Source organism: Ramlibacter aurantiacus, assembly GCF_016722895.1.
Lineage (GTDB): Bacteria > Pseudomonadota > Gammaproteobacteria > Burkholderiales > Burkholderiaceae_C > Ramlibacter > Ramlibacter aurantiacus.
This window is the reverse complement of sequence record NZ_JAEQNA010000004.1, coordinates 1-56,072: the sequence shown is the minus strand read 5'-3', so window position 1 is coordinate 56,072 and position 56,072 is coordinate 1. Positions and strand designations below refer to the sequence as shown.

The following is a 56,072-nucleotide window of genomic DNA, read 5'->3' as shown; positions in this document are numbered from 1 at the left end:
GCCAGGTGCGGCGGCTGGCGCAGGCGCTGCTTCAGCGCGGGCTGGATGCGCAGCGGCCGGTGATGATCCTCTCGGGCAACAGCATCGAGCACGCGCTGCTCTCGCTGGCCGCCATGCACGTGGGCATTGCCTCGGTGGCCGTTTCGCCGGCGTACTCGCTGCGCTCGCAGGATTTCGAGCGCTTGCGGCACGCGGTGCGGCTGCTCACGCCGGGGTTGGTGTTCGTGTCCGACGCGGCCCGCTTCGAGCGCGCCGTCGAGGCCGTCGTGCCGCCCGAGGTCGAGGTCGCGTGCCTGCGCGGCACGCTCGCGCGGCGCAGCTGCACCGCGTTCGATGCCTTGCTCGACACCGAGCCGACGACGCAGGTGGATCAGGCGCACGAGCGGGTGGGGCCCGACACCATCGCCAAGTTCCTGTTCACCTCCGGCTCGACGCAGCTGCCCAAGGCGGTGGTCAACACGCACCGCATGCTGTGCTCGAACCAGCTGATGTACATCCGCACCTATCCCTACCTGCGCGAAGAGCCGCCGGTGCTGGTGGACTGGCTGCCCTGGCACCACACGGCGGGCGGCAACGCCAACCTCGGGCTGGTGCTGTGCAACGGCGGCACGATGGTCATCGACGACGGCAAGCCCACGCCCGAGGGCATGGCCGCCACGCTGCGCAACCTGCGCGAGGTCGCGCCCACCGCCTGCTACACCGTGCCCCAGGGGCTCGAGGCGCTGGTGCAGGCGATGAAGACCGACACCGTCCTGCGTGACCGCTTCTTCAGCCGCCTGCGCCTGATCTTCCCGGCCGGCTCGGCGCTGCCCCCGGCGCTCAAGCAGGCGCTGGAAGAACAGGCCGTGGCCAGCTGCGGCATGCGCATCCCCATGACCATGGGACTGGGCATGACCGAGACCGGGCCGTTCGCGGTATCGGCCCACCTGCCGGACTGGCAACCCGGCCTGATCGGCCTGCCGGCGCCGGGCGTGGAGGTGAAGCTGGCGCCCTGCGAGGGCAAGCTGGAGGTGCGCTACCGCGGGCCAAACATCACGCCGGGCTACTGGCGCCAGCCCGAGCTCACCGCGCAGGCCTTCGACGACGAAGGGTTCTTCCGCAGTGGCGATGCGGCCAGCTTCGTCGACCCTGACCGGCCCGCGCTCGGGCTGCGCTTCGACGGCCGCATCGCCGAGGACTTCAAGCTCACCAGCGGCACCTGGGTCAACGTCGGCGCGCTGCGGGCGCGGGTGGTGGCAGCCGGTGCGCCGCACGTGCGCGACGCGGTCATCGCCGGCCACGACCGCGAGTGCGTGGGCATGCTGCTGGTGCTGCACGAATCCGCCGCGGCGCTGTCGGACCGTTTGCCCGAAGGCGCCAGCCTTGCGCAGATCGCGCATGACCCGCAGGTGCGGGCCTGGGCCCAGGCCCTGCTCGATCGCGTCGCTGCCGAGGGCACCGGCAGCTCCAGCCGCATCGTGCGCGCCGTGGTGCTGGACCAGCCGCCCTCGATCGAACGCGGCGAGGCCACCGACAAGGGATCGATCAACCAGCGCGCGGTGCTGGCCGCACGGGCCGAGTGGGTGGAGGCGCTGTTCGCGCCCGAGCCGGCGCCGCCGGTCCTGGTGGCCGGCTAGCACGGCGCCCAGGAAAAAAGCCGCCTCTCCCAGCCAGGGAAGGCGGCTTTCTCGTCAGCGACGGCCGATCACTCGATGGTGATCTTGCGCTCGCGCACGATCTCGCCGAAGCGGCGGCTGTCCTCGCGCAGCACGGCGGCGAACTGCTGCGGCGTGCCCTGGGTCGGCTCGGCCCCGATGGCCATGAGCCGGTCGCGCACCGGCTTGAGCGACATGGTGCGGTTGATCTCGGTGTTCAGGCGGTTGACGACCTCGGCCGGCGTGTTGGCCGGCGCGAAGAAACCGTAGGTGCTGCCGGCGTCGAAGCCCTTCAGGCCGGACTGGTCCAGGGTGGGCACGTCCGGGAACAGCGAGGAGCGGGCCATGTTGGCCACGGCCAGCAGGCGCAGGCGGCCCGAGCGCACGTGTTCCAGCGCCGTGCCCGAGTCGAACATGAAGTCGAGCTGACCGCCCAGCAGGTCCTGGATGGCCGGGGCGGCGCCCTTGTAGGGCACGTGCACCGCGTCCACGCCGGCCTGCTGCTTGAACATCTCGCCGGCCAGGTGCAGCGAGCTGCCGTTGCCCGCCGAGCCGTAGCTCAGCTTGCCGGCGTTGGCCTTGAGGTGGCGGATGAACTGGTCCACGTTCTGCACCGGGATGCCCTGGCGCACCACCAGGAACAGCGTCGCGCGGCCTGCGGGGGCTACCGGCACCAGGTCCTTCATGGGATCGAAGGCGATCTTGCGGTACAGGTGGGGTGCGATCACCACCATGCTGCCGGCGGTGGCCAGCAGCGTGTAGCCGTCCGCGTCGGCCTTGGCCACGGCCTCGCCGCCGATCAGGCCGCCCGCGCCGCCGCGGTTGTCGATCACCACCGGTTGCCCGATCGCTTCGCTCATGGGCTGCGTGATGGCGCGCGCCACCACGTCCACGCCACCCCCGGCGGCGTTGTTCACCACCACCCGGATCGGCCGGCGCGGGTAGTCGCCGGCCTGGGCGAGGGCCGAGCTGCCGGCCGCCAGGGCCAGCGCACCCAGCCCGGCGCGCCGCAGCAGTTCGCGCCGGGCGATGGCGTCGAGCAAGTCTCCATTCATCGTTGTTCTCCTAAGGGTCGAGGGTCGTCGTGGGGTCAATCGGCATAGCCGGGAAGGTGGCGGTCCATCAGGCGCTTGAGCGCCCGCAACTCGGGCTGGAAGGCGGTGTGGCGTTCCTGGGCCTCGAACTGGTCCCGGGTGTAGGCGCACAGGGCGGGGTCGAGCTGTTGCGGCGGAGTCGACGGCGCGGTGGCCAGCAGCTGCGCCTCGCCGCACATCAGCAGGTACTGCATGCGGATGAAGGCACTCTGCACCGAGGGTCCGGCCACGGCCACGCCGTGGTTGCGCAGGATCAGCGTGTGGTGGTGCGGCGCCAGCGCATCGGCCAGGGCCTTCACCTCGTCGGGACGCTCCTCGATGCCGGTGAAGCTGTAGTAGGAGATGCGGTCGTGGAAGAACGCCGCCTCCTGGTTCAGGAACAGGAAGCCTTCGGGCCGCGCCGACAGCGCGATGCCCGCCGGCGTGTGCAGGTGCAGCGTGCACTGCACGTCGGGGCGCGAGCCGAGGATGGCGGTGTGGATGGCGAAGGCCGCCGGGTTGACGTCGTCGTCGAACGAGAGGGCCCGGCCCTGCATGTCCACCTTGACCAGGCTGGAGGCGGTGACCTCGTCGAACATGTCGCCGTGCCGCTTGACCAGGAAGCGCTCGGGCTCGCCCGGCACGCGGCAGGTGAAGTGGTTGTAGATGGTGTCGTTCCAGCCGAAATGCGCGGCGGCGCGGTAGGCGACGGCGAGGTCGACGCGGGCGGCCCACTCGGCATCGGAGATGCCGGCCGGGCGGGCGGTGGACAGGGACAGGTCGTTCATCGGGAAGCTCCGGTTGTGGCGGGCACCAGTGCCTGGCGGCCCCAACGGGCCTGCCAGGCATCGACGGCGGCGCGGTTGCGCACCATCGGCGGCACCTGCCCGCGCAGCAGCGCGAGCACATTCTCCACGAGGGCCGGCAACAGCGAGGCGTCGCCTTCGCGGGTGTGGCCGACATGGTGCGGCGTGAGGATCACGTGGGGCAGCTGGCGCAGCGGTGAATCGAGGGGCAGCGGCTCGGTGGCGAACACGTCGAGCGCGGCGCCCGCGATGCGGCGCTCGCGCAGGGCCTCGACCAGGGCAGGCTCATCGACGTTGGAGCCGCGCGAGAGGTTGATCAGGAAGGCGTCGGACTTCATGCGCGCCAGGCCGGCGCGGTCCACCAGCGGCGGCGCGTTCGCCTCGGCACCGGCCAGCACGCACACGGCGTCGCTGCGCTCGAGCAGTGTGTCGAGCTCCACCGCGCGTGCGTGGGCCGGCACATCGACACCGGTGCCGCGCCGGCTGGACACCAGCAACTCCACGCCCCAAGGCTGCAGCAGCGAGGCCACGATCTGGGCGATGCGGCCCCAGCCGACCAGGCCGACCGTCTTGCCGTTCAGCATGCGGGCGCGAACCGGGTTGGGCCTGGGCCGGTCGTGGCGCAGGTTGTCGCGCGTGCCGTCCAGGTCGTATAGCAGTTGCAGCAGCAGCAGCGTGGCGGCCTCGGCCATGCTGCGGGCGTTCTCTTCGGTGGGGGCGTGGGCGACGATGATGGCGCGGGCGCTCGCCGCGTCCAGATCGAAGCCGTCGGTGCCCGACACGCAGGAGACCACGCCGCGCAGGCGGGGTGCGCGGTCCATGACCTGCGCGCTGATGGGCATGTTGCCGAAGCCGGCGATCACGTCGCAGGCCGCCAGCAGCGCCGGCTGGGCCAGCAATTCATGGTGGGAGGGCAGCCGGTCGAAAGCATGGCCGGCGTCCCGCAGGGCTTCGCACAGGCCGTCCAGCAGTGGGTCGAGGTGGGCGAGCGAGCCGCACACCGCGACGCGTCCGCCGCGGAAGGCGGCGTCGTTGGACAGGGGCGGGGGTGATCCGGGCAGCAAGGCGGGTCGTCCTTTCGTGATCGAACCCGCCATGGTGGCAGTCACGCATGGCCACGGCGAGCCGATCGGTGCGCCGAGCTATGCGTTTTGCTTATGTCAGTGGTGCCTAGGGGTGGCCTGCGACGTGTCTTGCGCGCCGGCGCCGCCCGATGGCTGGGCGTCGCCCCGGCCCGATGGGGCGTCCAGCACCTTGGCGTCTTCGTGCCGCTGGGCTTTGTCGGCGCCCTGGATGTCGATGCGGCGGCTGCGGTCCTGCTGCGGCTGCTTGGGCACCCGGATGGTCAGCACGCCGTGCTCGAAGTCCGCCCGGACCTGGTCCGGGTCGGGCGCGAACGGCAACTGCAGTGACCGCTGGAAGCGGCCCCAGCTGCGCTCCATCACGTGGTAGTCCTCCTTGCGATCGGTGGCCTCGTTCTTCTTCTCGCCGCGGATGGTGATCACGTTGCCTTCGATCCGCAGGTCCACGTCTGCGGGCCGCACGCCGGGCAGCTCGGCGCAGACGCTGATTTCCTGTTCGCTTTCACGCACATCCATGCGCGGCATGCCCATCGCGCCCTGTGCCGCGCCGGGGCTCGAGCCGCCGACGAAATCGTCGAGCAGGCGGTTCATCTCGCGGTGCAGCTCGCTGAAGGGGTCGCCGAGCGCACGCGAGGAAGAGAAGGGAACCAGAAAGCGGGACATCATGGCTTGTACCTCCTTGCGCTTGTGGGGTTGTCGAACACCTTTGCGTCCCCTGTTTGAGGTCGGCTGCACGAGCTCGGTAGTCGGACACCGTCGTGCGGCGTCGTAGGACGCCTCCTATCGCCGCGGACTCTTGATCGGCCTCAAGCGCATCGGCCGGCAGGCGGCGTATCGTGTGGTTTCCCACGCACCCAGGGGGTCCCATGCCCGTGTCGCCACACCGCCGGACGACGGCACATCCCCGCCGCGGCTCCCGCGGCAGCCCCAGCCGCCCGCCGGCGGCCGATCGCGCGAGCGCAGCCGAACCCGATCGGTCGGCGCCACTCGCGGCGCCTCCACGCGAGGCCACGGCACACCGGCCCGAGCCGTTGGATGCGCCGCTCAAGGTCGCCATCGCCCGGATGTGCCACGGCATCTCCCCTTCATCGCTGGCGCAGGCCTATGCCGACTGGCTGACCCACCTGGGGGTGAGCCCGTCCAAGCAGCTCGGGCTGGCTGCGCACGCCTGGCAGGACTCGATGGCCTGGGGCCAGTTCGTGGCCTCGGCGCTGGCCCAGGGCGGCGTGCCGCCGCAGCCGGCCGACAAGCGCTTCAGCGCCCCCGAATGGCGGCAGCCGCCGTTCAATGCGCTGGCCCAGGGTTTCCTGCAGGCGCAGCACTGGTGGGGGGCCGCCTCCACCGGCGTGCGCGGCGTCTCGCGCCACCACGAGGAACTCGCCGCCTTTTCCGCCCGCCAGTGGCTGGACATGCTCTCGCCCTCCAACTTCGTCGCCACCAATCCCCAGTTGCTCCGGCACACGGCGGCCACGGGCGGTGCCAACCTGGTCAGCGGCTGGTGGAACTGGCTGCGCGACGCGATGGCCGTCGCGGGCAACGGCCGGCCCCGCGGGGTCGAGGCGTTCCAGCCCGGGCAGGCCGTGGCGATCACGCCCGGCAAGGTGGTCATGCGCAACCACCTCATCGAGCTGATCGAGTACGAGCCGACCACCGAGCAGGTGGACCGCGAGGTGGTGCTGATCGTCCCCTCGTGGATCATGAAGTACTACATCCTCGACCTCACGCCCGAGAGCTCGCTGGTCAAGTACCTGGTCGACCAGGGGCACACGGTGCTGATGGTGTCGTGGCGCAACCCGGGCAGCGAGGACGCCCACCTGGGCATGGACGACTACCTGCACTTCGGCGCGCTCGACGCCTTCAAGGCCGCGCGTCACCTGCACCCCGGGCGCGGCGTGCATGCGATGGGCTACTGCCTGGGCGGCACGCTGATGGCGATGGCGGCGGCGCTGCTGAGTGCGCGCGGCGAGCCCGACCTGCGGTCGCTCACGCTACTGGCGGCGCAGACGGACTTCCGCGAGCCCGGCGAGCTGGGCCTGTTCGTCGACGAGAGCCAGATCGCCTTCCTGGAAGACGTGATGGCCGAGCACGGCTACCTCGACGGGCGACAGATGGCCGGCGCGTTCCAGCTGATCAACTCGAAGGACCTGGTCTGGTCCAAGCTGGTCCACGAGTACCTGATGGGGGCGCAGACGCCCATGACGCCGCTGCGCGCCTGGAACGCCGACGCCACCCGCATGCCCGCCCGCATGCACAGCGAATACCTGCGCCGGCTGTACCTGCACAACGACCTGGCCGAAGGCCGGTATCGCGTGCATGGTGAGCCGGTGCTGCTGGAGGACATCCGGGTGCCGCTGTTCGTGCTGGCGACCGAGCGCGACCACGTCTCGCCATGGACGTCGGTGTATGAGGTGCTGCGCCTGGCGCGGGCGTCCTCGACCTTCCTGCTCACCTCGGGCGGCCACAACGCGGGCATCGTGAGCCCGCCCGACGGGCCCGACGCCCACCCCGCCGCCGCCTACCGGCACGCGGCGCACGGACCGCGCCAGTCGGCCATCGAGCCGCACCGCTGGTACGAGCGTGCGCAGGTCGAGTCGGGGTCCTGGTGGCCGGCGTGGGAGCACTGGCTGCACCGGCATTCGAGCGGCCAGCTGCCGGCGCGGTCGCCGGCGGGCATCCGGGTCGACGGCCACCCGGTGCCGGCGCCGGGCAGCTACGTGCATATGGCGTGAGGGGCCCTCCCACACCCGGTTCGCCCTGAGCCTCTCGGCGGGCGGTGCAGGCTTCGACGAGCTCAGCCCGAACGGGAAAGGGGGAAGGTCATTGCGAAACCAGACCCGTTCTCCCTGAGTCCGTTGAAGGGCCCCCCTGGCGGTGCAGGCTTCGACGAGCTCAGCCCGAACGGGGAAAGGGGGAAGGTCATTGCGAAACCAGACCCGTTCTCCCTGAGCCCGTTGAAGGGCCCCTCTCGCGGTGCAGGCTTCGACGAGCTCAGCCCGAACGGGGAAAGGGGGAAGGTCATTGCGAAACCAAACCCCGTTCTCCCTGAGCCCGTCGAAGGGCCCCCCTGGCGGTGCAGGCTTCGACGAGCTCAGCCCGAACGGGGAAAGGGGGAAGGTCATTGCGAAACCAAACCCGTTCTCCCTGAGCCCGTTGAAGGGGCCCCTCTCGCGGTGCAGGCTTAGACGAGCTCAGCCCGAACGGGGAAAGGAGGAAGGTCATTGCGAAACCAACACCCGTTCTCCCTGAGCCCGTCGAAGGGCCCCTCTCGCGGTGCAGGCTGCGCAAGCCTCCCCGAGGACCGTCGATGCTTCGCCCTACTGCTTGGCGTAGCCGATCTTCTGCAGCGTCTGGGCCCACTCGTCGTAGGTGCCGCGCACGATGCGAGCGAACTCCTCCGGCGTGGAAGGCTTGGCTTCGGCACCGCCCTGGCGATAGTCCTCCTGCAGCTTGGGCATCTTCAGCACCTGGCCGATCGCGTCGTTGAGCTTGCGCACCGTGGCTGGCGGCATGCCTGCGGGGCCGAAATAGCCGACCCAGCTTTCGATGTCGACGCCGCTCACGCCCTGCTCGCCCATGGTGGGCAAGTCGGAGAACAGCGGGCTGCGCTTGCCGGCGACGACGCCGATCATGCGGACCTCGCCGGTCTTGGCCAGCGCCACCGCCGCCGAGGACGATGCGAACTGCAGGTGCACCCGGCCCGAGATGAAGTCCTTGGCGACATCGTTGGCGCCCTTGTACGGCACGTGGACCATGTCGATGCCGGCCTGCCTGGCGAAGATCTCGCCGTACAGGTGGGCCGAGGTGCCCACGCCCTGCGACACGTAGTTGATCTTGCCGGGGTTGGCCTTGGCCCAGGCCACCAGCTCGCGCACGTTCGCGGCGGGGATCGACTTGTGCAGCACCAGCACCAGCGGCCCCAGCGCGCCCAGCGAGACCGGGGTGAAATCCTTGAAGGTGTCGTACTTCACCGCCGCCAGCGAGTGCGGCAGCATCGCCAGCGTGGAGGACGGCGTGTACAGCAGCGTGTGGCCGTCGGGCACGGCCTTCTGCACCTCCATGGCCGCCAGCATGGTGCCGGCACCCGGCTTGTTCTCGATCACCACCGGCACGTTCAGCACCTGCGAGAGGTGCTGGCCCACCAGCCGCGCCTGCAGGTCGGTGCCGCCGCCGGCCGGAAAGCCCACGACGATGCGGATCGGCTTGTTCGGGATCGGGAATTCCTGCTGGGCCGCCACGGTGCCGGCCAGGGGCAGCATCGCCAGCGCCAGCAGCGCCTGCAGTCGTCGTCTCGCGTTCATCGGTCTTGTCTCCTGGAAAAGCTCTTGTCTAGCGCCAGTCGTCCACCGACACAGTGGCGTTGTGGCGCGCGCCCATCATCTGCCAATAGCCGTTGGATTCACCGCCGACGACCACGACGTGGATATCGGCCTCCTCGAACAGCCGCACCGGGGCGTCGGCCGGCACGTCGAGGTAGCGGGCCTTGGGCGAGTCGCCGAAGGTGGCGCGGGTGTACACGTAGTTCTGCACCAGCTGCAGGTCCCAGTAGCGCGCGGCCGGCATCTCGGCGGTCTCGTGCAGCCAGCGGATCAGTTTCTGCTTGGTGTCGAAGCCGCCGCGGTCGATGAACTGGCGCGCGGTGATGGGGTCCAGCAGCAGCACCGGCGCGGTGATGGCGTCGGTGCCCAGCAGCATGTCGCGCACGTGCTCGCGCCAATGCTCCTTGCGCAGCCCCAGGCAGAAGGTGGTGGAGCGGCAGCCGTGGAACACCGACACCGTGCTGGCCTCGGCATCGAAACCCTTCTGCACGTGCAGCGGTTCCCAGGGCGAGCGTTCCTCGTTCTCGGCGAAAGTGAGGCCGTTGTAGGTGTAGTTGTTGCCCAGCGAACCCATGAAGGTCTCGCCCGGGACCGACCCGCCCTGCAGGTTCTGCGACAGCAGGCCGTAGGCGCGCCCGATGGTGGCATTGGCATGGTTGTACGGGCCCATGGCGCCGATGCCGCCGTTCATGCCGATCTGCTGGCGGATGGGGCCGTTGACCACCGTCATCACCGAGGCCGAGCTGGAGGTGCTGGCACGGGCGCTGATGCCCGTGGCCGCCAGGGCCAGGATCACCGGGAAGTACTCGGGCTTCGCACCGGCCATCACGGCGTTCACCGCCACCTTCTCCACCGTGTATTCCCACAGGCCGCGGTTGGCGGTGGGCTGCATGCGGCCCACCACTTCGTCGGGGCGGCGGCGGGTGCCGGCCAGCATGGCCTGCACCCGTTCCGGCGTGGGCAGCACGATGGGCAGGAAGTCGGTCCATCGGTTGCGCTCGAACAGCTCGCGCAGGTTCTCCTCGGTGTCCGGTTCGCACAGGCGCGGCGTGCTGTGCGCGTAGGGCTCCCGGCTGCCGGCGCCCTCGGCGGCCAGGCCGCGCGTCAGGCCCTCGACGACCGCCTGCATCACCGGCTTGCCACTGTGCGGATCGCGCCCTTCCACATAGGCGCGCAGCTCGGCTTCGGACTTGCCCATCACCGGCTGCGGCACGAACACCAGCGGCGCCTGCGGCAGCCCGCCCATGCGGATGACCGACTGCACCACCCGCACGAACTTGTCGGTGTGGATGGCCACCGTGGGCACGCCGTACGTGGTCTCCAGCGTGATGGCGTGGGTGGAGACGGCCGGCGCGCAGGTGCTGCAGTGGCCCACGCCGATGATGGCGGCGTGGCCACGGTCGCGGATCTCGCTCCACAGCTCGGGGTCGTCCTTGCCGTAGTAGCTGGCCATCTGCACCAGCTTCGTGGTCACGCCCGGCATGTGGCGGCCGAACCAGGCCTGCACCTGGCGCAGCAACTCGACCGAATCGTCGAATCGGCTGTCCACCAGGTAGACGGTCTTGCCTTCCAGGCTCTCCAGTCGCGGGGCCGGCTGCTTGCGCGTGATGGTGGGCGGAAAGCCCACGGGGTTGTGGACGGTCAGCATGTCATCGCTTCCAGGTCTGGAGGGTGTTCGTGGCTTTGGCGCGCTGCAGGGTGTCGAACTCGTGGATCTTCTCGGGCCGCAGGCCGCGGTAGGCCGGCGCGACGCTGCGGTCCTCGTCCACCAGCGTGATGCGGTCGATCTCGACCAGGTCTTGCTCGGTGAATTTCACCTGCAGCGCCTTGACGTTCTCGCGCAGGTGCTCGGGCTTGTCGGCGCCGGCGATGACGGTGAAGGTGGCCGGGCGCTGCAGCAGCCAGGCCAGCGACATCTGCGGCAGCGTCCAGCCGCGCTCGCGGGCGAAGGCCGCGAGCTTCTCCTGCACGCTCCAGTTGCGCTCCGACTGCCAGGCGGCGGTGTGCGGGTTCTCCGCCTGTCGCGTGCCGGGCGCGATGTGGCCGCGGGTGTGCGCACCCGAGAGCATGCCGCTGGCCAGCGGAAAGTAGTGCGTCATGCCGATGCCGTACTTGATGCAGAAGGGCTCGAAGCGCTTTTCGATGTCGCGGTACAGCAGGCTGTGGTGGTCCTGGGTCGAGACGAACTTGGTCAGGCCCTTCATCTCGGCGATGTACCAGGCCTCGCACAGCTCCCAGGCGTAGTGGTTGGAGGCGCCGATGTAGCGCACCTTGCCCGCGCGCACCAGGTCGTCCAGGGCGCGCAGCGTCTCCTCGACGGGCGTGTCGTGGTCTGGCCAATGCAGCTGGTACAGGTCGATGTAGTCGGTCCTGAGCCGCTTGAGGCTGGCCTCGCAGGCGGCGATGAGGGCCATGCGCGAGGCGCCGGTGTCGTTGGGGCCGTCGCCGGTGCGGTTGCCGAACTTGGTGGCGATCACCGCCTTGTGGCGCCGGCGTTCGAGGGCCAGGCCCAGCGCCTCCTCGGAGCGGCCGATGCCGTAGCTGTTGGCGGTGTCGAAATAGTTGATGCCGAGCTCCAGCGCCTGGTCCACCACCGCGCGGGTGCCGGCCTGGTCGACGAATCCGCCGAAGGGAAAGCACCCGACGCCCAGCGCCGAGGCCACCAGGCCGGAGCGGCCCACGTGCCGGTACTCCATGCCGGAATCGTTCTTCAGCGCCAGGCCGATGGCCGTCACGCGCTGCTGCAGGTCTTCAGGGGTGTCGTTCATGAGTGTGGGGATGCCGGCGCGGAGCCGTCGTCGCGCTGGCGCCCGCGGCGCTTGGTGGGATGCATGGGTCGTCTCTCCTGTCGTCTCCGGTCCCGCTTCTGCCGAGCGGGTGTGCCGTGCCGGCTGTGTCCCATTATTCGGTCCGTGTCCATGGCGCTCAAGTGAAAAGAATGGGGCCATGGTTAAACTGCGGTTAACACCTGGCGACGGGAGGCAAGCGATGAATCTGCGGCAGATGGAGGTGTTCCGGGCGGTCATGCTCGCCGGCGGCGTCAACAGCGCGGCCGAGCTGCTGCACGTGTCGCCGCCGGCGATCAGCAAGGTGCTGGCCCAGGCCGCGAAGGCCAGCGGGCTGGTGCTGTTCGAGCGGGTCAAGGGCCGGCTGATCCCCACGCCCGAAGCCCAGCAGCTCTACGCCGAGATCGACCAGCTCTGGCGCGGCGTGGAGAAGGTGCGCGATGTCTCGCGTGAACTGGTGCAGCCGGCGCAGGCGCGGCTGCGGCTGGTGTGTTCGGCCAGCCTGGCGCCTTACATGGCGTCGCGCACGGTGGCCCGGCTGTACGAGAGCTTCCCGCGGCTGCAGTGCCGGGTGCAGGTGTTCTCGCCCGACACGCTGAACGACGCGCTGCTCGACCGCTCCACCGACATCGGCGTGGCCCTGATGCCGCACGACCACCCCAACCTGGCGACGGTGAAGTCCTATGCCTGCGGCCTGGCCTGCGTCATGCGCAGCGAGCACCGGCTGGCGAAGAAGCGTCTGGTCAAGCCGGCCGATCTGGTGGGCGAGCGCGTGATCTCCTCGCCCGGAAGTTCGCCGTTCGGCCAGACGCTCCAGCGGGCGTTCGGTGCGGCGGCCGCGCGCATGCACCTGGACTTCGAGGCCACCAGTTCCACCACCGCCTGCTGGTTCGCGCAGGCCGGCGTGGGAATCGCCGTGGTCGACCAGGTGGCCATCGCCGGGGGCCTGCTCGAAGGCCTGGAGGTGCGGCCGTTCCAGTCGGCCGAGAAGATGGCCGTGCGCATCATCCGCAACCGCTACCGGCCGATGTCGGTGCCGGAGCGGGCCTTCGTCGAGGCCTTCGACCAGGTCTGGAAGGAAAGCCGCGCGGCCGGCTGAACGCGTGGCCGGCGCTGGCCCTCAGATGCGGATCACGCGTCCGGTTATGCCGCTTTCCAGGCAGCGCCGGTAAGCCAGCGCGACGCGCTCGCCGCTGACCAGCTCGAAGCCGGGGAAGGCGGCCACGGCCGGCACCGGCGTGCCCTCGACCAGGCTGGGGCTGACCACGTTGATGCGCAGGCCGCGCGGCAGCTCGGTGGCCACCGCCTGCGCCCAGTGCTCCAGGGCGCCGTTGACCATGCTGAGCGAGGAGCCGCCCAGGATGGGTTCGTCACTGGTGGTGCCCGAGGTGAGGGTGATCGAGCCGCCGTCGCGCAGCACGGCCCGGGCCGCCAGCGCCAGGTTCACCTGCCCCATCAGCTTGTCGCGCAGGCCCAGCCCGTAGACCGAGTCGTCGAGCGATGCGGCCTCGATGCCGGCCAGCGGCCGGAAGTGCGCGCGGCCGGCGGTGGAGATGACGGCGTCGAGCGGTCCCACGCGCGCCAGCAGCGCGACCACCCCCTGGGTGTCGGCGAGGTCGACGATCTCGTCCGCGTCCGCCAGTGCGGCGGTGAGCACCTCGTGCGAACTGCGCAAGGCCTCGTGCACGGCGCGGCCGACGACGCCACTGGCGCCCACCAGCAGGATGCGCTGGCGACCGCTCATCGCTCGGTCCCGCTGGGTGCCGGCGGCGGCGCGAACAGGCGGCCTGCGACGGCCCAGTCACCGGGGGCCACGTCGCTGAACATGACGTAGATGTGCGCCGGCTCGGCGCCGGTGTTGCGGGCGATCACGTCGGTGATCTCGACCGCGATGCGCTCCTTGGTGGCGGCATCGCGGCCGGCCAGCATTTCGATCTTGACGATGGGCATGAGGTCTCCGTAGGAGTTTTCAGATGTTCAAGCGGCGCACCACTCCAGCACGATCTTGCCGATGTGCGCGCCGCTGTCCATGAATTCATGCGCCTGGCGCACCTGCTCGAACGGGAACACGCGATCGACCACCGGGCGCGGCAGGGTGCCGGCGGCATAGAGCGGCCAGACCTCGCGCTGCAGCTCGGCGACGATGCGCGCCTTGTCCTGCGTGCTGCGAGGTCGCAGCAGCGAACCCGTGAGCACGGCGCGGCGCCGCAGCACGTCCATCCAGTTCAGCGTGGTCGATCCGCCCTGCAGGAAGGCGATCTGCACCAGGCGGCCGTCCATGGCCAGGCAGCGGACGTTGCGTGGCGTGTAGTCGCCGCCCACCATGTCCAGGATCACGTCGACGCCCCGCCCGTCGGTGAGCGCCGCGACGCGGTCTTCGAAGGGCTCCTCGCGGTAGGCGATGGGCTTGGCGCCCCAGCGCGACACCGCCGCCACCTTCCCGGGGCTGCCCACGGTGGCCAGCACCTCATGGCCGCGCGCCACCGCCAGCTGGATCGCGAAGCTGCCGATGCCGCTGGCGCCGCCGTGCACCAGCAGCCGCTCGCCCGGCGCGAGCCGGCCATGGCCCCAGACGTTGCTCCACACGGTCATGGCGACTTCGGGGACCGCCGCGGCCTCGGCCGCGCGGCAGCCGGCGGGGAACGGCAGGCAGTGCGCCGCCGGCGCGCGGACGTACTCGGCGTACGCGCCGCCGTGCGTGAGCGTGCAGACCCGGTCGCCTTCGCGCAGCGACTGCACGCCCGGGCCGACGGCGGCCACGGTGCCGGCGGCTTCCAGCCCCAGCAGCGGGCTGGCGTCGGGTGGCGGCGGGTACTTGCCGGCGCGCTGCGCCAGGTCGGCGTGGTTCATGCCGGCGGCTTCGACCCGGATCAGCACCTCGCCCGGTCCGGCCTCGGGCCGCGGCGCCTCGCCGATCGACAGCACCTCCGGCCCGCCCGGCCGCTCGATCTGCACGCATCGCATCAAGGGTCCGGCCATGTCAGTGCTCCACGATGCTGCGCATCACCCGCGGTGCATGAATGCAGATCCCGCGACCGCGGGCCACCGCGGAACCGGCTTTGCCGGGCCGCCGCTGGCGCCCCTTGAGGGAAGGCGCCGAAGGCGCTTCGAGGTGGTCTTTCATTGCGGGGTATCGACGGCGATGCCGTAGAAGCCGTAGGTGTCGGTGAAGCGATCGCGCTCGAACTGGTTGAGCCACAGGCGCATCAGCCAGCGCTTGCGATCGGGTTCGGGGAAGTCGGTGAAGCCGGTGCGCGAGTGCAGCGTCACATGGTTGTTCAGCCACTGGATGTCGCCCGGACGGAAGTCCATGGACAGGCACAGCTCGGACGACTCGGCGTGGCGGTCGATCGCGGCCAGCAGGCGGTGATGCCCGGGGGTGAGCGGCGGCGCGCCCTCGTACCGCTGGGCCGATTCGATGAAGTTGCGCAGGTACATCATCGACAGCTTGCGGCCGCTCCAGCCGCAGATCGAGGTGACCCAGTACGGGTTGCCGGTGACCGCGTTGCGCTCGCCGCGATGGTCGAACCACAGCGGCTGGTACAGCAGGGGCAGCAGCTCGGGTTCATCCCGCAGCAGCGCGTTGTAGATGCTGGTCGAGCTCACCACCAGGCTGGCGCCGCCGGCCTGCGCGGTGCGCACGCACATCAGGCCCACGATGTCGGCACCATCCACGTGGAAGGGCGCGGCGCGGTTGGTGTGATAGAAGCGCGAGTTCGCGTTGGTCTCGGGGTCGGTGCCGGTGGTGTCCTGCACATGGCCGAACAGCTCGCCGCGTGCGTTCTGCACCACCGGGTCGCCCAGGTGGCGGCCCAGGCCCCAGTAGGCCATGCCGCGCTCGTCGATGGACCACTCGTCGACCGGCAGCCCGCGCCACAGCTCGAAGCCGCGGCCCTCTTCCAGTTCCACCGCCAGCCGGCGGATGCGCTCGTGCAGCGAGCCCAGCGGAAAGTCGTCGGCGGTGATGCACTCCAGCGGCTTGCCGGTGGCCATCGCGGCATCGACGGCGCGCCGGACCTGGTCCACCTCGTCGCGCGAGAGCTGGTAGCGCCAGCTCGGATCGGCTTCCATCTGCGACCGGGTCCAGGCGCTGGGTCCGGTGTAGGCAGTCGTGAGCATGTTCATGAGGTCTCCTTGGTGCGGGCCATCAGCCCGCGGCGAACGTGGCGCGGCCTTTCCCGCGCAGGATGGGCCAGCCGATGGCGGCGAGCACGAACAGGCCGGTGATCAGCTTGAGGTCCGAGGGCGCCAGGCCCAGCGACAGGGCCATCGAACTGATCTGGTAGTAGGCGAACGAGCCCACCACCGCGGCCGACAGCTGGCGCAGCAGCGTCTTCCGGCCCACCAGGGCCTCGCCGATGATCAGCGAGGCCAGGCCGTTGACCAGCATGCCGAAACCCATGCCCACGTCGGCATAGCCCTGGATCTGCGCCAGCAGCGCGCCCGAGGCGGCGGTGATGGCGTTGGCCAGGCCCAGGCCGACGACGATGTAGCGCGTGGAGTGCACGGCCAGCGCGGGCGCAAGCTGCGGGTTGGCGCCCACGCCGCGCAGCGCCAGGCCCACGTCGGTCTGCAGGGCCCACCACAGCACGCCCACCAGGGCCAGCAGCGCCACCGCCAGCAGGCCGATCTGCAGGCCCAGGCTGCCGAGGATGGCGGGATCGAGCCAGTCGAACAGGTTGGGAAGGCCGAACAGCGGCGTGTTGGGCTTGCCCATGATCCTTAGGTTGACGCTCCACAGCATGGTCAGCGTGAGGATGCCGGCCAGCAGCGAGTGCACGCGGAACTTCAGGTGGATCAAGGCGGTGCACATGCCCGCGAGGAAGCCGGCGGCGATGGCCAGCGAGGTGCTGGCGACCGGGTGCATGCCGGCCGTGATCAGCGCCGCCACCGCGCAGCCGCCGAGGGGGAAGGTGCCCTCGGCCGTCATGTCCGGGATGTTGAGGATGCGAAACGGGATCATCACCCCGATGGCGACCAGCGCGTACAGCAGGCCCTGCACCGCGGTGATCGGGATGAGGTTGTAGAAAGTGGTGAGCAGTTCCATGGCGCGGCGGATCAGGCGGTGGCCTGCAGGAGGATTTCGTCGTTGGCCTCGCCGAAGCGGCGAACGATGCCGGGGATGGTCAGGCGCTTCTTCTCCTCGCCGCCGATGTCGAGCTTGACCTTGCCGGCTTCCATCATCAGGAGGCGGTTGCCGAACTCGATGGCATGGCTCATGTTGTGAGTGATCATGAGCGCGGTGAGCTGGTGCTCGGCGACCAGCCGGCGCGTGGCGTCCATCACCAGTTGCGCGGTGCGCGGGTCGAGGGCCGCGGTGTGTTCGTCCAGCAGCAGCACGCGCGGCCGCGTGAGCGTGGCCATCACCAGCGCCAGCACCTGCCGCTGCCCGCCCGAGAGCAGGCCGGCGCTGGCGCCCATGCGGCTTTCCAGGCCCAGGCCGAAGGTGGCCAGCAGCCCGCGGAAACGCTCGCGCCGCTCCCTGTTCAGTGCCATGCGCAGGCCCCGACGGTGCCCGCGCATCGAGGCCAGCGCCAAGTTCTCCTCGATGGTCAGCCCTGGCGCCGTGCCCAGCATCGGATCCTGGAACACACGCGAGATCAGCCCCGCCCGCTGGTGCACCGGCCACGCCGACACGTCCACGCCGTCGATCACCACGCGCCCCACCTGCGGCCGGACCACCCCGGCCAGCACGTTCAGCAGCGTGCTCTTGCCCGCGCCGTTGGTGCCCACCACCACCGTGAAGTCGCCCTCGGGCAACTGCAGGCTCAGGTCGTCCAGCGCCACTCGCTCGTCCGGCGTCCCGGCATAGAAGACCACCCGGATCTCTCGAAGCTCGATCACTCGTTCCTCCAAGTACTGTGATGCCCCCCGAAGCGCATCGGCGCCTCCCCCAGGGGGGCGTCACCAGTGACCCGGCAAAGCCGGTCGGGCGGTGGCTGGCTAGTTCGCAATGCAGTTGCAGTCTTTGAGCGATGCCGGGAGTTGGATTCCCAAGTCCTTCATGCGCACGCCGCTGATCTTCATCTCGTGGTCGGCGGCCGTGGGGATGGCGACAGGAATGTCCGCCGGGCTCTTGCCGCGCAGGATGTCGGCGGCGATCTTGCCTGCCGTGGTGCCCAGGCGGGTGTACTCGACGGTCATGGCGCCCAGGAAGTGGTGTGCGGCGACGTTGGTGAGGTTGGGGCTGAAGGTGGGCAGCTTCATCCGATTGGCCACCGAGGCGATGGCGGGTGCCGCGGGGATCAGCAGGCTGGAGGCGGGGACCATCAGCGCGTCGACGCGCCCCTGGAAGGACTGCACGCGGGCGGGAATGTCGTTGGCGTTGTCCACGCCCACCTTCACCAGCTCCACCTGGTGCTTGTTGGCCGCGGCTTCCATGGCGCGCAGGAAGCCCAGGTCGGAGTCGTCGCCGGGGTTGTAGATGAAGCCCAGGCGCTTGACCTGCGGCATCAGCTGCTTGATGAAGGTCACCGTGGCATCCATGCTGGGGATGTTGGAGCCGCCGGTCATCAGCGTGTCGCCCTTGTCGGCCGAGGGCACCAGCTTGGCGCCGACCGGGTCGGTCACCGAGCCGAACACGATGGGGAACTTGCGGTTGGCCAGCGCCTGCTTGGCGGTCTGCGTCAGCGGCGTGGTGATGGTCAGCATCAGGTCGGGATTGCCCGCCGCCAGCTTGTTCAGCAGCTGCGGCGCCAGCGAGCGGTCGAAATTCACATGGCCCTCGTCGTAGGTGGGCTTGAAGCCCTGGCGCGAGAGCTCGGCCTTGAAGCCGTCGATCAGCTGGTGCAGCGTGGGGTGGGGGCCGAACAGGGCGATGGCGATCTTGGGCATCTGCGTCTGCGCGGGCTGTTGCGCCACGGCCAGGCTGCTGGCGGCGGCCAGGACCAGGCCGAGGGTGGCGGTGCCGAGCCGCTTGAAGGCATGTTTCATCGTCGGTACTCCTAGGGTTGCGAGGCGTTGAAGTGAAGGGATCACGGCATCCGGAAGATCCTGCCTCGGTTGAGGCGGACCTGCGGGTCGAGCGCCTGCTTCACGCGGCGCATCAGGCTCAGTTCGGCCGGCGGGCACTGCTGCTCGAAGGCCTCTCGCTTTGCAAGACCGATGCCATGCTCCGCGGAGATCGATCCGCCGTGCGCGGCGACCAGGGCGTACACCGCGTGGTCGACCGCGTGTGCAAGCGGGGCCGGGCAGGTCATGAGCAGGTGCAGGTTGCCATCCCCCAGGTGCCCGTAGACCAGGGGCCGCAGGTCCGCATGCACGCCGGCGATCGCCTCGGTGATGCGAGGCAGCGCCTGCTGCAGCGCGGCGCTGGGAATGCTGATGTCGAAGGAGAGGAAAGGCTGCAGTGAGCGGGCCACTTCGCCGGCCGACTCGCGCACGCGCCAGAGCGCGAGGGCCTCGGCCTGCGACTGCGCCACCACCACGTGCGGCGTGTCCAGCGATTCGCCGAGTTCGCCCAGCGCGTCGAGCACGCGCGACTGCTCGCGGTCGGTGTCGCGGTCGAAGGACGACAGCTCCAGCAGCACCTGGAAGGCGCACGCGCCCTGGAACGGGTCGCGGCCGATGCCCAGTGTCTGCGTCACGTGCTGCACGTAGGCCTGCCACATCACCTCGAACGAGGTGAGCGTGGGGCCGAACAGCGCCCGGCAGGTCACCAGCGCCTGCAGCACCTGCGGCAGCGTCTGCAGGCCGATCGCCACCGTGGTGCGCGCGCGTGGCAGCGGCTGCAGCCGCAGCACCGCGCGGGTGACCACGCCCAGCGTGCCCTCGCTGCCGATGAACAGCTGCTTGAGGTCGTAGCCGGCGTTGTCCTTGACCACGCGCGACAGGCGCGAGACCACGCTGCCATCGGCCAGCACCACCTCCAGGCCCAGCACGCTGGCGCGGGTCATGCCGTACTGCAGCACGCGGTTGCCGCCGGCGTTGGTGGCGATGGTGCCGCCGATCTGGCAGCTGCCGCGGCTGCCCAGGTCCACCGGATAGAACAGGCCCTGCTGCTCGGCCGCTTCCTGCACGGCCTGCAGGGTGGCGCCGGCCTGCACGGTCATGGTGCCGCTGTAGACGTCGCAGTCCTCGATGCGCTGCAGCAGCTCGACGGACAGCACCACCTCGCCGACCTCGGGCGCCCCACCGCCGACCAGGCCACTCATGCCACCCTGGACGGCCACCCGGATGCCCGCCCCGGCCAAGGCGCGCATCAGGGGCGGCACGGCTTCCGGCGACCGGGGCCGCAGCACCGGGGCCGGGCTGCCCCACTCGCCGGACCAGTCGCTGGTGTAGCGCGGGCCGGCTTCGGTGCTGGGGATGAACGAGATATCGTCGGACAAACCCGCCAACAAGGCCCTCAAGCGTTGGTCCAGCGCCTGGGCGGCCGGAGCGGTGAATGTGTCGGACAAGATCACGGATTTGGTAGGACGAGGCGGCAGGCGAGAGCCATCCTGTCAGGCAAACTGCACCCTGTCAACGAGGAAAACGATAGCCGGTGGGTGGCTGCTGGCGTTTGTTTCACCATCGAATCGTCGGACAAATTCTTGGCCGCCACGCCCGCCGGCGCTACACTGCCCCCCGCCATGTCACCGTCGCAGGACTTCGTCGTTCCCTTCGCACCCGCCAAGGACGCGCCGCGTCCCAGTGGCAGCGTGTCCGATTACGTGCTCCACGAGATCGCCCGGCGCATCGTCGACGGCATCTACCGGCCCGGGCAGCGCATCGTCGAGGCCGACGTCACGCGCGACCTGGGCGTCAGCCGCAGCTCCGTCCGCGAGGCGTTCCGGCGGCTGGAGAACAACCGCTTCATCCGCATCGAGCCCAATCGCGGCGCCACCGTGGCCGCTCCGCAGCGGGCCGACATCGTGGCGCAGTTCCGCATCCGCGAGGTGATCGCCGGGCTGGGCGCCCGCATGGCCGCCGAGCGGATCGACCTGCCCGGCCACCGCGAGCTCGCGCGCGGGCTGCTGCAAGACATCGACGCGCAGCTGAAGGCCGGCACGCCCGAGCGGCACCGCACGGAGAACGGTCGCTTCCACCGCACCATCAACGACATGTCCGGCATCCCCGAGGTGGGCGAACTGCTGGACCAATTTAATTTCCCGATCCTGCACACCATCTACTTCCGCGACCTGGCGGTCGAGGCCTGGCGCGAGAACCTGTCCGACCACCTGGACATCGGGCGGGCCGTGCTGCACGGCGACCCGGTGGCGGCCGAGCACTTCGCGCGCCGCCACATGCACCGCTCGGTCGACATCGCCATCGAGATCGCGGAGCGCCTGATGAAGGAAGAACAGGCCACCCGCTTCGGCTGAACCCACACGCACGCGAGACCGCATGACCATCCCCACCGACCACCGCCTCGCCGACTTCACCCCGGGCTCCTACCGCTACATCGAAGGGGGCTTCCAGTACTCGGCGGCGGTGCAGGCCCTGCCCGGTTTCGCCATCGAGCGCGTGCGTCTCGAGCGGCCGCTGCCGCTGGAGCAGGGCTTCGCCGCGATCGAGGACTACCTGCGCGCACGCGGCCGGCCGCTGACGGCGCTGTGCGCCTGCGAGCTGCGGTCGCCGCAGGCCATGAGCGAGGCCGAGTTCGTGGCCTTCAACCGCCGTTACGTCCGCACCCTGGCCGACTGGGGCCTGCTCCGTGACGAGCGCAACCCGGTGGCGCGCTGCAATCTCGTGCCGGTGGTCGACCAGCCCGCGCAGGCCGTGCTTTACGCGTTCAGCCACACGGTGCAGGCACCGGCACCGGCACCGGCACCGGCGCGGGTGCGCGACTTCGTCGTCTCCGGCGCGGCCGAGTGCCCCGACCGGCCCAACTACCGCGAGCACATCGTGCGCCTGGGCGAGACCACTCCGGACGCCCTGGCCGAGAAGCTGCATTTCGCGATGGACGACCTGGGCTCGCGTTTGGCCACGCTGGGCCTGCAGTGGTCCGACGTGATGGAGATGCGCCTGTACACGGCGCATGCGCTGGACACGCTGTGGTCCGAGCTGGCGGCACGCGGCGGGCTCGCCGGCGGGGTGGGCAGCCACCATGTGCGCCCGCCCATCCTGGACCTGGAGATCGAGGTGGACGCGCGGCGGACGAGCTGCGAGCGGCTGCTGGCGGGCTGACCGCTGGCCGCCGGCCGTTCGCCTTGGCTGCCGTGTCGAAGGCTCAGCCCGACCGTTGTTCGTGGGGCTCGTCGGTTGAGCCGAAGCCGATAGGCGGTTCACCCGCCAGCGGTAGCCGCACCGTGGCATCCAGCCCCGCGACGCCCCCGTCGTACACCCGGTTCTCCAGGGCGATGCTGCCGCCGAGCGCCCGCGCGATCTCGCGGCAGATCGTCAAACCCAGCCCGGAGCCCGACCGCGGATCGCCCGCCGAAAAGGGTTGGAACAGCCGCTCCTGCAGGCCGGGCGCGAGGCCGCGCCCGCTGTCGCTCACCGTGAACGTGGCCCACTGACCATCGCTGGCCAGCCGCACCCACAAGCCGCCATGCGGCGGCGTGTGGCGGATCGCGTTGTGCAGCAGGTTGCGCGACAGCTCGCTGAGCATCCAGGCATGCGCCCGCACCGGCGCGGGCTCGGTGTGGATCTCGAAGTCGATGTCCTTGTCGGCCAGAAGCGGCGAGAGCTCCAGCGCGATCTGCCTCAGCACCTCTGCGAAGTCGTGCACCTGCGCGTCGGCCTGCTGCTTCAGTTGTTCGACCTTGGCCAGCGACAGCATCTGGTTGGCCAGCCCGGTGGCGCGGTCCACCGTGGCCTCGATTTCGGCCAGTGCCAGGCGAGGCTCCATGTCGCCGCGCCGGGCCGACTGCGCCTGTGTCTTGAGCACGGCCAGCGGAGTGCGCAGCTGGTGCGCCGCGTCTCGCACGAAGCGCTGCTGGTGTTCCAGCAGCCCGTGCAGCCTCGCCATGACGCTGTTGGCGGCCTCCAGCAGCGGCTGCAACTCGCGCGGCGCGCCGGTGGCCGCGAGCGGGCTCAGGTCGCCTTCCTGGCGCGCCTGCAGCTGCTGCGACAGCTCGCGCACCGGTCGCGTGGCCCGTTGCACCACGGCGGCCACGACGGCGGCGACGATGGCCAGCAGCAGGGCCTGGCGCCAGAGGGTGTCCAGCAGGATGCGGCGCGCCAGGTCCTCGCGCAGCTCGAGCGTCTCGGCCACCTGCACCACGGCCATGCCGCGGCCGGTGGCGCTGGCCACCGGCTGCAGCAGCACCGCCACCCGCACCGGATTTCCCCGGTAGCGGTCGTCGTAGAAATCGACCAGGGCCGCATAGGGCGGGCGCATGGGCAACTCGCCACGCCAGAACGGCAGCTGGGCGTAACCGGACACCATCTCGCCGCGCTGGTCGGAGACGCGATAGATCATCTGGCTTCGGTTGTCGGCCTCGAACGCCTCCAGCGCCGAATAGGGCACCCGCGAGCGCAGCACCGCCCCCTCGTCGAAGCCGTCCACCTCCAGCTGCTCGCCGATCACCTTGGCCGACGCCAGCAGCGTGCGGTCGTAGGCGACGTTGGCCGCCGCCAGGGCGCGTTGGTACAGCATGGCGCCGTTGAGGCTCAGGAGCACCGCGAGCGGCAGCAGGATGCCGGCCAGCAGCTGACTGCGAAGCGATAGGGAGCGCCAGACCGTCCGCACGCTACCCGGCCTTGAGCAAATAGCCGAGGCCGCGCAGCGTCATCAGCGTGACGCCGGTCGGAGCGAGCTTCTTGCGCAGCCGATACACCACCACCTCCACCGCCTCGTAGTGCACCTGCGATTCGCCCGGAAAGACCAGCTCGAACAGGCGTTCCTTGGGCACGGCGTGTCCGGGCCGGCGCATCAGCGCCTGCAGCAGGGCCGCCTCGCGCGGGGTGAGTTCGAGCACGCGGCCGGCATGGTGGAAGGCGCCGCTGGCGGTGTCCCAGCGCAGCCCGCCCAGCTCCACCTGGCCAGGGTCGGCGGATGCAGAGGGCTCGGCGCGGCGGCGCACGAGGGCGCGTAGCCGGGCCTCCAGCTCGTCCAGGTCAAAGGGCTTGGGCAGGTAGTCGTCGGCGCCGGTGTTCAGCCCGATGACGCGGTCGCCCACGGTGCCGCGCGCGGTGAGGAGCAGCACGGGTGTGCCGAAGCCGGCCTGGCGCGCGTGTTCCAGCACCGACAGGCCATCACGGTTGGGCAGGCTGAGGTCCAGCACCACCACGTCGGGCACCAGGCTGCGCCAGTGGTCCAGCGCCAGCGCGCCGTCGCCGCAGGTGCTGACCTGCAGCCCGCGCCGGCTCAAGGCACGCTCGAGCGTGCTGCGCATGGCGGGGTCGTCCTCGACGAGCAGGAGGTGCATGGAGCCGGATTGTCCGGAGCCGCCGGGTGCCAGCCAGCGGGTTCGTGCCTGCGTGTTTTCCCTAGGCGGCGCGACAGCCGAATGACAGCAGCTCACCTCAAGATCGCCCGACGACCACCCTCAGGAGACAACCATGCGTCGCGACACCTTCCTCAAGACCCTGGCCGCGCTGGCCGCCGCGGGCGCCCTGCCCCTGACGGCGCGGGCCGCGCCCAACCTCAAGATGATGATCCCGGCCAACCCCGGCGGCGGCTGGGACACCACGGGCCGTGCGCTCGGCAAGGCGCTGCAAGAGGCCAAGGTGGTCGACAGCGTGAGCTACGACAACAAGGGCGGTGCGGCCGGCGCGCTGGGCCTGGCGCAGTTCGTCAACGCCAGCAAGGGCGATCCGAACGCGCTGATGGTGATGGGCGCGGTCATGCTGGGCGGGCTGATCACCGGCAAGCCGCCGGTGAGCCTGTCGCAGGCCACGCCGATTGCGCGCATGACCAGCGAGTACAACGTGTTCGTGCTGCCGGCCAACTCGCCCTTCAAGTCCATGGCCGACGTGGTGGCGCAGCTCAAGAAGGACCCCGGCAGCGTCAAGTGGGGCGGCGGATCGCGGGGCTCCACCGAGCACATCGCGGCGGCCATGATCGCGCGCGACGTGGGCGTCGATCCGGCCAAGATCAACTACGTGGCCTTCCGCGGCGGCGGCGAGGCGGTGGCCGCCATCCTCGGCGGCAACGTCACCGTGGGCGGCAGCGGCTACAGCGAATTCGCCGAGCACATCAACGCCGGCAAGATGCGCCCGATCGCGGTGACCTCGGCCACGCGCCTGAAGGGCGTGAACGTGCCCACGCTCAAGGAGCAGGGCATCAACGTCGAGATCGGCAACTGGCGCGGCGTGTATGGCGCGCCGGGCATCACCGATGCGCAGCGCAAGCAGCTCACCGACATGGTGCTGGCGGCGCTCAAGACCAGGTCGTGGCAGGAATCGCTCGAGAAGAACAGCTGGACGCCGGCGGTGTTGTCGGGGCCGGCCTTCGACAAGTTCGTCGATGACGAACTCGCCAGCCTGCGGGCCACCATGGTCAAGGCCGGGATGGTTTGACCACCCGAGGACGCCTTCGGCGTCCTCCCCTCAAGGGGCGCCACCAGCGGTCCGGCAAAGCCGGTTCCGCGGTGGCCCTGGATGGGCCTGCCGCGGCGCGGCGGCCCGGGCTGTCGGGTGCGCAGCATCCTGGAGGACTCAAGTGAAATCAGCTGCTTCACATCCGGCGCAGGTGGCCGTGGCCGCCGGCGTGGTGCTGCTGGGCCTGGCCCTCGGCGGCGGCGCCGTGGGCATTCCGTCCGCCGCCGGCTATGGCGGCGTGGGGCCCAACTTCCTGCCCTGGCTGGTGGCGATCGCGCTCACCGGCTGCGGCCTGCTGATGCTGCGCGAGGCGCTCACCGGGGGCTTTCGACAGCTGCCCGAGGACGACGCGCCGCAGCCGGCATGGTGGCCGGGCCTGGTGTGGGTCTCGGCCGGGCTGTTGGCCAATGCCGCCCTGATCACGACGATCGGCTTCATCCTCAGCTGCGGCCTGTGCTACCTGCTGGCGGTGCAGGGCCTGCGCCGCGCCGCGGGCCAGCCCGTCGGGCCGCGCACGCTGGCTGTGGACGCGGTGAGCGGCATCACCATCGCGGCACCGGTGTTCTGGGCCTTCACGCAGTTCCTGGGGATCAACCTTCCTGGGCTGACCTCGACGGGGTGGTTGTGATGACCGAGATCCTGCAAGCCCTGATGGCGGGCTTCGCCACCGCTGCCACGCCGGTGAACCTGCTCTGGGCCCTGGCCGGTTGCGCGCTCGGCACCGCCGTGGGCGTGCTGCCCGGCATCGGGCCGGCCGTGGCCGTGGCGATGCTGCTGCCGATCACGGCCAAGGTGGAGATCACCGCGTCGATGATCTTCTTCGCCGGCATCTACTACGGCGCGATGTACGGTGGATCGACCACCTCGATCCTGCTGAACACCCCGGGTGAGACCGGCACCATGGTCACGGCCATGGAGGGCAACAAGATGGCGCGCAGCGGGCGGGCCGGGGCCGCACTGGCGACCTCGGCGATCGGCTCGTTCGTGGCCGGCACCATCGCCACGGTCGTGGTCACGCTGTTCGCGCCGGCGGTGGCCGAGTTCGCGGTGAAGCTGGGGCCGCCGGAGTACTTCATGTTGATGCTGCTGGCCTTCACCACCGTGAGCGCGGTGCTCGGGCAGAGCACGCTGCGCGGCATGACGGCCCTGCTCATCGGCCTGGCCGTGGGCCTGGTGGGCATGGACCAGATTTCCGGGCAGGCACGCTACACCCTCGGCCAACCCGAGCTGCTGGACGGCATCGAGATCGTGCTGGTCGCGGTGGGCTTGTTCGCCGTGGCCGAGGTGCTGCATGCCGCCATGTACGAAGGCCGACGACCCGCGAGCCGCAATGCGATGAGCCGCGTCACCATGAGCCGAGACGACTGGCGGCGATCGGTGCCCGCCTGGCTGCGTGGCACGGCCATCGGCACGCCCTTCGGCTGCATCCCGGCCGGCGGCACCGAGATCCCCACCTTCCTGAGCTATGCCACCGAGCGCAAGCTGGCCAGGGGCGCTCCGGCCGCCGAGTTCGGCAAGGCCGGCGCCATCGAGGGCGTGGCCGGCCCCGAAGCCGCGAACAACGCGGCGGTGACCGCGGCCCTCATCCCGCTGCTGACGCTGGGCATCCCCACCTCCAACACCACGGCCGTGCTGCTGGGCGCGTTCCAGAACTACGGGATCCAGCCGGGGCCGCAGCTGTTCACCACGGCCGCGGGCTTGGTGTGGGCGCTGATCGCGTCGCTCTATATCGGCAACCTGATGCTGCTGGTGCTGAACCTGCCGATGGTCAAGCTCTGGGTGCAGCTGCTGAAGATTCCCAAGCCGCAGCTGTATGCGGGCATCCTGATCTTCGCCACCGTGGGGGCGTATGGCATGCGGCAGAGCGCGTTCGACCTGTACCTGCTGTGGGGCATCGGCCTGGCCGGCGTGGTGATGCGGCGCTTCGACATTCCCACCGCGCCCGTGGTGGTGGGCATGATCCTCGGCCCGCTGGCCGAGGCGCAGTTGCGCAACGCGATCTCGATCGGGGAGGGCAGCGCGGCGGTGTTCGTGCAGCGGCCGATGTCGGCAGCCCTGCTGGTCCTGGTGCTGGCGGTGCTGCTGCTGCCCCGACTGGTTCGCGCGCTGGCGCGGCGGCGGGTGGCGCTCGCCTGAGCAGCGTCGATCCGGAGCCGCCGTCGGGAGCGCCGGAGGCGGCCGGCCAGGTTCGCCAGGGTCGGTAGCCGGCCTGGCGGGGCCGAGGTGTCGGCATGGATGTGGTGGGCGTCGGCATGGCCTCCTACGGCTGCCCGCCTCCGGCAGGGCTAGATTGCCGACACCGCCCACACCGCCCACACCGCGTCCGCCTCGACGCCGAGGACCGTGCCCATGTCCGAGAGCCCGCCGCGACAGCCGACCGCCGAACCCGGGCCGCCGCCGGTGCAAAGGGACACGGCCAGCGTGCAGCGGGTCGCGGCCAGCCTGGTGGTCGCCGCCATCGTCATCACCGGGCTTTATTTCGGCCGCGAACTGCTGATCCCCCTGGCGATCGCATTCCTGCTGGCCTTCGTGCTCGACCCGCTGGTGTTCCGGCTCAAGCGCCGGGGCGTGCCGCGGGTGATCGCGGTGAGCCTGGTGGTCACCTTGCTGCTGGGCGTGCTCGTGGCGATCGGAGCGCTGCTGACGACGCAGGTCCGTTCCCTGGGCAACGAGCTGCCCCTGTACGAAGCGAACATCCGCGAGAAGCTGCGCGACCTGCAGCGGCGCGCGGCGGCGCCCGGCCCGCTCGAGGGTGCGGCCCGGACCATCGAGTCGGTCAAGAAGGACGTCGAGGCGGTGGCGCCAGCCGCGCCGCCGTCGGGGCCGCCCGTGCAGCGCGTGCAGGTCGAGCCCGCACCGGAGTCGGGCCTGCGCCAGGCCATGGACTGGATCGCGGCCAGCAGCGGCCCGCTGGCCAATGCCGGCATCGCCTTCGTCTTCCTGGTGCTGGTGCTGCTGGACCGGCAGGACCTGCGCGACCGGCTGCTGCGCCTGCTGGGGGGCAACCTGCATCGCACCACCGATGCGATCGACGAGGCCGGTGAGCGCATCACGCGGTATCTCTCGATGCAGCTCGTGGTGAACGCCAGCTATGGCCTGCCCATGGCCTTGGGGTTGTGGCTGATCGGCGTGCCGGGCGCGCTGCTCTGGGGCGTGGTGGCCGCGATGATGCGCTTCGTCCCGTACGTGGGGCCCTTGGTCGCCGCGGTGTTCCCGCTGGCACTGGCGTTCGCCGTCGACCCGGGCTGGAGCCTGTTCATCTGGACCGCGGCCTTGATCGTGCTGCTGGAGCTGGTGAGCAACAACATCGTGGAGCCCTGGTTGTACGGCGCCAGCACCGGCCTGTCGGCCATGTCGCTGATCGCCGCGGCGACCTTCTGGGCGCTGTTGTGGGGACCCGTCGGGCTGCTGCTGTCCACGCCCCTGACCGTGTGTCTGCTGGTCATCGGGCGCCACCTGCCGGGGCTGCAGTTCCTGGACGTGCTGCTCGGCAGCCAGCCTGTCCTGGACGCACCGACCCGCTTCTACCAACGGCTGATCGCGGGCAATGTCGAGGAGTTGCTCGAGATGGCCGAGGAGCGGATCGAGTCCGCGTCGGTGGGCGACTTCTACGATGAGGTGGCCATTCCGGCGCTGCGGCTGGCGAGCCAGCACCATGACACCGCCGCGAGCACCGAGCACCGGCATCGGGTGGTCCAGGGCATGGACCAGGTGATCGACGAGCTGGGCCAGCAGCATCCCGCCGCCGCGGGCGGGCACCGCCTGCAGGTGGTGTGCCTGGGCGGCAAGTGGGAAGTGGACGCCTTGGCCGCCCGCATGCTGGCGCACACCCTGGCCTTGTCGGGGACGGCGGCCCGGCATCTCGAGGTCGACGTGGCCAGTCCGCAGTTCGTGAAGGAGCTGGACTTGCGAGGCGCCTCGATGGTGTGCCTGTCGCACTTCAGCCCGGACCCCCGCGCCCAGGTTCGCTACCTCTGCCGCAGGCTTCGGCGTCGCTGGCCCGACCTGCGGATCGCCCTGGCGCTGTGGAACGTGCCCGCGGACCTCCTGGACGAAGCCGGCCTGCACGCCCTGGGCGCCGACTGCGTGGCCATGTCCATCGAGGAGATGGCCCTGCGGGTGGAGCAGCACCTGGGCACGCGCACGGTCGAAGGCTTCCTCGCAGCCCCGGCCCCGGCTGACGACGCGGCGCGGGTGCGGGCCCTGCGTGGCAGCGACCTCCTGGATGGTCGGCTGCGTCGCGAGTTCGACCGCGCGGCCAAGCGCGCGGCGGACGTCTTCGATGTGCCGATCGCCCTGGTGAACCTGGTCGACGAGCAGTCGCAGCAGGTGTGCGGTACCAGCGGCGGCGGCCTGCGCCACGCGGGTGAACCCCTGACCGATGGCGAGCACGACTTCAACTTGCCGCGCCCGCTGTCGATCTGCGGCCACCTGGTGGCGGACGGCGCGTCGATGGTGGTGGAGGACATCGCCCGCGACCCCCGTTTTGCCGCCAATCCGGCGGTGCTGGAGAAAGGCCTGCGGTTTTACGCCGGTGCCCCGCTGCGCGACCGCGACGGCTTCGTCTACGGCAGCCTGTGCCTGCTGGACACCGAGCCCCGTACGCTTGCCCAGCGGGAGCTGCGGCTGCTCGAAAGCATGGCGGCGGACCTGATGGAGCGGCTGGCGGCGCACGCGCCCGCCGCATCGCCGGGGCTGGTGCGCGATGGCGCCGGGTCGGGCGCAGCGCCCACAGCCACCGTCGGCCAGCCGGTGCCGTGAGGTCCTGGAACGAGGCCCCAGCGGTGTGATGGGCGAGCCGCTGCGTCAGGGCTACGGAATCGTTGGAGTGGCCCGGCGTTTCCCGCTGGTCAGCACGAGCGCGGCCGCGTCCTCCATCGGCGTGCGGCCCGGCGCGCACCCGGCGCTGGCGGCCGGGTTCAGAAGGGGCCGCAGCTGCGGTGCCAGGGTCTTGAGGACCTGCACCGGCAGGGCGCTGGTGAAGCGGTGCGCATCGGCGGCCCGGCCAGGGACATAGGCGGTGACGGTGCCGTAGAAGCGATCGCCCATGAAGAACACGAAGGTCGCGGTGCGGCTGACCGGACGTGAACTCACCAGCGCTCCGCCGCGACCGTGGCTCTCCAGGCGGTTGTCGCCGGTGCCGGTTTTGCCGCCCACCCGGATCGGCGGCCCGTCCGCAGGGTCCAAGGCCCCGTGCACGCGGCGGGCCGTGCCCTCGGCGACCACGCGGGTCATGGCCTGCCGCACCGCAGCGGCCACCGCCGGCGGCAGCACCCGCTCACCCGTCGACGGCCTGGTTTCCAGCACGGCTTCATAAGGTGAGTCGGCGGCGAAGCGCATCGCCTCGACCCTGATCGACGGGAGCCGGACTCCGTCATTGAGCACGATGCCCACCAGCTCGGCCAGGGCCGCCGGTCGATCGCCCGAGCTGCCGAGCGCGGTGGCGTACGAGGGCACCAGGCTGTCGAAGGGAAAGCCCAGGCGTTTCCAGCTGCGATGGATCCGTGCGAAGGCGTCGACCTCGAGCAGGGACTGGATGCGCGTGTCCTGCCCGCGTTTGGCGCGCGAGCGGAACAGCCACTGGTAGACCTCCTGCCGCTCGCTGCGGCTGGCGTCGATCACCTCCTGGAGGCCGGCTTGCGGATGCCGGGCCAGGTAGCCGGCCAGCCACAGCTCCAGCGGGTGGACGCGTGCCAGGTAGGCGCGGTCGGCGAGCGAGAAGCGGTCCGGGCCGTGGCGCTCGAAGAGCGGTTTCAGGGAGGCCTCGGGCACGGCGGAGGCCACCGGCTGTCGCGCCATGAACCCGAGGAAATCCTCGAACGATCCCCCGGGGTTCGCGGATCGGAAGATGACGGCCAGCCGCAGGGGGGTGGGGCGCACCTGCGCGGCAATGCTCTCGAGCACCTGCGACACGTCCTGTCCGCGGTGGCGGGCATGGAACTGGCGCAGGAAGCGGCTGCCCTCCTCGTCGGCGAAGCGGGCCAGCAGCTCGGCGCGCTGCGGATGCGTGGGGTCCTCGAGGATGCGCTCGGCCTCGCCCGGCGTTCGGTAGATGTGGTGATGGACGATGTCGCGCATCAGGCGGACGAACACCAGGTTCACCGAATCCCGGAAGGCATCCGCCACCGACATGACCTTGCCGTTGTCGCTCGCGTTGAAGTTGCCGAAGGTGTGCGCGCCGCTGCCGGTGAAGAAGGTCTCGGCCGGGCTGGCGGAATAGCGCCGCTGCAAGGCTGCCTGCAGCATGGCCGGCAGGCTTTTGTCGGGGGCGCTGGTGAGATGCTCGACAGCCCAGCGCGACAGCCGGTCGCGTCGCGAGACCTGTCGCTCGGCCAGTTGGCGCGGGCTGTCCGCGGCCATCTCGGCGTGCAGGGCGGCGACGATCTCCAGGTAGCTCACCAGCGTGCGCAGCTTGGCGGTGGAGCCCAGCTCGAGCTTGCCGCCGGCATTGAGATCCAGCGGCTGGTCCAGGTTGTCGGTCTGCACCCGCACCCGGTTCACACCCTCGCCCCGTTCGTACAGGGTGAAGGTGTAGAGGATCTCGGCGGCGTCGCCGCCTTCGATCAGGCCGGGGCCGAGCAGGCCGGCGGCGCGTGCGTGAGCCGGATCGCGCAGCTGCCGCAGCGTCTCGGTGACCGCCTTCTGCAGGGGATGGTCGAAGGTGCCCGTCACGTGCAGGTCCAGCCGGTCCAGGTCGTACAGGCGCGGCGTGTCCAGCAAGGAGGCCAGCTCGACGCGCAGGCTGTTGACGGCCTTGCGGTCGCCCACGTGCAGGGCGGTCGGCACGTCGGGCGCGGCCTCCCGCACCTGCAGCGGAGCGCTCAAGGCCGCGTCGCGCAGCGTGGGCCCGACCACGCCGGCATCGGCCAGCACGCGCAGGTAGGCATCGACGACGGAGTTCAACCGGTCCTTGGCCGGTCCGAGATAGAACGACGGCCGGCGCTGCGCGATCAGGAGGGCCAGCACCTGGCGCAAGCCCAGCGCCTGGGCATCTCGCGCGGCCGGATCGGCCGGATTGCCGCGCAGGGCGGCGTCGACGACGGCGGGGTCGGCGCCGAACCAGAGGCGCAGCCCGTCCTGGACACCGATCACCTCGCCGTAGTGGCGCTGGGCTCCGAGGGGCAGGCTGTTGATGTAGTCGAGCACGATGCGCTGGCGCGCCCCCGCGGTCAGCTCCCCATCCAGGTAGGCCCGCAGCGAAGCCGACACCATCTGCCGGCCCTTGTCGAGGATGTGGGCGGTGCGGCCGTCCTCGGAATGGCGGAATTTCTCGAGCTGGGTGGCAAGGGTGCTGCCGCCGGCGCCCTGGTGCGCGGGGTCGTTCGCCTTGACCGCCTGGTCGAGCACCGCCTGGCCCAGGCGCGGCCATTCGACGGCAGGGTTGTGGCGCGGCGCCGTGGCATCGACGATCTCGCGGTTCTCGATGAACGCCAGCACCTGCACCAGCAGCGGCGGGATGGCCTCGAAGGAGGGATAGGCGCGTTGCGGAAAGATCGACTGGAAGATCGGTTCGCGCCGGCAGTCGACGATGCTGAGCCCCGCCTGGGCCTTCTCACGGTACGGGGGGAACAAGCCACGATCGAGGTGCCGCACCAGGTCGGGAGACTGCTTCGCCTGCGCGGTCACGCGGAAGCCGCGCTCGTCGAGGCGTTGGAGCCATTCGGGCAACCGCGTATGGCCCAGGCGCTCATCGTACGGACCGAAGCGCGGATAGCGGGTGTCCGTGCGAGGCCCGGGCTGCACCTCGAAGCGCAGCTCGCGCGCCCAGGCCGAGAAGTAGCGCGCCTGCAGGGTGGAGGTGTGGATCTCCCAGGCGACGGCGGCGCCCGCCAGGAGCAGCACGAGGACCAGCAGAAGCTGCAAGACCCTGAGCGGACCCAGCCGAAACCGTTTCATCGAACTCCCCCGCGGCGCGCGCCCCGCCAATGCAATCAGCGCATCGAAGAATAGGCAGAGCCAACGCAGCTTCGCAATGGGTGTTCGTGCCGGGGTTGACTCCCATCAAGCTTTGGCGCTTGCGCGCAACGCTGGGCGTGGCGTCACGGCGCTAAGAGCGCCTCAGGCGCCCAGCGCATAAGCACGGCGCGCCTGCACGGCCGCGTCCAGGACCAGGTCGCGGCAGGCGGCCAGCACCGGGTCTTGCGGAGCTGCGGCGTCGAAGACCAGCATCACCGCAGTCCCGGGCAGCGTGGGCGTGACACGGACCCGCCGGATCCGCCCGGCCCGCTCGTGCATGCGGGCGATGGAGTCCGGGATGATGGCCAGCAGTTCGGTGTCGGCGACCAGGGCCACGCTCGCCTCGAACGAGCGGGTCTCCAGCACCGGTTGCAGCGGCGTCAGGCCCGTGTGTTGCCAGAAGCGGTCCAGCAGGGCCCGGGTGGTGGTGCCCGAGGCCGGCAGCACCCAGGCCTGCTCACCCAGGGAAGACAAGGCCAGCGTGCGGCGGCGCGCCAGCGGATGGTGCGCGCTGCAAATCACCGTGGGCGCCTCGTCGTACAGCCGCAGGGCCTGCAGCGCGCCGCCGATGCCCGCCGCGCCCGCCACGTGGCGCACCACGGCCATGTCCACGGCGCCGCGCTCCAGCGCGCTCAGCAGTGCGGGTGAGCCGTCCTCGACCAGCTGCAGGCGCAGCGGCCCGAGCCGCGGCAGCAGGAAGGGCATGAGCGTGTGAATGGCGCGCGGAATGCAGCCGAAGCGGATCGAGCCGCCGTGGCCCGAGGCGATCTCATCCATGCGCAGCAGTCCTCCGAGGGTGGCGCGGGCCTGCGCGAGCAGCGCCTCTGCGCGGCGCGTCGGCGTGCTGCCGCCAGCTCCGCGCTCGAAGATGCGCATGCCGAGGGCGCGCTCGATCTCGGCCAGCAGGCGCGAGACCGCCGGCTGGGCCATGCCCAGCTGCTGCGCGGCCTTGTGCATGGAACCCGCGTCCTCGATGGCCACGAGCACCTGGAGGTGCCGTCTCTGGAATTGCATGGTGATGCTGCGTTGTTATCTCCGAATGCCATTTTCATATCGTTTACGTTATCTCCCGCACGGGCTAGAGTGCATTGGCCGCAGCAAGCGGCGCAGTGGAGACAAGAGCCTTGTTGAAGATCGAGAAAGTCGAATGCCTGCCGGTGCACCCGGGCTGGCGGAAGAACTTCGTGTTCGTGCGCATCCAGACCTCCGATGGCATCGTGGGCTGGGGCGAGGCCTACAGCCAGTACGACCGGGACGGCGCCGTCGCGGCCCAGGTCGAGTCGCTGGGCCAGTATCTGGTGGGGCGTGACGCGCGCCACATCCGCCACTTCCTGCAGATCGCCTACGACGATTACGCGCAGCGCCGCTCGTCGCTGGAGTTCTGGTGCGCGGTGTCGGGCCTGGAGATGGCGCTGTGGGACATCGCGGGCAAGTCCGCCGGTCGCCCCGTGTACGACCTGCTGGGCGGCGCCTGCCGCCAGCGCATCCGGGTCTATGCCAACGGCTGGGGCTACAAGCTGGCCACGCCTTCGGACTTCGCCAAGGCGGCCGAGGACGTGGTGCGACAGGGCTTCGACGCCATGAAGTTCGACCCGCTGCCGCGCCCCTGGCGCACCCACATCCCCAAGGAGCACATCCGCCATGCCGTGCAGGTGGTGAAGGCCGTGCGCGACGCCGTCGGCCCGGACGTGGACCTGCTGCTGGACATCCACCGCCGGCTCGCGCCGACGCACGCCATCGAGCTGTCCAGGCGCCTGGAGGACCTGGGCATCTACTGGTTCGAGGAGCCCTGTCCCTCGGAGAACCTGGAGGCCCTGGCCGAGGTGCGTGCCGCCACGCGCATCCCGGTGGTGGCCGGCGAGGCCTTGTACGGGCGCGCCGACTTCCGTCGCCTGCTGCGCCAGCGATGCGTGGACATCATCAATCCCGACGTGTCCAACTGCGGTGGCATCCTGGAGATGACGCTGATCGCCGCGGCGGCCGAGTCGGAGCTGGTCGCGGTTTCGCCGCACAACTACAACTCCACCACGCTGGCGCTGTCGGCGACGGTGCAGGCAGCGGCCTGCATGCCCAACTTCACCATCACCGAGTACTTCATGCCCTACGAGTCGTTCGCGCCGCAGGTGGCCTCGAACGCGCTCAAGCCGGTCAAGGGCTACATCGATTTGCCCACCGGCCCCGGCCTGGGCATCGACATCCTCGAGGAGGGCGTGCGCGCCCACCGGGGCAAGGCCTACACGCCGCGCAGGTTCCGCACCGCCGAGGACGCGCCCATCCCCAACGAGTAAGCAGAAGGAGACAAGCCATGCGACTGCCCTTGCGTCTGTTGTTCGTGTTCGCGCTGGCACTGGCCTGCCGCGCGGGCCTGGCCGCCTACCCCGACAAGCCGATCCGCATCATCGTCACCTCCGCGGCCGGTTCTCCGCTGGATGCGATGGCGCGCATGGTCGGCAAGCTGCTCGGTCCCGAGCTCAAGGTGCCCATCGTCATCGAGAACAAGGTGGGCGGCACCGGCGCGGTGGGCATGGCCCAGGCCATGCAGCTGCCGGCCGACGGCTACACCCTCGTGACGGCCACGGGATCGACCTCGTTCCTGATGGCCGAGGCGAAGTCGGCCTACTCGCCGGAAGACTTCCTGTTCTTTCGTGGCCTGCAGGCCGAGCCTTCGAGCATGGCCGTGCGCGCCGACAGCCCCTACAGGAGCATGAAGGAGCTGGTCGCCGCGCTGAAGGCGACACCGGAAAAGGTGTCCGTCGGCGGCTTCGCGGCGGCGGGCTTCCACCAATACGTGTACTACCGCCTGCAGCAGGAGGCTGGCGTTCAGGGAGTCTGGGTACCGTTCAACGGCGGCAACCAGGCCGTGCTCGCGCTCATGGGCGGGCACGTGCAGGCCGCGGGCATCACGCCCAGCTCGGCCCTGCCGCAGATCCAGCGCGGCGAGCTGCGGCTGCTGGGCATCAGCTCACCCCAGCGTGACCCCAACTTCCCCGACGTGCCCACCTACAAGGAACAGGGCTTCAACGTGGTCGAGGAGATCTGGCGGGGTTTGATGGTACGCAAGGGAACGCCGCCCGAAGCGCTGGCCACGCTCAATGCGGCGCTGGACCGCATCGAAGCCATGCCCGAGTGGAAGACCTTCATGGCGGATAACAAGCAGTCCTTCATGCGGCTGTCGAGTGCGCAGATGCAAAAGCACGTCGAAACCGAGGTGAAGTCACGCCGCGATTTCCTGCAGGCGCTGGGCAGTGGCGGGAAGTGAGGAGCGGGCGCCTCATCGCGTGGCGTTGCTGGCGCCCCTCTCGCCCCAGCTTCCAGAACTTTTGCGCGCGGCGGGCTACGAGGTCATCGAGCCTGGCCAGGCCGGCGCGGAGAGGGCCGAGGCCGCCGTGACGCGCGGCTCGCTGGCTTGCGGCGAGCTGCAGTTCGCGGCGATGCCGCGGCTGCGCCTGCTGTGCTGCTGGGGCGCCGGGCGCGACGCCATCGATCTGCACGCCGCGGCGCGCCACGGCGTGGCGGTGGCCCACGCGCCCGGGGCCAACGCATCCAGCGTGGCGGACCTGGCCATCGGTTTCTTGATCGCGCTGAGGCGGCAACTTCCGCTGGCCGACCGCCATGTGCGCAGCGGCCAGTGGCAGGATCCCACGCGGCGATTACCCGCCTCGCCCGGCCTGACCGGTGCCCGGCTCGGGCTGTTCGGCTTCGGCGAGGTGGGCCGGCGCGTGGCCCTGCGTGCGCAGGCGCTGGAGATGGAAGTCGGCGCCTGCAGCCGGCGCGCGCCGGCCATGGCGGGCGTGCAGCCCTTCCGGGATCTGTTGTCGCTGGCGCGCTGGGCCGAGGTGCTGGTGCTGGCGGCACCGGTCACGGCCGACACGCGGCACGCGGTCGACGAGGCGGTGATCCAGGCGCTCGGCCCCGACGGCATGCTGGTGAACGTGGCACGCGGCGCGCTGGTCGATGAAGCCGCGCTGTGCCGCGCGTTGTCCGGCGGCCGCCTGGCCGGTTTCGCCAGCGACGTGTTCGAGCATGAGCCGGCCGTACCGCAGGCCCTGCGCGACTTCCCGAACGCGCTGCTCAGTCCGCACATCGGCGGCGCGACGCGCGCGGCCGAGATCGCGCAGGAGCGCACGGTGCTGGCCAACCTGCAGGCCTTCTTCGAAACCGGGACGCCACGCCATCCGGTGCGCACTGCCTGAGGGACCGGCTCCCCGCGATCGATCCGCTCGTATGACGAGACCCTGCGCACCGAGCGGGAGCAGTGCGGCTGCCAGGTCCGGGGCGCAAAAGCACCACGGTGGCGGTAGGTGAATGACAGAAAGTAAAACGCCACCGCGAAGGGTGGCGTTGGTGTCTTTGGCGCGGCTGGCGGGGATCGAACCCACGACCCTTGGCTTCGGAGGCCAATACTCTATCCACTGAGCTACAGCCGCGCGGGAAGGGAAGCCGCGATTATCACCCAAGTCGTCCGGGGCCCCCTGGCGCTCCAGGAGGCCGAGGGGCCGACTCCTATAATCGAGGGTTTGTTTTCACCGCAAGAGCGCATTTGCCCGAGGACGCCATGAGCGACACAACGCAGGAAGAAGCCCACACCGGTCCGATCAAGACGCCCTCTCAATTGCTCTGGGCCGCCTTGCTCGCGTTCGTCGGGCCGGTGATCATCATCACGGGCTTGGTGTACTACGTGGTGTCCGATAGCAAGCCCTCTGGTGCCACCCAGGAAGTGCGCCACCTGCTCGGCGGCGTCGAATCCGAAGACCTGGAGCGCAAGGTGACCGAGCGCCTGCAGAAGGTGGGCACCGTGGAGATCCGCGACGCCAACCGGCCGCTGCAGTCCGGCGAGGCGGTGTTCAAGGCGCAGTGCGCGGCCTGCCACGTGGCGGGTGTCGCCGGAGCGCCCAAGCTGGGCAGCGAAGCCGACTGGACTGCTCGCATCCGCAGCGGTTTCGAGTCCCTGGTGAACGCGGCGCTCAAGGGCAAAGGCGCGATGCCGCCGCAGGGCGGAGGTGACTTCGAGGATGTGGAGATCGCCCGCGCAGTGGCGTATCTGGCCAACAGCGCCGGAGCCAAGTTCGAAGAGCCGGACCGCCCCGCGGCGACCGCCGATGCCGGCGCCGCGAACGGCCAGCCCGCCGCCGCGCCTGCAGCTGCCGCGGCTGCGCCGGCGGTCGCCCAAGCTCCTGCTGCCACCGCGGTGCCCGCACCAGGTGCCGCTGCGGTGGCGCCTTCGGCCCCGGCCGTCGCGGCCAGCGCAGCGGGTGGCGAGGCGCTGTACAAGCAGGCTTGCGCGGTGTGCCATGCCGCCGGCATTGCCGGTGCCCCGAAGCTGGGTGACAAGGCGGGTTGGGCGCCGCGCCTGCAGGCCGGTGTCGACGGGCTGACGCAGTCGGTGATCAAGGGCAAGGGCGCCATGCCACCCAAGGGCGGGGCCGCCACGGCCACCGACGCCCAGCTGCGTGCCGCCGTCGAATACATGATCGGCAGCGTCAAGTGAGGCCCTGATGCGCGGGGCTGGTTCAGTCCCCGCGCATCGCTTGCTGCGGGCTTCGCACGAAGCCGAAGCGCCGCGGCAGATCGGCCCAGGACATCTCCTGCGGCCGCCACTCTCCCGACTCGACCGCCTCGGCGGCCGCATCCATGTCCAGGCTGTGCACGAGGCCGAACCCGGCCTCGGTGTCCAAGTACAAACGCCCTTCTTCGTCGAGCACGCACAGCCGCGGCGATGGCGCGGCGATGCCAGTGTGCGCCTGCAGCGAGTGGCCGGCTCCGATCCGCCAGACCAGGGGCGTGTTCTCCAACTCCACGTAAACCCGCTGCGGCCCATTCTGGAAGTACCAGTGGCCCTGCGCATCGGGGGCGTAGTTGCGGTGGATGAAGTCGATCAGCTTCTCATGTCGCAGCGCCGAGCCCTTGTGCGCAGGGAAGGGGCCCGCGGCCTGCACCCGGTCGTCGCGCATGTACCAGGTGCCGCGCGCGTCCAGCCCGAGCCAGCCCCAGCAGTGTGGAACATTCGGCCACTTGGCCATGGCCTGGCGCACGATATCGTCCATCGCGGGATTATCCGACCGCCTGCCGGATGAAGGCGTCGTAGCCGGTCTTCATGATCAGCGCCGAGACCACCACGATGAACACGCCGCGCACGAAGCCCGCGCCGTGCCGCAGGGCCATGCGCGTTCCGAGCAGGCTCCCCAGGACATTCGCCGTGGCCAGCACCAGCGCGTAGTGCCACCACACGTGCCCCTTGATGGCGAACAAGGTGAGCGCGGCGAGATTGGTCGCCGTGTTGAGCAGCTTGGCCGCGGCCGAGGCATGCAGGAAGTCGTAGCCGAGCCAGCGCACGAACAGGAAAACGAAGAAGCTGCCGGTGCCCGGGCCGAAGAAGCCGTCGTAGAAACCCAGCAGCAGTCCGATGGTGCCGGCCACGATGCGTTCGGCGGATGCCGACAGGGCAGGTGCATGATGGCGGCCGAGATCCTTGCGCGCCAGGGTGTAGACCAGCACGGCCAGCAGCACCAGTGGCAGCAGGCGGCGCAGGAAGTCGCCGGAGACGACGGTCACTGCCCAGGCTCCGGCGAATCCGCCTGCGAGGCCCGCCACGGCCGCCGGCAACAGGGCGTGCCAGTTCATGTGCACGCGGCGGCTGAACTGCAGGGCCGCCATGCCCGTGCCCCAGACCGACGCGCTCTTGTTCAGTCCGAACAGCGTGGCGGGGGCCGTGGTGGGAAAGATGGCGAAAAGGGCCGGCACCAGGATCAGCCCGCCGCCGCCGACAATGGCATCGACAAAGCCAGCCAGCAAGGATGCGGAGCCCATGAGCAGCAGTTCCATGGGGCGCGATTCTGCGGTGCCGCGCGAAGCATTCGAGTGCGCGCGAAAACGGTGCACCAAAAACAAAGGCGCCCGTAGGCGCCTTTGTGGGGCGGCGGCACTCGGGTGCTCGCCTGTATTTGCTTTTTTTAGCTTGTCTCCTCAGGACCTCTCGCCGTTGCGCCGGGCTTCGGTCGCGAGATGGGTGGACTGTACCCAGCTTGGTGCAGCACAGCATCGGTGCTTTCCCGTTAGCTCAAATGAACTATGTCGAGGTGAAAGGTTAGCTCTGCCGTACGCGTCCTGGCGCCGCGAATCGCGACGGGCGCACCAGCCTTGGGGGGCGTGCCCAAAGCTGGCGCGCGCGAGGTGCGGCCTGCGTGGTCGCCTTTCCTACATGCACCGCCACACTCAGCCTTTACGATCCTTTGCAGCATGCCTGACTCCGTACCCCGACTCGAGCCACCCGCTGCACCGGGCGCGGCGGCGCGCGTGCTGGGCCAATGGACGGCCGCGCAATTTGCACAGCCCCGGCTGTTCCGGCGGTTGCAGGCCAGCCTGGTCGCCCTGCCGGCCAACGCCGGGTGGGACCTGCGCTCCGCCCAGCTCGATCATGTGGGTGCGCAGCTGCTGTGGGACCGCTGGGGGCGACGCTGGCCGGCCGACCTCGAGGCGCTTCCGTCCCAGCGGGCGGTGCTCGAACGCGTGGCCAGCCACACCACCGAGCGGCCTCCGGCGCAACGACCCACCCTGTGGCAGCGCTACCTGGCACTCGGGTCGCGCGTGCTGCGCATCGGGCATGAGCTGCGGCTGTTCGTGGCGCTGGTGGGTGCGCTGGCGCTCGATCTGCTGCGGCTGCTGCGGGCGCCCCAGCGAGGGCCGTGGCGCGACCTGTCCGGGCATCTGTACCGGATCGGCGCCATGGCGCTGCCCATCACGGCGCTGGTGGGCTTCCTGATCGGCGTGGTGTTGGCGTACCTCACGGCGCAGCAGTTGCGTGTGTTCGGTGCCGATGCCTTCATCGTGAACATCCTGGGCATCGGCCTGATCCGCGAACTCGGCCCCATGCTGGCGGCCATCCTGATCGCCGGCCGCTCCGGCTCGGCGATCACCGCGCAGATCGGCGTCATGCGCGTCACCGAGGAGCTCGACGCGATGCGGGTGATGGGCATCTCGCACAGCTTCCGCCTGGTGCTGCCGCGGGCGATGGCCCTGGCCCTGGCCATGCCACTGCTCAGCACCTGGACCACCTTGTGTTCGCTGGCCGGCGGCATGCTCGCTGCCGATGTGTCCTTGGGCATCACGCCCACGTACTTCATGCGCGCCTTGCCCGATGCCGTGGCCGTCGGCAACCTGGGCCTGGCGGTGGGCAAGTCGGTCGTCTTCGGGTTGCTTATCGCGCTGATCGGTTGCCATTTCGGACTTCGGGTGCAACCCGACACGCAGAGCCTGGGTGCCGGCACCACGGCCTCGGTGGTGACCTCGATCACGGTGGTCATCCTGGTCGATGCCTTGTTCGCGGTGTTGTTCCAGGACGTGGGCCTATGACCGGCGCCCCTCGCGAAGTCCCGCCGGTGGTCGACATCCGCGGCCTATGGACCGTGTTCGAAGGAGCCGGCCGACGAGCCGTGGTGCACAAGGACCTGGATCTGCAGGTGATGCCGGGCGAGTTGGTCTCGCTGGTGGGCGGCTCCGGCACGGGCAAGACCGTGCTGCTGCGCCAGGTGCTGGGGCTGGCCACGCCCACCCGCGGCACGATCGAGGTGCTCGGGCGACCGGTTGCGGAACTCGGGCGCGAAGGCGCCTCCAGCCGGGTCGGCATGTTGTTCCAGCATGGCGCGCTGTTCTCGGCCTTCAGCGTGCTGGAGAACATCGCCTTCCCACTGCGCGAGCTGCGCACCCTGCCGGACGCGCTGGTGCGCGAGGCCGCCATGGTCAAGCTGCAGATGGTGGGCCTGAAGCCGCAGGACGCTGACAAGATGCCGGCCGACCTGTCGGGCGGCATGGTCAAGCGCGCGGCCCTGGCCCGCGCGTTGGCCATGGACCCGCCCTTGCTGCTGCTGGACGAGCCCACGGCCGGCCTCGATCCCGACAGCTCGGATGCCTTCGTCGACCTGTTGCGGGCGCTGCATCGCGAGCTGCAACTTACCGTGATCATGGTCACGCACGACCTCGACACCTTGTTCGAGCTGTCCACGCGAATCGCCGTGCTGGCCGACCAGCAGGTGGTGGTCAGCGGCCCGCCGGCCGATGTGATCGGCTTCGATCACCCGTTCGTGCACGATTTTTTCCAGGGCGAGCGCGGCCGCCGGGCCATGGCCCTGCTGCGCGACCAGCCGCAGCCCACGCAGGAGGTTTGAGACATGGAAAACAAGGCGCATGCGCTCGCAGCGGGCATCTTCGTGGTGGTGGCGGCGGCGCTGCTGCTGCTGCTGGCGGCCTGGCTGACCCGCGACACGGCCCAGTACCGGACCTATGAAATTTCCACCCGCGAGTCGGTGACGGGTCTGCAGGAGCAGGCGCCGGTACGCCTGCGCGGGGTGGAAGTGGGCAAGGTGGAGCACATCGGCTTCGATCCGCGCCAGCCTGGCCATGTGCTGGTGCGCCTGGCGGTGGACCCCCGCGCGCCGGTCTCGCGCGAGACCTTCGCCACGCTCGGCTTCCAGGGCGTCACGGGCCTGGCCTACGTGCAGCTGGACGATTCCGGCCAGCCGGCGCCACCGTTGGCCGCCGAAGACGGCGTGCCTCGAATCCCGCTGCGGCCCGGGCTGGTGAGCCGGCTGCAGGACCGGGGCGAGGAAATCATGGCGCAGTTCGAGCAGCTGACCGGTCGCCTGAACCAGCTGCTGTCGCAGCCCAACCAGGACCGGGTGGCGGCCGCCCTCGAAGGCATCGAGCAAGCCGCCAACAGCGTGACCCGCTTCTCGCAGCAGACCAGCCGCATCCTGGATGCCCAGCTCGGTCCCGAACGGGTCAGCATCCCCGAGGCGGTGCGCAACATCAGCGGTGCCGCCGACTCATTGCGCCAGACGGCCGTCGAAGCGCGCAACGCGCTGCAGCCCCTGGGAGACATCACGCGCCAGCTCGGGGCGCCAGGCGGCCCGGTCGATCGGCTCGGCGAGGGTGCCTCCGCCCTGGCGGGCGCGGCCGAGACTTTCGGCTCGACCACGCTGCCGCGCATCAACCGCATGGCCGACGAGGCGACCCGCGCCGCGCGCGAACTGCAGGGCGTCGCCTCGTCCTTGCAGGAAAACCCGCAGAGCCTGCTGTTCGGTCCGGGCCGGGTCCCGGCAGGACCCGGGGAAAGCGGCTTCGTGCCGCCGGGGAGCGAGCGATGAGGGGCCGATGGATCTTCGTGCTGATGGCGATGCTTGTGGCCGGCTGCGCCGGATTGGGCGACCGCCCGGTCCGGCCGGCTCAATACGACCTCGGCCCCTTGCCGGCCGCCATCACCCCCGCGGCGTCCGGGCCGGTGCTGTTGGTGCCCGAACTGCGCTCGACCACCGCATTGGAAGGCGTGCAGATCCTGTACCGGCTGGCGTACGACAACCCCCATGAGACGCGGCCCTACACGGAGTCGCGGTGGATCGGCCCCATCACCGAGCTGGTGCGCGAACGCCTGGTGGCGCAGCTGGCCCTGGACCGCCCGGTGCTCGGGCCGGGACAGATCGGGACCGTGGCGCCCGGCACGGCGGCGGGAGCGCCGCAGGTGTTGCGGCTGGAGCTGCAGGAGTTCGTCCACCAGTTCGATGCGCCGGGGAAAAGCCTGGGTCGCTTGCGCTTGAAGGCCACGCTCATGCAGGCTGCTCCGGGGCTGGACCGGCTGATCGCCCAGCGCGTGTTCGAGGTCAGCCGGCCCGCCCCCACCCCCGACGCCCATGGCGCGGTGCGTGCGCTGTCGGCGGCCGTGGACGAGTTGGCCGGGCAGCTGCGTAGCTGGCTGCGGGATCCCACGGTGCGCTGATCGCGCGCAACACTCCCGTATTGGGAGAAACCCGCGACCGCTTGCTTTCCACCACAGCAAGCTCTTCAATTCACCCGTTCGTACTAATGAGGTGGATTGACCATGAGCAGTCACTGGGCCAGCGGGTACGTCGCCGACCTGACGTATTCGCACGGCTATTACCACGAGCTCGCGCCGCCGTTCATGCGCTTCTTCCTGCTCATGAGCGGCTACGGGAACCTGGGGCAGGGTGGGGCGTACGACTATTGCGAGCTGGGCTTCGGGCAGGGCGTGTCGTGCAACCTCCATGCCGCTGCCAATGCGCGCGGCCGCTTCTGCGGCACCGACTTCAACGCCGAGCATGCCTTGTTCGCGCAGGGACTGGCCGCCGATTCGGGCCTGCAGGCGGACTGGCGCGGCCTGTCTTTCGAGCAGATGCTCGAAGCCGACCTGCCGTCCTTCGATGTCATCGCCTTGCACGGCGTCTGGTCCTGGATCGACGCGCCGGCACGGCACGCGGTGGTGGAATTCATCCGTCGACGGCTGCGCCTCGGTGGCGTGGTCTACCTCAGCTGCAACGTGATGCCGGGCTGGTCCGCCGAAAAGCCGCTTCGCGACCTACTCTGGCTGCATGCCGAAACCGCCGGTGCGGCCGGCGGATCCACCCGCGGCAAGGTCAGCCAGGCGCTCGCGTTCGCCGATCGGCTGCGCAAAGGCAAGGCCGCCTTCTTCCAGAACGGATCGGCCGCCAGCCAGATGCTCGACGACATGCTGAGAGACGACGTGCATGTGCTGGCACATGAGTACTTCAACCGCTCCTGGCACCTGACGTATTTCGCCGAGTTGGCCCGGACCCTGGATGCGGCGGGCTTGAACTTCGCCTGTTCCGTGCACCGCAGCGACGTTACCGGCGAGGTGTTCCACCGCACCCGGGAACTCGACCTGGGCGAGCTGCCCGTGCCCCTGCGCCAGACCGCGAACGACTTCGTCCTGAACCGTCGGTTCCGCCGCGACCTGTTCGTGCGCGGCGGCCGTCGGCTGGCGCGTTCCGAGCGGCAGGAACGGATCGAGCAGGTGCAGTTGCTGCTGCAGGGACAGCCGGGCGGCATCACCCCGACCCTGCAAACGCCTTATGGCACGGTCACGCTCGACGCGGGCCTCACGCGACGTATCGCGGATGTCATGGAGGCCGCGCCAGGCCCGGTGCGCATTGGCGAGCTGATCGAGAAAGCCGACCTTGGTTCGATGCCGCGCGAGCTGGTGTTCGAGGTGTTGGCGGCCCTGGTGGCGCACGGCCAGCTCAGTGCCGTGTTCGACGACGACTTGGCGTGCCGGGACGCCAGCCGCGCCCAGGCGATGAACCGCGTCATCGCCGAACGGGCCCGGCACGACGATGATGTGCGCTACCTGGCCTCGCCCGTCACCGGGCTGGCCATCGAGGCCTCGCGCGACGAGCGCCTGTTCCTGCTGGCCTGGGAGCAAGGCGCGCGCACCACCGGCGAGTTGTGCCGGCTGGGGCTCGCCGCCCCGGCCGAGGGCGGGGCCGAAGGGCGGGCTCGCGCGGCACGGTTTCTTGAGACGGTGGTGCCGCGCTGGCGCCGCCTGGGCATCATCGAGGAGGTCGCATGATCCATCGCAGCCGCAGTGCAAACGGCAAACCCGAACTCTGGCTGGAGAACGATCACTGGTGGTTGTACGCCGTGCATCCAGAGTTCGCGGCGCTGTATGCGCGCTTCCACCAGCGCAATCGACAGCACCTGCACATGGCGATGACCCAGGTACCCGAACTGGAAACGACCGAACATTGGGTGGCGGAGTTGCCGGAACGCGCTTCCACCATGGAAGCGGGCCAGGCGGTGCACCTGGTGGGGTTCGCGAAGTCGGACGACAGCGGAGAAATTGGCTGCCTCAACAGCTATTGGTCGATCGAGCACGGCGACTTCCAGGCGTGCACGATCAGCTTCATGCTTGATGCCTCCCTGGAGGGGCGCGGGCTGATGCACGCGGCGGCCGCGGCGGCGGTGCGCGAGGTGATGAGCCGCTACCACCTGCACCGCGTCATGGCCACGCACCTGCCCGAGAACCTGCGCAGCGCCAAGCTGCTGCGGCGCCTGGGCTTTGTGGTCGAGGGCTATGCCCGCGACTTCGTCATCCTGAATGGCAAGTGGCGGGACAACGTGCTGCTCTCGCTCCTGAAGGAATAAAGGCGCTCGCCGGCGGGCCTTGAAGGCCCCGCCGAGCGGCCGCTTTTCTCGAGCCGGCGTCCACGCGGACGTCGATGGCCGATGGCCGTCGATCCCCGGCTGTGCCTGCCTGGTTCGCGGGGCGGATAAGCTTCGCCTCCGAATCGAACACACGCAGGAGACACCGTTGAGCTTTCGCATCGACTATTTCTTCGCGCCGGTGAGTCCCTGGACCTATCTCGGCCATGCTCGTTTTGCCGACCTGGCGCGCCAGGAAGGAGCGACGATCCGGCTGATGCCGATGGACCTGGGCCGAGTCTTCCCGGTGTCGGGCGGTTTGCCGCTGGCCAAGCGTGCGCCGCAGCGGCAGGCGTATCGGCTGCTTGAGCTCAAGCGCTTCGCCGATTACCTGGGAATGCCGCTGAACCCGCAGCCCAAGCACTTTCCCGTGCCGGCCGATGAGGCGGCGCGGCTCATCATCGCGTGCGACCAGCACGATGGCACCGCTGCCGCGATGCGCCTGACCGGCGCGCTGCTCGCCGCCACGTGGGTGCAGGAGCGCGACATTTCGGATCCGGCGGTGCTGTCGGCGGTGCTGCAGGAGAACGGACTTCCGACCGAGCGGCTTGACCAGTCACGCGAAGAATCCGTGATGCAGCGCTATGACGAAAACACGCGCGAGGCCATCGATACCGGGGTATTCGGCGCGCCGAGCTATGTGTTCGACGGCGAGATTTTCTGGGGCCAGGACCGGCTCGAGCTGCTGGCTCATCGGCTACGAAGCAACCGCAACCACAAGGAGAAAGCAAATGGGTGAATTCATCGACCTCAAGGCGGCCGACGGCCAATCCGTGCCGGCCTACGTGGCGCGGCCCGCGGGCGCGCCACGCGGCGCGGTGGTGGTGCTGCAGGAGATCTTCGGCGTCAACTCGCATATCCGCTCGGTGGCCGATGGCTACGCGGCCGAGGGCTACCTGGCCGTGGCGCCGTCGACCTTCCACCGGGTCAAGCCGGATGTGGAACTTGGCTACGCGGAGGGTGACATGAAGGCCGGGTTCGCGCTCAAGGGCGCTGTCGAGGCACTACCCGCACCCGGCGTGCTGCAGGACATCCAGGCCGCGATCGACCACGGGGCGCAGGCCGGCAAGGTCGGCATCGTCGGCTACTGCTGGGGCGGCCTCCTGAGCTGGCGTGCAGCCTGCATGCTGAAGGGCTTGTCTGCTGCGGCCGTGTACTACGGCGGCGGCGTCACGACGCCGGAAGAAACGGCCCGCCAGCCGCAGGTGCCTGTGATTGCGCACTTCGGGGACCAGGACCAGCACATCCCGCTCGACGGGGTGGAGGCGTTCAAGAAGGCGCATCCGAAAGTGGAGGTCCACATCTACCACGCCAACCACGGCTTCAACTGCGACCAGCGCGGCGCCTACGACGCCGAAGCCGCGCGACTCGCCCGCGAACGCACGCTGGCGTTCTTTGGCCGGCACGTCGCCTGAGCCGCCTGACGGCGGCCTGCGTCAGCGCAGGCGCTCGGCGGCCTCCAGCGCGAAGTAGGTCAGCACACCGTCGGCCCCGGCACGCTTGAACGCCAGCAGGCTTTCGAGCATGACCGCCTCTCGATCGAGCCAGCCGTTCTGCGCGGCCGCCTGCAGCATCGCGTACTCGCCCGACACCTGGTAGGCGAAGGTGGGTACGCGAAACTCGTCCTTCACTCGGCGAATGATGTCCAGGTAGGGCATGCCGGGCTTGACCATGACCATGTCCGCCCCTTCCGCGATGTCCATCGCGACTTCGCGCAGGGCCTCGTTGGAGTTGCCCGGGTCCATCTGGTAGACCTTCTTGTTGCCGCGGCCGAGGTTGCCGGCCGAACCGACGGCGTCACGGAAGGGTCCGTAGAACGCGCTGGCGTACTTGGCGCTGTACGCCATGATCCGCGTGTGAATGTGCCCCGCCTCTTCCAGGCTGCGGCGGATCGCGCCGATACGCCCGTCCATCATGTCGCTGGGCGCAACGATGTCCACGCCCGCCTCGGCCTGCACCAAGGCCTGCCGCGTGAGCACGGCCACGGTCTCGTCGTTCACGATATAGCCGGTGTCGTCCAGCAGCCCGTCCTGTCCATGCGTGGTGAATGGGTCCAGCGCCACGTCCGTCATGACCCCCAACTCGGGAAAGCGCGTCTTCAGCGCCCGCACCACACGCGGCACCAGCCCGTCCGGGTTGAAGGCTTCGCTGCCGTCGGAGGTTTTCCGCGAGGGGTCGATGACCGGGAACAAGGCCATCACCGGAATCCCGAGCCGGATGCAGCGCTCGGCGACCGGCAGCAGGGTGTCGAGCGTGAGGCGTTCCACGCCCGGCATGGACGCGACGGGGTCGCGCCGCCCCTGCCCTTCCTGCACGAACACCGGATAGATCAGGTCGTGGGCACCGAGGCGGTGTTCGCGCACGAGGTCGCGGGTGAATTCGTCGCGGCGTAAACGGCGCGGCCGGCCTTGAGGGTAGGGAGCATGCAGGGTCATGCCGAAAATTGTGCCGCAGCGTCCGCAAGCCATCCTTCGACGAATCGTTTACGGCTAAAGAATTCTTTTTTACAGATTGGCGACGAATTTAACCCGCGAGCTTGAAACCACCCCGACCGTTTGCTAAATTGCTGTCGGGCGGCTTGCCGCCCCCCGCTTTTCCTCCCTGAGCGGGTGCCTTATGTGTGACAGCAGAAAGGCTTCCCACCCCGGCTCGATAGCCGGGGTTTTTTTTGGGTGCTGCAACCGCTTCTCGCATGCTCTGGGTCAAGGCCTTCCATATCGTTTTCATCGCCAGCTGGTTCGCCGGCTTGTTCTACCTGCCGCGCATTTTCGTGAACCTGGCCATGGTCGAGCCTGGCTCGATCGCGGAGCGTGAGCGCCTGTTGCTGATGGCTCGCAAGCTCATGCGCTTCACCACCCTGCTGGCCATTCCTGCCCTCGGACTGGGGCTGTGGCTGTGGCTGGGGTACGGCGTCGGACGCGGACCGGGCAACGGCTGGCTGCACGCCAAACTCGCCGTCGCAGTGCTCACGCTGGGTTATCACCATGCCTGTGGCGTGCTGCTGCGGGGCTTCCTGGCCGGGGGCAACACGCGCAGCCACGTCTGGTATCGGTGGTTCAACGAGGCGCCGGTGCTGCTCCTGACCGCCGCCGTCATCTTCGCCGTCGTCAAGCCTTTCTGACGTGGGCGATCACAAGACCTCGGCCTGGCCTCTGGCCCAGGCGTACGTGCTCCTGATCGTTTATGCCAGCCTGTATCCGTTCGAAGGTTGGCGGGACCAGGGGATCTCAGCCTGGGCTTTCATGCGCAGCCCGTGGCCGCGCTGGTGGACCGGGTTCGACGTGGCGGCCAATGTGGCAGGGTATGCCCCGCTCGGTTTCCTGCTGGCCTTGACGTGGCTGCGGGGCTTTGCCGTGCCGGCGGTCCACCCGGCACGGGCGCTGCTGCTGGCGACAGCCGCCGGTTCTGCCCTGTCCCTGGCCATGGAGGCGCTGCAGACCTACCTGCCAGCCCGCGTTCCCTCGAATGTGGACTGGGGCTTGAACGCAGCGGGCACGCTGGGCGGCGCGGCACTGGCGGTCGGGCTGGAGCGGTTCGGCGCCATCGACCACTGGTCGCGGTTTCGAGCGCGCTGGTTCGTGGCCAATTCGCGGGGGGCGCTGGCGCTGCTGGCCCTGTGGCCATTCGCCCTCTTGTTTCCGGCCGCCGTCCCGTTCGGGCTGGGGCAGGTGCTGGAGCGGCTGGAGAACGGGTTGGCCGGCTGGCTGCTGGACACCCCCTTCCTGGAGTGGCTGCCGGTCCGCGAGATGGAACTGCAGCCGCTGGTGCCGGCGGCCGAACTCCTTTGCGTTGCTCTCGGCGCGTTGGTGCCCTGCCTGCTGGCGTACTCGGTCATGCCCTCGGTGGGTCGGCGGGCTGCCATGGCCGCGGCGGCCGTCACCGCCGGCGTGTGCGTCACGGCCCTGTCGGCCGCGTTGAGCTGGGGCCCGCTGCACGCCTGGGCCTGGATCAGCGATCCGGTGCGCGTGGGACTCCTGTTGGGGTTGCTGCTGGCGCTGCTGTTGCTCCCGATGCCACGGCGCGGCTGCGCGGCCCTGCTGCTGGTGGCGCTCGTGGTGCACCTGAGCATCTTGAACCAGGCACCGGCGAGCGCCTACTTCGCCGACACCCTGAGCACCTGGGAGCAGGGGCGCTTCATCCGCTTCAACGGACTGGCCCAATGGCTGGGGTGGCTCTGGCCGTTCGCCGTGCTGGCGTATGTGCTGCGACGGCTGTCGCGGCCCGAAGGCGACGCGAACATGAGCGCACGGGACGAAGGGCCGGCTCGTGCGGCAGCCACGGATGGCACACCCCCTGCCCGATAATCGCCGGCTCCCTGCGAGCACGCCGATGTATTACAAGCACCACATCTTCTTCTGTCTCAACCAGCGCAGCAACGGTGAGAACTGCTGCGCGCAGCACGATGCCCAGCAGGCGTTCGACCACTGCAAGGCGCAGGTGAAGGCCAAGGGGCTCGCCGGCCCCGGGCAGGTACGCGTGAACAAGGCCGGATGCCTCGACCGGTGCGCGGGCGGACCGGTCGCGGTGGTGTACCCCGAAGGGGTCTGGTACAGCTATGTCGACCGGCAGGATATCGACGAGATCGTCGAGTCGCACTTGCGCGATGGCAAGGTGGTCGAGCGCCTGCTCACGCCGCCGCACCTGGGGCGCTGATCGTGAACCCGCGTACCCAGCGCCTGTCGGTGGCCGGACCGGGCGGGGCGATCGAGGTGGTGCGAGACGACCCCCTGGACGGGGTCGCCCGTCGGGGAGTCGCCGTCATCGCCCACCCGCACCCGCTGTATGGCGGCACGCTGGACAACAAGGTCGTGCAGACGCTGGCGCGGGCGTTCGTCCAGGCCGGCTGGAGCAGCATCCGGTTCAATTTCCGAGGCGTCGGCGGGACGGCCGGCGAACACGACCAGGGCCGGGGAGAGGCGCTGGACATGGAGGCCGTCATCGAGGCCGTCGCCCCCGACGGGCCATTGGCACTCGCGGGGTTCTCCTTCGGCGCATTCGTCACCAGCCACGTGGTCGCCAAGCTCTGGCCCGACCGGTCGGTGGAACGCCTGGTGTTGGTGGGCACAGCGGCTTCGCGCTTCACGGTGGCGACGCTGCCCCCGGAACTGCACGAGCGCACGCTGGTGATCCACGGCGAAATGGACGAGACGGTGCCGCTGTCGTCGGTGCTCGATTGGGCCAGGCCACAGACACTACCCGTTACGGTCGTTCCGGCGGTCGAGCACTTCTTTCACGGACAATTGCCGCTCTTGAAGAGCTTGGTGCTCCGGCACCTTCGTTGAATCCTCCCCCCCCTGACGCATGAACCGACTAACCCGGGCGCTGGTCGCGCCACTGCTCGCTTTCTTCTGCCTGTTCGCGCACGCCCAGGCGCCGCAGCCGCCCGAGGTGGCGGCCCGCAGTTACCTGGTGCTCGATATCACGGCCAACCAGATCCTCGCGGGGCGGGAGATCGACACGCCGGTCGAGCCGGCTTCGCTCACCAAGCTGATGACGGCGTACATCGTCTTCGACGCCCTCAAGGCCAAGAAGATCGACCTGCAGCAGAAGTTGCCGGTCAGTCAGCGCGCCTGGAAAATGCCGGGCTCGCGCATGTTCATCGATCCGAAGATGCAGGTGCCGGTGGAGGATCTCATCAAGGGCATGATCGTGCAGTCGGGCAACGACGCGACCGTGGCCTTGGCAGAGGGCGTGGCCGGTACCGTGGAGCGGTTCGTCGAACTGATGAACGACCAGGCCAAGGCGCTGGGGATGCGCTCGACCAGCTACCGCAACCCGGAGGGCCTGACCAGCCCGGGCCACACCACCACCGCGCGGGACCTGGGCATCCTGGCTTCGCGGCTGATGCAGGACTTCCCCGACTACGTCGGCTACTACAGCATCAAGAAGTACCGCTATGAAGGCACCCCGGCCGCCAACGACACGAACCGCAACACGCTGTTGTTTCGCGATCCCACCGTGGACGGCCTCAAGACCGGGCATACGGACGCCGCGGGCTACTGCCTGATCGCCACCGCCAAGCGCGAGTTTCCAAACCTCGGTCAGCGGCGCCTGCTGTCGGTTGTCCTGGGTGCCACCAGCGAAAACGCCCGTGCCAACGAATCACAAAAGCTGCTGAACTGGGGCTATACGGCCTTCGAGGCGGTGAAGCTGTTCGACGCCAACCAGGCGGTCGTGACGCCGGACATCTGGAAAGGCACGCAGCGTACGGTCAAACTGGGCCGGACGCAGCCGATTGTCGTGGCAGTGCCGGCCGGCACGGCCGGCAAGCTCAAGACCGAGGTCGTGCGGCCTGAACCCCTGGTGGCGCCGTTGACCAAGGGTCAGACGGTGGGCACGCTCAAGGTGCTGTCGGCTGACCAGCCGCTGCTGGAGCTGCCCTTGCTCGCGCTCGAGCCGGTTGCCGAAGCCGGGGTGCTGGGCCGTGCCTGGGACGCCTTGCGCCTCTGGATCAAGTAGCCTGGACCCGCTGCCTGGGGAAGCCCTGCACTTTGGTGGCCCAGGCTGACGCGGGCTATACTGGCGGGCTTTTCCCGCAATTGGGGCGGGGAATCTGCGCGTGGCCGCGGCAAAGCGGCCCATCTTTTTTCCGTTTCACGAACGTTTAGGGACGTTTTCCTTCATGCCAACCATCAACCAACTCGTGCGTCAGGGCCGGGAGGTCGAGAAGACCAAATCCAAGAGCCCCGCGATGCAGAACTCCCCGCAGCGCCGCGGCGTATGCACCCGGGTGTACACCACGACCCCGAAGAAGCCGAACTCGGCGCTTCGCAAGGTCGCCAAGGTACGCTTGACCAACGGCTTCGAGGTCATCTCCTACATCGGCGGTGAAGGCCACAACCTGCAGGAGCACTCGGTGGTGCTGGTGCGCGGCGGCCGGGTCAAGGACCTACCCGGTGTGCGCTACCACATCGTCCGTGGCTCGCTCGACCTGCAAGGGGTCAAGGACCGCAAGCAGTCCCGCTCGAAGTACGGTGCCAAGCGGCCGAAGAAGGCCTGATCGTTTTCGGTTTCCCATCGGTGCCGCATCAGCCTTGGCAGGCCGATCCGGCGAAGTGACCCTTCAGCAGGCGCCGCCTGCGGGTCGAGTAAGTGAGAGTCCGATTGGCTCTCGAGGTCGCGCAGTCGCGCGTACCAACTGAAGCAATTGAAGAGGTAAGAAATGCCACGTCGTCGCGAAGTCCCTAAACGTGAAATCCTGCCGGATCCCAAGTTCGGCAATGTCGAGCTCGCCAAATTCATGAACGTCATCATGCAAGGCGGCAAGAAGGCGGTGGCCGAGCGCATCGTCTACGGCGCGCTCGAGCAGATCGAGAAGAAGAACCCGGGCAAAGACCCGGTGGAAGCCTTCACCATCGCCATCAATAACGTCAAGCCCATGGTCGAGGTCAAGTCTCGCCGCGTGGGTGGTGCCAACTACCAGGTGCCCGTCGAGGTCCGTCCGGTGCGGCGCCTGGCGTTGTCGATGCGCTGGATCAAGGAAGCCGCCAAAAAGCGCGGCGAGAAGTCGATGGCCATGCGGCTGGCCAACGAACTCATGGAGGCCACCGAAGGCCGTGGCGGTGCCATGAAGAAGCGCGACGAAGTGCACCGCATGGCCGAGGCCAACAAGGCCTTCAGCCACTTCCGCTTCTAAGCACCTCCTCCCTCCCTGGAAAGCGGGCCCGCCACGAGCGGGCCCGAATCCGTTAACGAAAGAGACCCATCATGGCTCGCAAGACGCCCATCGAGCGCTATCGGAACATCGGCATCTCGGCGCACATCGACGCCGGCAAGACCACCACCACCGAGCGCATCCTGTTCTACACCGGCGTGAACCACAAGCTCGGCGAAGTGCACGACGGCGCTGCCACGACCGACTGGATGGAGCAGGAGCAGGAGCGCGGCATCACCATCACGTCCGCCGCCGTGACCTGCTTCTGGAAGGGCATGGACCTGTCCTATCCGGAGCACCGCTTCAACATCATCGACACCCCCGGCCACGTGGACTTCACCATCGAGGTGGAGCGCTCCATGCGCGTGCTGGACGGTGCCTGCATGGTCTACTGTGCGGTCGGCGGCGTGCAGCCGCAGTCCGAGACCGTCTGGCGCCAGGCCAACAAGTACAAGGTGCCGCGACTGGCGTTCGTCAACAAGATGGACCGCACCGGCGCCAACTTCTTCAAGGTGTACGAGCAGATGAAGCTGCGCCTGAAGGCCAATCCCGTGCCGGTGGTGATCCCCATCGGGGCCGAGGAGAACTTCAAGGGCGTGGTGGACCTGCTCAAGATGAAGGCCATCATCTGGGACGAAGCTTCGCAGGGCATGAAGTTCGACTACGCCGAAGTTCCGGCCGAACTCGCCGACACCGCGCAGGAATGGCGCGAAAAGATGGTCGAGGCCGCGGCCGAAGCCAGCGAAGAGCTGATGAACAAGTACCTCGAGGAGGGTGACCTCTCCGAGGAAGAGATCATGCTCGGCCTGCGCACTCGCACCATCGCCACGGAAATCCAGCCGATGCTGTGCGGCACCGCCTTCAAGAACAAGGGCGTGCAGCGCATGCTCGACGCGGTGATCGATTTCCTGCCTTCGCCGGTGGACATCCCCCCGGTGGCGGGCACCGACGAGAACGAGCAGGAAACCAGCCGCAAGGCCGATGATGGCGAGAAGTTCTCGGCCCTCGCGTTCAAGCTGATGACCGACCCGTTCGTCGGCCAGTTGACCTTCGTGCGCGTTTATTCCGGCGTGCTGACCAAGGGCGACACGGTCTACAACTCGGTCAAGGGCAGGAAGGAGCGCATCGGCCGAATCGTGCAGATGATGGCCAACACCCGCCAGGAGATCGAGGAGATCCGGGCGGGCGACATCGCCGCGTGCGTGGGCCTGAAGGATGTCACCACCGGCGAGACGCTGTGCGATCCCGACTCCATCGTGACGCTCGAGCGCATGGTCTTCCCCGAGCCGGTCATCCGCCAGGCCGTGGAGCCGAAGTCCAAGGCCGACCAGGAGAAGATGGGTATCGCCCTCAGCCGCCTGGCTTCGGAGGATCCGTCCTTCCGCGTGAACACCGATGAGGAATCCGGCCAGACCATCATCGCCGGCATGGGCGAGCTGCACCTGGAGATCATCGTCGACCGCATGAAGCGCGAGTTCGGCGTCGAGGCCAACGTCGGCAAGCCCCAGGTGGCCTACCGCGAGACCGTGCGCAAGTCGGTCAGCGACGTCGAGGGCAAGTTCGTCCGCCAGTCGGGTGGCAAGGGCCAGTATGGCCATGTCGTCTTCTCGCTGGAGCCGCAGGAGGCTGGCAAGGGCTTCGAGTTCGTCGACGCCATCAAGGGCGGCGTCGTCCCGCGCGAGTACATCCCGGCAGTGCAGAAGGGCGTCGAAGAAGCGCTGAACACCGGCGTGCTGGCCGGCTATCCCGTCGTGGATGTGAAGGTCACCCTGACCTTCGGCTCCTACCACGACGTGGACTCGTCCGAGCAGGCGTTCAAGATGGCTGCCATCTTCGGCTTCAAAGAGGCCGCTCGCAAGGCCAGTCCGGTCATCCTCGAGCCGATGATGGCCGTGGAAGTCGAGACGCCCGAGGACTACGCCGGCAACGTGATGGGCGACCTCTCGTCTCGCCGCGGCATGGTCCAAGGCATGGACGACCTGCCGGGTGGCGGCAAGGCCATCAAGGCGGAAGTGCCGCTGTCGGAGATGTTCGGCTACTCGACCACGCTGCGTTCGATGTCGCAGGGTCGTGCCACTTACACGATGGAGTTCAAGCACTACGCCGAGGCGCCGCGAAACGTCGCCGAGGCGATCGTGGCAGCTCGGGCCAAATAACAGGTCCGCCCCCGAGGCGGCGCTTGCCGCCGCCCCCTCTGGCGGCGCAGCCAGCGGCCCGGCTAAGCCGGCCCCGCGGCCGCCGCTGGTCATTCACTGGTCTTTGGCGCCGCATTGCGGTGAGCCCGCTGCCCGTGGCGAGGCGTTTGCCGGAGACGTTAAACAGACACGGGCATTGCTCTTTGGAGATGAAG

The 56,072-nt window shown here is 69.5% G+C and carries 51 protein-coding genes and 1 tRNA gene (1 of these 52 running past the window's edge); 29 read left to right on the top strand and 23 right to left on the bottom strand.

Annotated elements, in window-relative coordinates:
- A protein-coding gene (locus tag JI739_RS12155) for a feruloyl-CoA synthase (RefSeq protein ID WP_354003720.1) crosses the window boundary here: on the top strand, positions 1 to 1,616 show its 3' portion. Its footprint begins 226 nt before the window's first position; only the last 1,616 of its 1,842 coding nucleotides appear in the window; its start codon lies off the left edge, out of view; the stop codon is at positions 1,614 to 1,616.
- A 68-nt stretch (positions 1,617 to 1,684) separates the two neighbouring features.
- Here JI739_RS12155 and JI739_RS12150 read toward each other — a convergent pair whose 3' ends face one another.
- The 4 genes from JI739_RS12150 to JI739_RS12135 form a co-directional block, all read right to left on the bottom strand.
- On the bottom strand, positions 1,685 to 2,689 hold the full coding sequence (locus JI739_RS12150) for a Bug family tripartite tricarboxylate transporter substrate binding protein (protein WP_201684183.1): 1,005 nt from the start codon (positions 2,687 to 2,689) through the stop codon (positions 1,685 to 1,687).
- Between the two features lie 35 nt (positions 2,690 to 2,724).
- Positions 2,725 to 3,495, bottom strand: coding sequence for a class II aldolase/adducin family protein (locus tag JI739_RS12145; RefSeq protein ID WP_201684182.1), 771 nt, complete (start codon positions 3,493 to 3,495; stop codon positions 2,725 to 2,727).
- The gene (locus JI739_RS12140; protein ID WP_201684181.1) at positions 3,492 to 4,577 is read right to left on the bottom strand and encodes an NAD(P)-dependent oxidoreductase; all 1,086 of its coding nucleotides are present in this window, start codon (positions 4,575 to 4,577) and stop codon (positions 3,492 to 3,494) included. The genes JI739_RS12145 and JI739_RS12140 overlap by 4 nt, the downstream gene beginning before the upstream one ends.
- Positions 4,578 to 4,673: 96 nt before the next feature.
- On the bottom strand, positions 4,674 to 5,261 hold the full coding sequence (locus JI739_RS12135; protein WP_201684180.1) for an Hsp20/alpha crystallin family protein: 588 nt from the start codon (positions 5,259 to 5,261) through the stop codon (positions 4,674 to 4,676).
- A gap of 200 nt (positions 5,262 to 5,461) precedes the next feature.
- Between JI739_RS12135 and JI739_RS12130 the strand changes: the two genes are divergently transcribed.
- Entirely contained in the window at positions 5,462 to 7,324 is a 1,863-nt protein-coding gene (locus tag JI739_RS12130) for a PHA/PHB synthase family protein (RefSeq protein ID WP_201684179.1), read from the top strand.
- A gap of 585 nt (positions 7,325 to 7,909) precedes the next feature.
- On the opposite strand, the gene JI739_RS12125 is transcribed toward JI739_RS12130, so the two are convergent.
- The 3 genes from JI739_RS12125 to JI739_RS12115 are packed head-to-tail and all read right to left on the bottom strand — an operon-like array spanning position 7,910 to position 11,679.
- Positions 7,910 to 8,893, bottom strand: a complete 984-nt coding sequence (locus JI739_RS12125) for a Bug family tripartite tricarboxylate transporter substrate binding protein (protein ID WP_201684178.1) — start codon at positions 8,891 to 8,893, stop codon at positions 7,910 to 7,912.
- A gap of 28 nt (positions 8,894 to 8,921) precedes the next feature.
- A complete protein-coding gene (locus JI739_RS12120) occupies positions 8,922 to 10,559 on the bottom strand; it encodes a UGSC family (seleno)protein (protein WP_201684177.1) in 1,638 nt (545 codons plus the stop codon).
- 1 nt (position 10,560) lies between these two features.
- Positions 10,561 to 11,679: an aldo/keto reductase gene (locus JI739_RS12115; RefSeq protein ID WP_201684176.1), complete on the bottom strand. Its 1,119-nt coding sequence runs from the start codon at positions 11,677 to 11,679 to the stop codon at positions 10,561 to 10,563.
- A 220-nt stretch (positions 11,680 to 11,899) separates the two neighbouring features.
- Here JI739_RS12115 and JI739_RS12110 point away from each other — a divergent pair, with 220 nt between their 5' ends.
- Positions 11,900 to 12,796 carry a LysR family transcriptional regulator gene (locus tag JI739_RS12110; protein WP_201684175.1) on the top strand — a complete coding sequence of 299 codons (897 nt, stop codon included), beginning with the start codon at positions 11,900 to 11,902 and terminating at the stop codon, positions 12,794 to 12,796.
- A 21-nt stretch (positions 12,797 to 12,817) separates the two neighbouring features.
- Here the strand turns inward: JI739_RS12110 and JI739_RS12105 are convergent, their stop codons facing one another.
- The 8 genes from JI739_RS12105 to JI739_RS12070 all read right to left on the bottom strand — a co-directional run bounded on the left by JI739_RS12105 (position 12,818) and on the right by JI739_RS12070 (position 20,096).
- Complete coding sequence (locus JI739_RS12105; protein WP_201684174.1) at positions 12,818 to 13,441, bottom strand: short chain dehydrogenase; 624 nt, start codon at positions 13,439 to 13,441, stop codon at positions 12,818 to 12,820.
- Positions 13,438 to 13,647, bottom strand: coding sequence for a tautomerase family protein (locus JI739_RS12100; RefSeq protein WP_201684173.1), 210 nt, complete (start codon positions 13,645 to 13,647; stop codon positions 13,438 to 13,440). Before JI739_RS12100 ends, JI739_RS12105 begins: the two co-directional genes overlap by 4 nt.
- A gap of 27 nt (positions 13,648 to 13,674) precedes the next feature.
- Positions 13,675 to 14,676 (bottom strand): NAD(P)H-quinone oxidoreductase, encoded by a 1,002-nt coding sequence (locus JI739_RS12095; protein WP_354003719.1) that lies wholly within the window; start codon positions 14,674 to 14,676, stop codon positions 13,675 to 13,677.
- Between the two features lie 141 nt (positions 14,677 to 14,817).
- Entirely contained in the window at positions 14,818 to 15,822 is a 1,005-nt protein-coding gene (locus JI739_RS12090; protein ID WP_201684172.1) for a TauD/TfdA family dioxygenase, read from the bottom strand.
- A 22-nt stretch (positions 15,823 to 15,844) separates the two neighbouring features.
- Positions 15,845 to 16,744 (bottom strand): ABC transporter permease, encoded by a 900-nt coding sequence (locus JI739_RS12085; RefSeq protein WP_201684171.1) that lies wholly within the window; start codon positions 16,742 to 16,744, stop codon positions 15,845 to 15,847.
- A gap of 11 nt (positions 16,745 to 16,755) precedes the next feature.
- Positions 16,756 to 17,541: an ABC transporter ATP-binding protein gene (locus JI739_RS12080; protein ID WP_201684170.1), complete on the bottom strand. Its 786-nt coding sequence runs from the start codon at positions 17,539 to 17,541 to the stop codon at positions 16,756 to 16,758.
- Positions 17,542 to 17,640: 99 nt separating this feature from the next.
- Positions 17,641 to 18,630 carry an ABC transporter substrate-binding protein gene (locus JI739_RS12075; RefSeq protein WP_201684169.1) on the bottom strand — a complete coding sequence of 330 codons (990 nt, stop codon included), beginning with the start codon at positions 18,628 to 18,630 and terminating at the stop codon, positions 17,641 to 17,643.
- A 41-nt stretch (positions 18,631 to 18,671) separates the two neighbouring features.
- Positions 18,672 to 20,096: an FAD-binding oxidoreductase gene (locus JI739_RS12070; protein WP_201684168.1), complete on the bottom strand. Its 1,425-nt coding sequence runs from the start codon at positions 20,094 to 20,096 to the stop codon at positions 18,672 to 18,674.
- 174 nt (positions 20,097 to 20,270) lie between these two features.
- Between JI739_RS12070 and JI739_RS12065 the strand changes: the two genes are divergently transcribed.
- Both JI739_RS12065 and cnbZ read left to right on the top strand, forming a co-directional pair.
- Positions 20,271 to 21,002 carry a GntR family transcriptional regulator gene (locus JI739_RS12065; RefSeq protein WP_201684167.1) on the top strand — a complete coding sequence of 244 codons (732 nt, stop codon included), beginning with the start codon at positions 20,271 to 20,273 and terminating at the stop codon, positions 21,000 to 21,002.
- 22 nt (positions 21,003 to 21,024) lie between these two features.
- Positions 21,025 to 21,807, top strand: a complete 783-nt coding sequence (gene cnbZ / locus JI739_RS12060) for a 2-amino-5-chloromuconate deaminase CnbZ (protein ID WP_201684166.1) — start codon at positions 21,025 to 21,027, stop codon at positions 21,805 to 21,807.
- Positions 21,808 to 21,850: 43 nt separating this feature from the next.
- On the opposite strand, the gene JI739_RS12055 is transcribed toward cnbZ, so the two are convergent.
- Both JI739_RS12055 and JI739_RS12050 read right to left on the bottom strand, forming a co-directional pair.
- Positions 21,851 to 23,314, bottom strand: a complete 1,464-nt coding sequence (locus JI739_RS12055; protein WP_201684165.1) for a sensor histidine kinase — start codon at positions 23,312 to 23,314, stop codon at positions 21,851 to 21,853.
- A gap of 1 nt (position 23,315) precedes the next feature.
- The gene (locus tag JI739_RS12050; RefSeq protein WP_201684164.1) at positions 23,316 to 23,993 is read right to left on the bottom strand and encodes a response regulator transcription factor; all 678 of its coding nucleotides are present in this window, start codon (positions 23,991 to 23,993) and stop codon (positions 23,316 to 23,318) included.
- 133 nt (positions 23,994 to 24,126) lie between these two features.
- On the opposite strand from JI739_RS12050, the gene JI739_RS12045 reads away from it, so the two are divergent.
- The 4 genes from JI739_RS12045 (at position 24,127) to JI739_RS12030 (ending at position 29,868) form a co-directional block, all read left to right on the top strand.
- The gene (locus JI739_RS12045; RefSeq protein ID WP_201684163.1) at positions 24,127 to 25,086 is read left to right on the top strand and encodes a Bug family tripartite tricarboxylate transporter substrate binding protein; all 960 of its coding nucleotides are present in this window, start codon (positions 24,127 to 24,129) and stop codon (positions 25,084 to 25,086) included.
- Between the two features lie 142 nt (positions 25,087 to 25,228).
- Positions 25,229 to 25,735 carry a tripartite tricarboxylate transporter TctB family protein gene (locus tag JI739_RS24445; RefSeq protein ID WP_354003718.1) on the top strand — a complete coding sequence of 169 codons (507 nt, stop codon included), beginning with the start codon at positions 25,229 to 25,231 and terminating at the stop codon, positions 25,733 to 25,735.
- Positions 25,735 to 27,243, top strand: a complete 1,509-nt coding sequence (locus JI739_RS12035) for a tripartite tricarboxylate transporter permease (RefSeq protein ID WP_201684161.1) — start codon at positions 25,735 to 25,737, stop codon at positions 27,241 to 27,243. Before JI739_RS24445 ends, JI739_RS12035 begins: the two co-directional genes overlap by 1 nt.
- A 213-nt stretch (positions 27,244 to 27,456) precedes the next feature.
- Positions 27,457 to 29,868 (top strand): AI-2E family transporter, encoded by a 2,412-nt coding sequence (locus tag JI739_RS12030; RefSeq protein ID WP_201684160.1) that lies wholly within the window; start codon positions 27,457 to 27,459, stop codon positions 29,866 to 29,868.
- A gap of 51 nt (positions 29,869 to 29,919) precedes the next feature.
- Here JI739_RS12030 and JI739_RS12025 read toward each other — a convergent pair whose 3' ends face one another.
- Positions 29,920 to 33,003 carry a transglycosylase domain-containing protein gene (locus JI739_RS12025; RefSeq protein ID WP_201684159.1) on the bottom strand — a complete coding sequence of 1,028 codons (3,084 nt, stop codon included), beginning with the start codon at positions 33,001 to 33,003 and terminating at the stop codon, positions 29,920 to 29,922.
- Positions 33,004 to 33,165: 162 nt separating this feature from the next.
- On the bottom strand, positions 33,166 to 34,077 hold the full coding sequence (locus JI739_RS12020) for a LysR family transcriptional regulator (protein WP_201684158.1): 912 nt from the start codon (positions 34,075 to 34,077) through the stop codon (positions 33,166 to 33,168).
- Between the two features lie 113 nt (positions 34,078 to 34,190).
- Between JI739_RS12020 and JI739_RS12015 the strand changes: the two genes are divergently transcribed.
- Genes JI739_RS12015 through JI739_RS12005 form a run of 3 tightly spaced genes read left to right on the top strand, consistent with a single transcriptional unit; the run spans position 34,191 to position 37,256 of the window.
- Positions 34,191 to 35,351, top strand: coding sequence for a mandelate racemase/muconate lactonizing enzyme family protein (locus JI739_RS12015; RefSeq protein ID WP_201684157.1), 1,161 nt, complete (start codon positions 34,191 to 34,193; stop codon positions 35,349 to 35,351).
- A gap of 17 nt (positions 35,352 to 35,368) precedes the next feature.
- A complete protein-coding gene (locus JI739_RS12010) occupies positions 35,369 to 36,322 on the top strand; it encodes a Bug family tripartite tricarboxylate transporter substrate binding protein (protein WP_201684156.1) in 954 nt (317 codons plus the stop codon).
- Between the two features lie 19 nt (positions 36,323 to 36,341).
- Positions 36,342 to 37,256: an NAD(P)-dependent oxidoreductase gene (locus JI739_RS12005; RefSeq protein WP_354003717.1), complete on the top strand. Its 915-nt coding sequence runs from the start codon at positions 36,342 to 36,344 to the stop codon at positions 37,254 to 37,256.
- Between the two features lie 158 nt (positions 37,257 to 37,414).
- On the opposite strand, the gene JI739_RS12000 is transcribed toward JI739_RS12005, so the two are convergent.
- Positions 37,415 to 37,490, bottom strand: a tRNA-Arg gene (locus JI739_RS12000).
- 128 nt (positions 37,491 to 37,618) lie between these two features.
- On the opposite strand from JI739_RS12000, the gene JI739_RS11995 reads away from it, so the two are divergent.
- A complete protein-coding gene (locus JI739_RS11995) occupies positions 37,619 to 38,551 on the top strand; it encodes a c-type cytochrome (protein WP_201684154.1) in 933 nt (310 codons plus the stop codon).
- A 22-nt stretch (positions 38,552 to 38,573) separates the two neighbouring features.
- Here the strand turns inward: JI739_RS11995 and JI739_RS11990 are convergent, their stop codons facing one another.
- Both JI739_RS11990 and JI739_RS11985 read right to left on the bottom strand, forming a co-directional pair.
- Positions 38,574 to 39,107 (bottom strand): DUF2946 family protein, encoded by a 534-nt coding sequence (locus JI739_RS11990; protein WP_201684153.1) that lies wholly within the window; start codon positions 39,105 to 39,107, stop codon positions 38,574 to 38,576.
- Between the two features lie 7 nt (positions 39,108 to 39,114).
- Positions 39,115 to 39,885: a sulfite exporter TauE/SafE family protein gene (locus JI739_RS11985; RefSeq protein WP_201684152.1), complete on the bottom strand. Its 771-nt coding sequence runs from the start codon at positions 39,883 to 39,885 to the stop codon at positions 39,115 to 39,117.
- A 414-nt stretch (positions 39,886 to 40,299) separates the two neighbouring features.
- Here JI739_RS11985 and JI739_RS11980 point away from each other — a divergent pair, with 414 nt between their 5' ends.
- The 8 genes from JI739_RS11980 (at position 40,300) to JI739_RS11945 (ending at position 47,483) form a co-directional block, all read left to right on the top strand.
- Positions 40,300 to 41,412, top strand: coding sequence for an MlaE family ABC transporter permease (locus JI739_RS11980; protein WP_201684151.1), 1,113 nt, complete (start codon positions 40,300 to 40,302; stop codon positions 41,410 to 41,412).
- Positions 41,409 to 42,224 carry an ABC transporter ATP-binding protein gene (locus JI739_RS11975; RefSeq protein WP_201684150.1) on the top strand — a complete coding sequence of 272 codons (816 nt, stop codon included), beginning with the start codon at positions 41,409 to 41,411 and terminating at the stop codon, positions 42,222 to 42,224. The genes JI739_RS11980 and JI739_RS11975 overlap by 4 nt, the downstream gene beginning before the upstream one ends.
- Positions 42,225 to 42,227: 3 nt before the next feature.
- Entirely contained in the window at positions 42,228 to 43,202 is a 975-nt protein-coding gene (locus JI739_RS11970; RefSeq protein ID WP_201684149.1) for an MlaD family protein, read from the top strand.
- Positions 43,199 to 43,828 (top strand): ABC-type transport auxiliary lipoprotein family protein, encoded by a 630-nt coding sequence (locus JI739_RS11965; RefSeq protein WP_201684148.1) that lies wholly within the window; start codon positions 43,199 to 43,201, stop codon positions 43,826 to 43,828. The genes JI739_RS11970 and JI739_RS11965 overlap by 4 nt, the downstream gene beginning before the upstream one ends.
- A 102-nt stretch (positions 43,829 to 43,930) precedes the next feature.
- Entirely contained in the window at positions 43,931 to 45,436 is a 1,506-nt protein-coding gene (locus JI739_RS11960) for a class I SAM-dependent methyltransferase (RefSeq protein ID WP_201684147.1), read from the top strand.
- Complete coding sequence (locus JI739_RS11955) at positions 45,433 to 46,011, top strand: GNAT family N-acetyltransferase (RefSeq protein ID WP_201684146.1); 579 nt, start codon at positions 45,433 to 45,435, stop codon at positions 46,009 to 46,011. The genes JI739_RS11960 and JI739_RS11955 overlap by 4 nt, the downstream gene beginning before the upstream one ends.
- 166 nt (positions 46,012 to 46,177) lie before the next feature.
- A complete protein-coding gene (locus JI739_RS11950) occupies positions 46,178 to 46,807 on the top strand; it encodes a 2-hydroxychromene-2-carboxylate isomerase (RefSeq protein ID WP_201684145.1) in 630 nt (209 codons plus the stop codon).
- A complete protein-coding gene (locus JI739_RS11945; protein ID WP_201684144.1) occupies positions 46,800 to 47,483 on the top strand; it encodes a dienelactone hydrolase family protein in 684 nt (227 codons plus the stop codon). Before JI739_RS11950 ends, JI739_RS11945 begins: the two co-directional genes overlap by 8 nt.
- 21 nt (positions 47,484 to 47,504) lie before the next feature.
- Here JI739_RS11945 and hemB read toward each other — a convergent pair whose 3' ends face one another.
- Positions 47,505 to 48,503, bottom strand: coding sequence for a porphobilinogen synthase (gene hemB / locus JI739_RS11940; protein WP_201684143.1), 999 nt, complete (start codon positions 48,501 to 48,503; stop codon positions 47,505 to 47,507).
- Positions 48,504 to 48,760: 257 nt separating this feature from the next.
- Between hemB and JI739_RS11935 the strand changes: the two genes are divergently transcribed.
- The 8 genes from JI739_RS11935 to fusA all read left to right on the top strand — a co-directional run bounded on the left by JI739_RS11935 (position 48,761) and on the right by fusA (position 55,878).
- Positions 48,761 to 49,189 carry a CopD family protein gene (locus JI739_RS11935; RefSeq protein WP_201684142.1) on the top strand — a complete coding sequence of 143 codons (429 nt, stop codon included), beginning with the start codon at positions 48,761 to 48,763 and terminating at the stop codon, positions 49,187 to 49,189.
- Between the two features lies 1 nt (position 49,190).
- A complete protein-coding gene (locus JI739_RS11930) occupies positions 49,191 to 50,372 on the top strand; it encodes a VanZ family protein (protein WP_201684141.1) in 1,182 nt (393 codons plus the stop codon).
- Between the two features lie 25 nt (positions 50,373 to 50,397).
- Positions 50,398 to 50,721: a (2Fe-2S) ferredoxin domain-containing protein gene (locus JI739_RS11925; RefSeq protein WP_236589521.1), complete on the top strand. Its 324-nt coding sequence runs from the start codon at positions 50,398 to 50,400 to the stop codon at positions 50,719 to 50,721.
- A gap of 2 nt (positions 50,722 to 50,723) precedes the next feature.
- Positions 50,724 to 51,350 carry an alpha/beta hydrolase gene (locus tag JI739_RS11920; protein WP_201684139.1) on the top strand — a complete coding sequence of 209 codons (627 nt, stop codon included), beginning with the start codon at positions 50,724 to 50,726 and terminating at the stop codon, positions 51,348 to 51,350.
- A gap of 19 nt (positions 51,351 to 51,369) precedes the next feature.
- The gene (locus tag JI739_RS11915) at positions 51,370 to 52,527 is read left to right on the top strand and encodes a D-alanyl-D-alanine carboxypeptidase family protein (RefSeq protein WP_201684138.1); all 1,158 of its coding nucleotides are present in this window, start codon (positions 51,370 to 51,372) and stop codon (positions 52,525 to 52,527) included.
- A 163-nt stretch (positions 52,528 to 52,690) separates the two neighbouring features.
- Positions 52,691 to 53,068 carry a 30S ribosomal protein S12 gene (gene rpsL, locus JI739_RS11910; RefSeq protein WP_017759704.1) on the top strand — a complete coding sequence of 126 codons (378 nt, stop codon included), beginning with the start codon at positions 52,691 to 52,693 and terminating at the stop codon, positions 53,066 to 53,068.
- Positions 53,069 to 53,230: 162 nt separating this feature from the next.
- Positions 53,231 to 53,704, top strand: coding sequence for a 30S ribosomal protein S7 (gene rpsG / locus JI739_RS11905; protein ID WP_201684137.1), 474 nt, complete (start codon positions 53,231 to 53,233; stop codon positions 53,702 to 53,704).
- A gap of 71 nt (positions 53,705 to 53,775) precedes the next feature.
- Entirely contained in the window at positions 53,776 to 55,878 is a 2,103-nt protein-coding gene (fusA, locus tag JI739_RS11900; RefSeq protein WP_201684136.1) for an elongation factor G, read from the top strand.
- Positions 55,879 to 56,072 lie beyond the last annotated feature (194 nt).

Bases quoted from the DNA above. Each gene is read 5' to 3' on its own strand.
- JI739_RS11915 (WP_201684138.1), top strand. From the start codon at position 51,370: ATGAACCGACTAACCCGGGCGCTGGTCGCGCCACTGCTCGCTTTCTTC.
- hemB (WP_201684143.1), bottom strand. From the start codon at position 48,503: ATGACCCTGCATGCTCCCTACCCTCAAGGCCGGCCGCGCCGTTTACGC.
- JI739_RS12050 (WP_201684164.1), bottom strand. From the start codon at position 23,993: ATGCACCTCCTGCTCGTCGAGGACGACCCCGCCATGCGCAGCACGCTC.
- JI739_RS12135 (WP_201684180.1), bottom strand. From the start codon at position 5,261: ATGATGTCCCGCTTTCTGGTTCCCTTCTCTTCCTCGCGTGCGCTCGGC.
- JI739_RS12090 (WP_201684172.1), bottom strand. From the start codon at position 15,822: ATGAACATGCTCACGACTGCCTACACCGGACCCAGCGCCTGGACCCGG.
- JI739_RS12085 (WP_201684171.1), bottom strand. From the start codon at position 16,744: ATGGAACTGCTCACCACTTTCTACAACCTCATCCCGATCACCGCGGTG.
- JI739_RS11995 (WP_201684154.1), top strand. From the start codon at position 37,619: ATGAGCGACACAACGCAGGAAGAAGCCCACACCGGTCCGATCAAGACG.
- JI739_RS11975 (WP_201684150.1), top strand. From the start codon at position 41,409: ATGACCGGCGCCCCTCGCGAAGTCCCGCCGGTGGTCGACATCCGCGGC.
- JI739_RS11925 (WP_236589521.1), top strand. From the start codon at position 50,398: ATGTATTACAAGCACCACATCTTCTTCTGTCTCAACCAGCGCAGCAAC.
- JI739_RS12110 (WP_201684175.1), top strand. From the start codon at position 11,900: ATGAATCTGCGGCAGATGGAGGTGTTCCGGGCGGTCATGCTCGCCGGC.
- cnbZ (WP_201684166.1), top strand. From the start codon at position 21,025: ATGACCATCCCCACCGACCACCGCCTCGCCGACTTCACCCCGGGCTCC.
- JI739_RS11955 (WP_201684146.1), top strand. From the start codon at position 45,433: ATGATCCATCGCAGCCGCAGTGCAAACGGCAAACCCGAACTCTGGCTG.
- JI739_RS12010 (WP_201684156.1), top strand. From the start codon at position 35,369: ATGCGACTGCCCTTGCGTCTGTTGTTCGTGTTCGCGCTGGCACTGGCC.
- JI739_RS12145 (WP_201684182.1), bottom strand. From the start codon at position 3,495: ATGAACGACCTGTCCCTGTCCACCGCCCGCCCGGCCGGCATCTCCGAT.
- JI739_RS11945 (WP_201684144.1), top strand. From the start codon at position 46,800: ATGGGTGAATTCATCGACCTCAAGGCGGCCGACGGCCAATCCGTGCCG.
- JI739_RS12095 (WP_354003719.1), bottom strand. From the start codon at position 14,676: ATGGCCGGACCCTTGATGCGATGCGTGCAGATCGAGCGGCCGGGCGGG.
- JI739_RS11990 (WP_201684153.1), bottom strand. From the start codon at position 39,107: ATGGACGATATCGTGCGCCAGGCCATGGCCAAGTGGCCGAATGTTCCA.
- JI739_RS11970 (WP_201684149.1), top strand. From the start codon at position 42,228: ATGGAAAACAAGGCGCATGCGCTCGCAGCGGGCATCTTCGTGGTGGTG.
- JI739_RS12020 (WP_201684158.1), bottom strand. From the start codon at position 34,077: ATGCAATTCCAGAGACGGCACCTCCAGGTGCTCGTGGCCATCGAGGAC.
- JI739_RS12030 (WP_201684160.1), top strand. From the start codon at position 27,457: ATGTCCGAGAGCCCGCCGCGACAGCCGACCGCCGAACCCGGGCCGCCG.
- rpsL (WP_017759704.1), top strand. From the start codon at position 52,691: ATGCCAACCATCAACCAACTCGTGCGTCAGGGCCGGGAGGTCGAGAAG.
- JI739_RS12100 (WP_201684173.1), bottom strand. From the start codon at position 13,647: ATGCCCATCGTCAAGATCGAAATGCTGGCCGGCCGCGATGCCGCCACC.
- JI739_RS11985 (WP_201684152.1), bottom strand. From the start codon at position 39,885: ATGGAACTGCTGCTCATGGGCTCCGCATCCTTGCTGGCTGGCTTTGTC.
- JI739_RS11965 (WP_201684148.1), top strand. From the start codon at position 43,199: ATGAGGGGCCGATGGATCTTCGTGCTGATGGCGATGCTTGTGGCCGGC.
- JI739_RS12035 (WP_201684161.1), top strand. From the start codon at position 25,735: ATGACCGAGATCCTGCAAGCCCTGATGGCGGGCTTCGCCACCGCTGCC.
- fusA (WP_201684136.1), top strand. From the start codon at position 53,776: ATGGCTCGCAAGACGCCCATCGAGCGCTATCGGAACATCGGCATCTCG.
- JI739_RS12120 (WP_201684177.1), bottom strand. From the start codon at position 10,559: ATGCTGACCGTCCACAACCCCGTGGGCTTTCCGCCCACCATCACGCGC.
- JI739_RS12150 (WP_201684183.1), bottom strand. From the start codon at position 2,689: ATGAATGGAGACTTGCTCGACGCCATCGCCCGGCGCGAACTGCTGCGG.
- JI739_RS12075 (WP_201684169.1), bottom strand. From the start codon at position 18,630: ATGAAACATGCCTTCAAGCGGCTCGGCACCGCCACCCTCGGCCTGGTC.
- JI739_RS12115 (WP_201684176.1), bottom strand. From the start codon at position 11,679: ATGAACGACACCCCTGAAGACCTGCAGCAGCGCGTGACGGCCATCGGC.
- JI739_RS12105 (WP_201684174.1), bottom strand. From the start codon at position 13,441: ATGAGCGGTCGCCAGCGCATCCTGCTGGTGGGCGCCAGTGGCGTCGTC.
- JI739_RS12025 (WP_201684159.1), bottom strand. From the start codon at position 33,003: ATGAAACGGTTTCGGCTGGGTCCGCTCAGGGTCTTGCAGCTTCTGCTG.
- JI739_RS11935 (WP_201684142.1), top strand. From the start codon at position 48,761: ATGCTCTGGGTCAAGGCCTTCCATATCGTTTTCATCGCCAGCTGGTTC.
- JI739_RS12045 (WP_201684163.1), top strand. From the start codon at position 24,127: ATGCGTCGCGACACCTTCCTCAAGACCCTGGCCGCGCTGGCCGCCGCG.
- JI739_RS12130 (WP_201684179.1), top strand. From the start codon at position 5,462: ATGCCCGTGTCGCCACACCGCCGGACGACGGCACATCCCCGCCGCGGC.
- JI739_RS12065 (WP_201684167.1), top strand. From the start codon at position 20,271: ATGTCACCGTCGCAGGACTTCGTCGTTCCCTTCGCACCCGCCAAGGAC.
- rpsG (WP_201684137.1), top strand. From the start codon at position 53,231: ATGCCACGTCGTCGCGAAGTCCCTAAACGTGAAATCCTGCCGGATCCC.
- JI739_RS11980 (WP_201684151.1), top strand. From the start codon at position 40,300: ATGCCTGACTCCGTACCCCGACTCGAGCCACCCGCTGCACCGGGCGCG.
- JI739_RS11960 (WP_201684147.1), top strand. From the start codon at position 43,931: ATGAGCAGTCACTGGGCCAGCGGGTACGTCGCCGACCTGACGTATTCG.
- JI739_RS12125 (WP_201684178.1), bottom strand. From the start codon at position 8,893: ATGAACGCGAGACGACGACTGCAGGCGCTGCTGGCGCTGGCGATGCTG.